At 61.9% G+C, this 57,503-nt stretch carries 54 protein-coding genes, 1 tRNA gene and 1 other RNA gene (1 of these 56 running past the window's edge); 23 read left to right on the top strand and 33 right to left on the bottom strand.

Going from position 1 to position 57,503, the window contains the following annotated elements:
* The 16 genes from radA to gyrA all read right to left on the bottom strand — a co-directional run.
* Positions 1-926 carry the 5' portion of a DNA repair protein RadA gene (gene radA, locus B059_RS0102065; protein ID WP_018076579.1) on the bottom strand. The gene continues 430 nt to the left of window position 1, outside the view, so 926 of the gene's 1,356 nt are visible here — the first part of the coding sequence; its start codon is at positions 924-926; its stop codon lies beyond the left edge, outside the window.
* A gap of 7 nt (positions 927-933) precedes the next feature.
* On the bottom strand, positions 934-1,821 hold the full coding sequence (gene cysM / locus B059_RS0102060; RefSeq protein ID WP_018076578.1) for a cysteine synthase CysM: 888 nt from the start codon (positions 1,819-1,821) through the stop codon (positions 934-936).
* Between the two features lie 3 nt (positions 1,822-1,824).
* The gene (locus B059_RS0102055; RefSeq protein ID WP_018076577.1) at positions 1,825-3,147 is read right to left on the bottom strand and encodes a UDP-glucose dehydrogenase family protein; all 1,323 of its coding nucleotides are present in this window, start codon (positions 3,145-3,147) and stop codon (positions 1,825-1,827) included.
* A gap of 12 nt (positions 3,148-3,159) precedes the next feature.
* A complete protein-coding gene (pyrF, locus tag B059_RS0102050) occupies positions 3,160-3,858 on the bottom strand; it encodes an orotidine-5'-phosphate decarboxylase (protein ID WP_018076576.1) in 699 nt (232 codons plus the stop codon).
* Between the two features lie 36 nt (positions 3,859-3,894).
* A complete protein-coding gene (gene lapB, locus B059_RS0102045; RefSeq protein WP_018076575.1) occupies positions 3,895-5,061 on the bottom strand; it encodes a lipopolysaccharide assembly protein LapB in 1,167 nt (388 codons plus the stop codon).
* Between the two features lie 6 nt (positions 5,062-5,067).
* Positions 5,068-5,355 carry a lipopolysaccharide assembly protein LapA domain-containing protein gene (locus B059_RS0102040; protein WP_018076574.1) on the bottom strand — a complete coding sequence of 96 codons (288 nt, stop codon included), beginning with the start codon at positions 5,353-5,355 and terminating at the stop codon, positions 5,068-5,070.
* A 119-nt stretch (positions 5,356-5,474) separates the two neighbouring features.
* Complete coding sequence (locus tag B059_RS0102035) at positions 5,475-5,759, bottom strand: integration host factor subunit beta (protein WP_018076573.1); 285 nt, start codon at positions 5,757-5,759, stop codon at positions 5,475-5,477.
* A gap of 3 nt (positions 5,760-5,762) precedes the next feature.
* Positions 5,763-7,487 (bottom strand): 30S ribosomal protein S1, encoded by a 1,725-nt coding sequence (gene rpsA, locus B059_RS0102030; protein ID WP_018076572.1) that lies wholly within the window; start codon positions 7,485-7,487, stop codon positions 5,763-5,765.
* A gap of 96 nt (positions 7,488-7,583) precedes the next feature.
* Positions 7,584-8,240: a (d)CMP kinase gene (cmk, locus tag B059_RS0102025; protein ID WP_038058013.1), complete on the bottom strand. Its 657-nt coding sequence runs from the start codon at positions 8,238-8,240 to the stop codon at positions 7,584-7,586.
* A gap of 8 nt (positions 8,241-8,248) precedes the next feature.
* On the bottom strand, positions 8,249-9,538 hold the full coding sequence (gene aroA / locus B059_RS0102020; RefSeq protein ID WP_018076570.1) for a 3-phosphoshikimate 1-carboxyvinyltransferase: 1,290 nt from the start codon (positions 9,536-9,538) through the stop codon (positions 8,249-8,251).
* On the bottom strand, positions 9,538-10,404 hold the full coding sequence (locus B059_RS0102015; RefSeq protein WP_018076569.1) for a prephenate dehydrogenase: 867 nt from the start codon (positions 10,402-10,404) through the stop codon (positions 9,538-9,540). Before B059_RS0102015 ends, aroA begins: the two co-directional genes overlap by 1 nt.
* The gene (hisC, locus tag B059_RS0102010; protein ID WP_018076568.1) at positions 10,401-11,495 is read right to left on the bottom strand and encodes a histidinol-phosphate transaminase; all 1,095 of its coding nucleotides are present in this window, start codon (positions 11,493-11,495) and stop codon (positions 10,401-10,403) included. Before hisC ends, B059_RS0102015 begins: the two co-directional genes overlap by 4 nt.
* Positions 11,492-12,559 carry a prephenate dehydratase gene (gene pheA / locus B059_RS0102005; protein WP_026177243.1) on the bottom strand — a complete coding sequence of 356 codons (1,068 nt, stop codon included), beginning with the start codon at positions 12,557-12,559 and terminating at the stop codon, positions 11,492-11,494. The genes hisC and pheA overlap by 4 nt, the downstream gene beginning before the upstream one ends.
* Before the next feature lie 4 nt (positions 12,560-12,563).
* A complete protein-coding gene (locus B059_RS0102000; protein WP_018076566.1) occupies positions 12,564-13,742 on the bottom strand; it encodes a phosphoglycerate dehydrogenase in 1,179 nt (392 codons plus the stop codon).
* On the bottom strand, positions 13,735-14,814 hold the full coding sequence (serC, locus tag B059_RS0101995) for a 3-phosphoserine/phosphohydroxythreonine transaminase (protein ID WP_018076565.1): 1,080 nt from the start codon (positions 14,812-14,814) through the stop codon (positions 13,735-13,737). Before serC ends, B059_RS0102000 begins: the two co-directional genes overlap by 8 nt.
* Positions 14,815-14,817: 3 nt before the next feature.
* The gene (gene gyrA / locus B059_RS0101990; RefSeq protein ID WP_018076564.1) at positions 14,818-17,376 is read right to left on the bottom strand and encodes a DNA gyrase subunit A; all 2,559 of its coding nucleotides are present in this window, start codon (positions 17,374-17,376) and stop codon (positions 14,818-14,820) included.
* Positions 17,377-17,502: 126 nt separating this feature from the next.
* Between gyrA and B059_RS0101985 the strand changes: the two genes are divergently transcribed.
* The 5 genes from B059_RS0101985 to ssrA all read left to right on the top strand — a co-directional run bounded on the left by B059_RS0101985 (position 17,503) and on the right by ssrA (position 21,025).
* Positions 17,503-18,822 (top strand): TRZ/ATZ family hydrolase, encoded by a 1,320-nt coding sequence (locus tag B059_RS0101985; RefSeq protein WP_018076563.1) that lies wholly within the window; start codon positions 17,503-17,505, stop codon positions 18,820-18,822.
* Positions 18,823-18,824: 2 nt separating this feature from the next.
* On the top strand, positions 18,825-19,523 hold the full coding sequence (gene ubiG / locus B059_RS0101980; protein ID WP_018076562.1) for a bifunctional 2-polyprenyl-6-hydroxyphenol methylase/3-demethylubiquinol 3-O-methyltransferase UbiG: 699 nt from the start codon (positions 18,825-18,827) through the stop codon (positions 19,521-19,523).
* A gap of 4 nt (positions 19,524-19,527) precedes the next feature.
* Entirely contained in the window at positions 19,528-20,190 is a 663-nt protein-coding gene (locus B059_RS0101975; protein WP_018076561.1) for an HAD-IA family hydrolase, read from the top strand.
* A gap of 2 nt (positions 20,191-20,192) precedes the next feature.
* The gene (locus B059_RS0101970) at positions 20,193-20,576 is read left to right on the top strand and encodes a SirB2 family protein (protein WP_157273579.1); all 384 of its coding nucleotides are present in this window, start codon (positions 20,193-20,195) and stop codon (positions 20,574-20,576) included.
* A gap of 82 nt (positions 20,577-20,658) precedes the next feature.
* Positions 20,659-21,025: a transfer-messenger RNA gene (ssrA, locus tag B059_RS20190) on the top strand.
* Between the two features lie 363 nt (positions 21,026-21,388).
* Here ssrA and B059_RS0101965 read toward each other — a convergent pair.
* A complete protein-coding gene (locus B059_RS0101965) occupies positions 21,389-22,249 on the bottom strand; it encodes a DMT family transporter (RefSeq protein ID WP_018076559.1) in 861 nt (286 codons plus the stop codon).
* Between the two features lie 269 nt (positions 22,250-22,518).
* Positions 22,519-23,775, bottom strand: a complete 1,257-nt coding sequence (chrA, locus tag B059_RS0101960; RefSeq protein ID WP_462724064.1) for a chromate efflux transporter — start codon at positions 23,773-23,775, stop codon at positions 22,519-22,521.
* A gap of 272 nt (positions 23,776-24,047) precedes the next feature.
* Here chrA and B059_RS0101950 point away from each other — a divergent pair, with 272 nt between their 5' ends.
* Positions 24,048-24,422, top strand: coding sequence for a GlsB/YeaQ/YmgE family stress response membrane protein (locus B059_RS0101950; RefSeq protein ID WP_211206868.1), 375 nt, complete (start codon positions 24,048-24,050; stop codon positions 24,420-24,422).
* 249 nt (positions 24,423-24,671) lie between these two features.
* On the opposite strand, the gene B059_RS0101945 is transcribed toward B059_RS0101950, so the two are convergent.
* The 10 genes from B059_RS0101945 to B059_RS21590 all read right to left on the bottom strand — a co-directional run bounded on the left by B059_RS0101945 (position 24,672) and on the right by B059_RS21590 (position 34,646).
* Positions 24,672-26,135, bottom strand: a complete 1,464-nt coding sequence (locus B059_RS0101945; RefSeq protein ID WP_018076555.1) for a catalase — start codon at positions 26,133-26,135, stop codon at positions 24,672-24,674.
* 203 nt (positions 26,136-26,338) lie between these two features.
* A complete protein-coding gene (locus B059_RS0101940; RefSeq protein ID WP_018076554.1) occupies positions 26,339-26,653 on the bottom strand; it encodes a BON domain-containing protein in 315 nt (104 codons plus the stop codon).
* 93 nt (positions 26,654-26,746) lie between these two features.
* Positions 26,747-27,319, bottom strand: coding sequence for an RHS repeat domain-containing protein (locus tag B059_RS0101935; RefSeq protein ID WP_018076553.1), 573 nt, complete (start codon positions 27,317-27,319; stop codon positions 26,747-26,749).
* Positions 27,320-27,446: 127 nt separating this feature from the next.
* Positions 27,447-27,734, bottom strand: coding sequence for a hypothetical protein (locus tag B059_RS20700; protein ID WP_157273578.1), 288 nt, complete (start codon positions 27,732-27,734; stop codon positions 27,447-27,449).
* The gene (locus B059_RS20185; protein ID WP_081601568.1) at positions 27,734-28,228 is read right to left on the bottom strand and encodes an RHS repeat domain-containing protein; all 495 of its coding nucleotides are present in this window, start codon (positions 28,226-28,228) and stop codon (positions 27,734-27,736) included. The genes B059_RS20700 and B059_RS20185 overlap by 1 nt, the downstream gene beginning before the upstream one ends.
* Before the next feature lie 26 nt (positions 28,229-28,254).
* Positions 28,255-28,623: a hypothetical protein gene (locus B059_RS20695; protein WP_157273577.1), complete on the bottom strand. Its 369-nt coding sequence runs from the start codon at positions 28,621-28,623 to the stop codon at positions 28,255-28,257.
* Positions 28,624-28,925: 302 nt separating this feature from the next.
* Positions 28,926-29,210, bottom strand: a complete 285-nt coding sequence (locus B059_RS21595; RefSeq protein ID WP_026177240.1) for an RHS repeat-associated core domain-containing protein — start codon at positions 29,208-29,210, stop codon at positions 28,926-28,928.
* Positions 29,211-29,314: 104 nt separating this feature from the next.
* Positions 29,315-29,482 carry a hypothetical protein gene (locus B059_RS21350; RefSeq protein WP_018076551.1) on the bottom strand — a complete coding sequence of 56 codons (168 nt, stop codon included), beginning with the start codon at positions 29,480-29,482 and terminating at the stop codon, positions 29,315-29,317.
* A 380-nt stretch (positions 29,483-29,862) separates the two neighbouring features.
* Positions 29,863-30,567: an RHS repeat domain-containing protein gene (locus tag B059_RS21345; protein WP_081601566.1), complete on the bottom strand. Its 705-nt coding sequence runs from the start codon at positions 30,565-30,567 to the stop codon at positions 29,863-29,865.
* A gap of 290 nt (positions 30,568-30,857) precedes the next feature.
* Positions 30,858-34,646 carry an RHS repeat-associated core domain-containing protein gene (locus B059_RS21590; RefSeq protein ID WP_272867454.1) on the bottom strand — a complete coding sequence of 1,263 codons (3,789 nt, stop codon included), beginning with the start codon at positions 34,644-34,646 and terminating at the stop codon, positions 30,858-30,860.
* Between the two features lie 1,169 nt (positions 34,647-35,815).
* Between B059_RS21590 and gspG the strand changes: the two genes are divergently transcribed.
* Genes gspG through B059_RS0101850 form a run of 14 tightly spaced genes read left to right on the top strand, consistent with a single transcriptional unit; the run spans position 35,816 to position 47,874 of the window.
* Positions 35,816-36,250, top strand: coding sequence for a type II secretion system major pseudopilin GspG (gene gspG / locus B059_RS0101915; RefSeq protein ID WP_018076549.1), 435 nt, complete (start codon positions 35,816-35,818; stop codon positions 36,248-36,250).
* Positions 36,251-37,435: a type II secretion system F family protein gene (locus tag B059_RS0101910; protein WP_018076548.1), complete on the top strand. Its 1,185-nt coding sequence runs from the start codon at positions 36,251-36,253 to the stop codon at positions 37,433-37,435.
* Positions 37,432-39,108: a GspE/PulE family protein gene (locus B059_RS0101905; RefSeq protein WP_018076547.1), complete on the top strand. Its 1,677-nt coding sequence runs from the start codon at positions 37,432-37,434 to the stop codon at positions 39,106-39,108. Before B059_RS0101910 ends, B059_RS0101905 begins: the two co-directional genes overlap by 4 nt.
* On the top strand, positions 39,089-39,847 hold the full coding sequence (locus B059_RS0101900) for a hypothetical protein (RefSeq protein ID WP_026177238.1): 759 nt from the start codon (positions 39,089-39,091) through the stop codon (positions 39,845-39,847). Before B059_RS0101905 ends, B059_RS0101900 begins: the two co-directional genes overlap by 20 nt.
* Positions 39,844-40,362, top strand: a complete 519-nt coding sequence (locus B059_RS0101895; protein ID WP_245538706.1) for a hypothetical protein — start codon at positions 39,844-39,846, stop codon at positions 40,360-40,362. Before B059_RS0101900 ends, B059_RS0101895 begins: the two co-directional genes overlap by 4 nt.
* Complete coding sequence (locus B059_RS0101890) at positions 40,359-40,886, top strand: GspMb/PilO family protein (protein ID WP_018076544.1); 528 nt, start codon at positions 40,359-40,361, stop codon at positions 40,884-40,886. The genes B059_RS0101895 and B059_RS0101890 overlap by 4 nt, the downstream gene beginning before the upstream one ends.
* Positions 40,883-41,392: a hypothetical protein gene (locus B059_RS0101885; protein ID WP_018076543.1), complete on the top strand. Its 510-nt coding sequence runs from the start codon at positions 40,883-40,885 to the stop codon at positions 41,390-41,392. The genes B059_RS0101890 and B059_RS0101885 overlap by 4 nt, the downstream gene beginning before the upstream one ends.
* A gap of 1 nt (position 41,393) precedes the next feature.
* Positions 41,394-43,343: a secretin N-terminal domain-containing protein gene (locus tag B059_RS0101880; RefSeq protein ID WP_018076542.1), complete on the top strand. Its 1,950-nt coding sequence runs from the start codon at positions 41,394-41,396 to the stop codon at positions 43,341-43,343.
* A 3-nt stretch (positions 43,344-43,346) separates the two neighbouring features.
* The gene (locus tag B059_RS0101875) at positions 43,347-43,826 is read left to right on the top strand and encodes a type II secretion system protein (RefSeq protein ID WP_018076541.1); all 480 of its coding nucleotides are present in this window, start codon (positions 43,347-43,349) and stop codon (positions 43,824-43,826) included.
* 7 nt (positions 43,827-43,833) lie between these two features.
* Positions 43,834-44,214: a type II secretion system protein gene (locus B059_RS21330; RefSeq protein ID WP_018076540.1), complete on the top strand. Its 381-nt coding sequence runs from the start codon at positions 43,834-43,836 to the stop codon at positions 44,212-44,214.
* Positions 44,201-44,698 carry a type II secretion system protein gene (locus B059_RS21325; RefSeq protein ID WP_018076539.1) on the top strand — a complete coding sequence of 166 codons (498 nt, stop codon included), beginning with the start codon at positions 44,201-44,203 and terminating at the stop codon, positions 44,696-44,698. The genes B059_RS21330 and B059_RS21325 overlap by 14 nt, the downstream gene beginning before the upstream one ends.
* A 52-nt stretch (positions 44,699-44,750) precedes the next feature.
* A complete protein-coding gene (locus B059_RS0101860; protein ID WP_018076538.1) occupies positions 44,751-44,975 on the top strand; it encodes a PP0621 family protein in 225 nt (74 codons plus the stop codon).
* A complete protein-coding gene (locus tag B059_RS0101855) occupies positions 44,972-46,555 on the top strand; it encodes a two-component system sensor histidine kinase NtrB (protein ID WP_245538705.1) in 1,584 nt (527 codons plus the stop codon). The genes B059_RS0101860 and B059_RS0101855 overlap by 4 nt, the downstream gene beginning before the upstream one ends.
* Before the next feature lie 2 nt (positions 46,556-46,557).
* A complete protein-coding gene (locus tag B059_RS0101850; protein ID WP_018076536.1) occupies positions 46,558-47,874 on the top strand; it encodes a sigma-54-dependent transcriptional regulator in 1,317 nt (438 codons plus the stop codon).
* 85 nt (positions 47,875-47,959) lie between these two features.
* Here the strand turns inward: B059_RS0101850 and B059_RS0101845 are convergent, their stop codons facing one another.
* Positions 47,960-48,163, bottom strand: a complete 204-nt coding sequence (locus tag B059_RS0101845) for a hypothetical protein (protein ID WP_018076535.1) — start codon at positions 48,161-48,163, stop codon at positions 47,960-47,962.
* Between the two features lie 307 nt (positions 48,164-48,470).
* On the opposite strand from B059_RS0101845, the gene B059_RS0101840 reads away from it, so the two are divergent.
* The 3 genes from B059_RS0101840 (at position 48,471) to B059_RS19840 (ending at position 51,421) form a co-directional block, all read left to right on the top strand.
* Positions 48,471-49,067 carry a hypothetical protein gene (locus B059_RS0101840; RefSeq protein ID WP_018076534.1) on the top strand — a complete coding sequence of 199 codons (597 nt, stop codon included), beginning with the start codon at positions 48,471-48,473 and terminating at the stop codon, positions 49,065-49,067.
* A gap of 140 nt (positions 49,068-49,207) precedes the next feature.
* Positions 49,208-49,462: a helix-turn-helix transcriptional regulator gene (locus tag B059_RS20170; protein ID WP_081601564.1), complete on the top strand. Its 255-nt coding sequence runs from the start codon at positions 49,208-49,210 to the stop codon at positions 49,460-49,462.
* A 72-nt stretch (positions 49,463-49,534) separates the two neighbouring features.
* Complete coding sequence (locus B059_RS19840) at positions 49,535-51,421, top strand: replication endonuclease (RefSeq protein WP_157273575.1); 1,887 nt, start codon at positions 49,535-49,537, stop codon at positions 51,419-51,421.
* Between the two features lie 59 nt (positions 51,422-51,480).
* On the opposite strand, the gene B059_RS0101830 is transcribed toward B059_RS19840, so the two are convergent.
* The 4 genes from B059_RS0101830 to B059_RS0101815 form a co-directional block, all read right to left on the bottom strand.
* Entirely contained in the window at positions 51,481-53,406 is a 1,926-nt protein-coding gene (locus B059_RS0101830) for a UvrD-helicase domain-containing protein (RefSeq protein ID WP_018076532.1), read from the bottom strand.
* Positions 53,403-55,724: an AAA family ATPase gene (locus tag B059_RS0101825; RefSeq protein WP_018076531.1), complete on the bottom strand. Its 2,322-nt coding sequence runs from the start codon at positions 55,722-55,724 to the stop codon at positions 53,403-53,405. The genes B059_RS0101830 and B059_RS0101825 overlap by 4 nt, the downstream gene beginning before the upstream one ends.
* Positions 55,725-55,989: 265 nt before the next feature.
* Entirely contained in the window at positions 55,990-57,225 is a 1,236-nt protein-coding gene (locus B059_RS0101820) for a tyrosine-type recombinase/integrase (RefSeq protein ID WP_018076530.1), read from the bottom strand.
* Positions 57,226-57,401: 176 nt separating this feature from the next.
* Positions 57,402-57,477: transfer RNA gene (locus tag B059_RS0101815), tRNA-Thr, on the bottom strand.
* Positions 57,478-57,503: the final 26 nt, after the last annotated feature.

Genomic DNA, 57,503 nt, shown 5'->3' with positions numbered 1-57,503 from the left:
ACCAGCGCCTGGATTTCCACCAGCAGCGGCCGCGTGCCTTCCTGCGTCACCAGCACGCACGAACCGGGCACCGGTTCGCCGTGGCGCGACAGGAAGATCGCCGAGGGGTTGGACACGCCCTTGAGTCCCTTCTCGGTCATCGCGAACACGCCGATCTCGTTGACCGCGCCGAAGCGGTTCTTGAACGCGCGCACCAGGCGGAAACTCGAGCCGGTGTCGCCCTCGAAGTACAGCACGGTGTCGACGATGTGCTCGAGCACGCGCGGGCCGGCGATCGCGCCTTCCTTGGTGACGTGGCCGACGAGGATGACCGCGGTGCCGCTTTGCTTGGCGTGGCGCGTGAGTTGCGCCGCGCACTCGCGCACCTGCGCGACCGAGCCGGGGGCGGAGGTCAGCGCCTCGGAGTACACGGTCTGGATCGAGTCGATCACCGCGACCTCGGGCTTCATCTCGGCGAGCTGCGCGAGGATCGCTTCGAGGCGGATTTCCGGCAGCACCGGCAGGTTGGTCTCGGGAAGGGAGAGCCGGCGCGCGCGCAGCGCGACCTGGCGCGCCGACTCCTCGCCGCTGACGTAGAGGGTCTTCATGCGGCCGGACAGGCCGGCCAGCGCCTGCAGCAGCAGCGTCGACTTGCCGATGCCGGGGTCGCCGCCAATCAGTACCACCCCACCCGGCACCAGGCCGCCGCCGAGCACGCGGTCGAGCTCGCCGATGTCGGTGGCGATGCGCGACTCCTCGCTTCCCTCCACCTCGTGCAGCATCTGCACCTGGCTGGTCGCCGCCAGCGCTGCGAAGCGCGGCTTGGCCGACTCCGCAATCGTTTCGACCAGCGTGTTCCAGGCATTGCACGCCGGGCACTGTCCTTGCCACTTGGGCAGCGTGCCGCCGCATTCGGTGCAGGTGTAGATGGTTTTTGTTTTGGCCACTAGCGCATCAGGCCGGAAACACGCCCGTCGATAGATAACGGTCGCCGCGGTCGCAGACGATGGAGACGATCACCGCATTTTCGACTTCCTTTGACAGCTGCAGCGCCGCCCACAGCGCGCCGCCGGACGAGATGCCGGCGAAGATACCTTCTTCGCGCGCCATCCGCCGCGTGGTGTCCTCGGCATCCTGCTGGCTGACGTAGATCATGCGGTCGACCCGGCCGGGATCGCAGATTTTCGGTACATATTCTTCCGGCCATTTGCGGATACCGGGGATCTGCGCGCCTTCGGTCGGCTGCACGCCGACGATCTGGATGGCGGGATTCTGTTCCTTGAGATAACGCGAGCAACCCATGATGGTGCCGGTGGTCCCCATGCTGGAGACGAAATGGGTGATTCCGCCTGCGGTGTCGCGCCAGAGTTCCGGGCCGGTGGTGCGGTAGTGCGCATCCGGGTTGTCGGGGTTGGCGAACTGGTCGAGGACCTTGCCGATGCCCTGCTTTTCCATCGCCACGGCGAGGTCGCGCGCGCCTTCCATGCCGGCTTCCCTGCTCACCAGCTGGAGTTCGGCGCCGAAGGCGCGCATGGTCTGGCGGCGCTCGATCGACAGGTGCTCGGGCATGATCAGGACCATCTTGTAGCCGCGCATCGCCGCCGCCATTGCCAGCGCGATGCCGGTGTTGCCGCTGGTGGCCTCGATCAGGGTGTCGCCGGGCTTGATCTCGCCGCGCGCCTCGGCCTGCTCGATCATCGACAGCGCCGGGCGGTCCTTCACCGAACCGGCGGGGTTGTTGCCTTCGAGCTTGACCAGCACGGTATTCGACGTCACGCCAGGCATGTGCTTGAGGCGTACCAGCGGCGTGTTGCCGACGCAGTCTTCGATGGTCTTGTACATGTCTTACTGGCGTCCGATCGGCAGATAATCGAAGCCCATTTCGCGCATCGCCTGCGGCTCGTACAGGTTGCGGCCGTCGAACACCTGTGGTGTCTTCAGCAGCGCTTTCATGGTGTCGAAGTTGGGGCTGCGGAACACCTTCCATTCGGTGACGATCAGCAGTGCGTCGGCGCCTTTGAGCGCATCCATCGGGCTGTCGACCAGCAAGAGGTCGGCGCGCTCGCCGTAGATGCGACGGGTTTCCTCCATCGCCGCCGGGTCGTAAGCGGACACGCTCGCCCCCATCGCCCACAGCGCTTCCAGCATGCTGCGGCTGGGCGCTTCGCGCATGTCGTCGGTATTGGGCTTGAACGCCAACCCCCACATGGCGAAGCGCTTGCCCTTGAGATCGCTGCCCAGGCGCGCGGTCAATTTGTTGATCAGGATCTGTTTCTGCGCGTCGTTGGCATCTTCCACCGCATCGAGGACGCGCAGCGGGATGCCGTTTTCCTGTGCGGTGCGGCGCAGCGCCTGCACGTCCTTGGGAAAACACGAGCCACCGTAGCCGCAGCCGGCATATAGGAAGTGATAGCCGATGCGCGGGTCGGAGCCGATGCCGTGACGCACCTGCTCGATGTCGGCGCCGAGTTTCTCCGCCAGCACCGCGAGTTCGTTCATGAAGGAGATGCGCGTCGCCAGCATGGCGTTGGCGGCGTACTTGGTGAGCTCGGCGCTCTTCACATCCATCACCGCCAGGCGGTCGTGGTTGCGCTGGAACGGCGCGTAGAGCTGGCGCAACAGCGCCGTGGCGCGCTCGCTGTCGGTGCCGATGACGATGCGGTCGGGCTTCATGAAATCATCCACCGCCGCGCCCTCTTTGAGAAACTCGGGGTTCGAGGCGACGTTGAATTCGATCGCGACGCCGCGCTTCGCCAGTTCTTCCTGCAAGGCGGCCTTGACTTTGTCTGCAGTGCCGACCGGCACGGTCGATTTGTCGACCACCAGCTTGTAGTCCGTCATGTTACGGCCAATGTTGCGCGCGGCGGCCACCACGTATTGCAGGTCGGCCGACCCGTCCTCGTCCGGCGGCGTGCCCACGGCGATGAACTGGATCTGGCCAAAAGCCACCGATTCCTCGATGTTGGTGGTGAAGAACAGCCGGCCGGCGGCGACGTTGCGCTTCACCATGTCTTCCAGCCCCGGCTCGTAGATCGGGATGCCGCCGGCCCTCAACGTCTCGATTTTGGCCGGATCGACGTCCAGGCACAGCACTTCGTTACCGACTTCCGCCAGACAGGTTCCGGTCACCAGGCCTACATAGCCGGTGCCGATCACGGTAATTTTCACTGCGTCTTCCCCCTAAGAGTTCTGCATGTCGGATTGAATCTGCTTGAGCGCAGCCAGCGGATCGGCCGCGCCCGTGATCGGACGACCAATGACCAGGTCAGTCGCCCCGGCGCGCAAAGCCTCCACCGGCGTCAGCACGCGGCGCTGATCCCCCGCCGCAGCCCCTGCCGGCCGGATACCGGGCGTCACCAGGCGAAAATCCGCACCCAGACCGGCGCGCAGCAACGCGGCCTCCTGTGCCGAACAGACTACCCCATCGAGCCTGCAGGCCTGTGTCAGGCGCGCCAGCCGCAGCACCTGGTCGGCCGGCGAACCGGCCACTCCGACCTCGCCGAGATCCTCGGCGCCCATGCTGGTCAGCACCGTCACCGCAATCAGCAACGGCCGCTGCGGCAGGTCCGCCAAAGCCTCCTGCGCCGCCGTCATCATGCGGCGGCCGCCCGAGGCATGGACGTTCATCATCCACACCCCCAGTCCCGCCGCTGCGCGGCACGCGGCCGCCACGGTGTTGGGAATGTCGTGGAATTTCAGATCGAGGAACACCTCGAAACCACGCGCCACCAGCGCGCGCACCAGTTCCGGCCCCGCCACGGTGAACAGTTCCTTGCCCACCTTCAACCGGCACAGCGCCGGGTCGAGCCGTCCCACCAGCGCCAGCGCTGACGCCGCATCGGCGTAGTCCAGCGCCACAATGATCTTGGTCGAATTCACGCTCTTCCTTGCATCTTGAATCTTGGTACTTGCATCTCAGTTCTCCCCCTCGCGCCGCTCGGGATCGAAACTGTCCCAGCGGCCGCACGCGGGGCAGCGCCAGAAGAACTGCTTGGCCTTGAAGCCGCAGCTGCCGCACTGATAGCGCATCATGCGCTGACTGTGCGACGCCACCAGGCTCTTTTCCACTTGCAGCAATTCGCGCTGCTCGGGCTCGGCCTTGATCAGCTCGGCCTCGAGCAGGCGATCGAGCGTGCGCAGGCTGGGATTGCGGCGCAGCTCCTCGCGTGCCAGCTGGCTCGCGGCCTCCGCTCCCTCGGTCTCCGAGACCGCCAAATAAAGGGCGCTGAACACGTCCGGCGACGGCTGCCGGGCGAACAGCGCGCGCAGCCACTGCACCCCCTCGCCCAGCCGGCCCAACTGGCGGTAGCTGCCGAGCACGCGGTCGACCAGCAGCGCCATGTACGCCGCGCTCTGCGTTTCGACCAGGCGCCAGTCGGCGATCGCCGCCTCGTGCCGCCCCGCGGCCGCGTCGAGGTCGCCCGCCATCAGGTTGGCGCGAACAGACTGGCGATTGGACGCCAGCGCCTGCTGCAAGTGCGCAGCGGCGGCGTCCGGGTTGCCCTTCGCCGCCTCTAGCAATGCCAGCTCGCAATGGAAGTGGGCGATGTCGGCGTTGAGCGGCTTGCTGGTGTCCCGCTCGAGCAGGCGTGCGGCGTCGATGGCTTTCTGCCAGTCCTTTTCCTGCACGTAGATTTCCAGCAGATAGGTGCGCGCCAGCCCGTGCTGCGGCGTCTCCAGCAGCTTGCCGAACACCTGCTCGGCGCGGTCGAGCAGCCCGGCCTTGAGGTAATCCTGCCCCAGTTCGCTCATCGCGCGCAGGCGCTGGTCCTCCGCCAGTCCCTCGCGCTCGAGCAGGTTTTCGTGCATGCGGATCGCGCGATCGATCTCGCCGCGGCGGCGGAACAGCCCGCCCAGTGCGAAGTGCAGGTCGATGGTTTCAGGCTCGAGCTTGACGACTTCGAGAAAGGCCTCGATGGCCTTGTCGGGCTGTTCGTTGAGCAGAAAATTCAGCCCGCGGAAATACGAATTGGGCAACGCGCGCGATTCGGTCACCACCTGGCGAATGTCGACCCGCGCCGCCAGCCAGCCCAGCACAAAAAATAGGGGAAACGCCAGCAACCACCAGAATTCGAATTCCATGACGCGTTACACGACGGGCATGTCGGTTTGCGTGCCCGTGTCCGGTTCGGCCACCTGCGGTTTGCGGGCAACCGCGCGGCGCAGACGGAACAGGGCCGGCAGCAAGGCCAGCACCCCCAGCAGTGCGCCCAGCACGAACGCCAGCCCCAGCATGACGATCAGCGGCGCTTGCCACACATAATCCAGATAGGAATAGAAAATGACGGTGTGGCTGTTTTTCAGGGCGAAACCCAGCACCAGCAGAAACACCAGCAGTTTCGCCGCCAGCGCCAGATAACGTGTGAGATTTTTCATGGTTATTCGCGTGAGATTGGGCCCATTCTACCTTTGCCGGCCGGCTTCAAAAAGCGTGGCGGCGGGCGAAAAAAGAAAACGGCGCAAAATGCGCCGTTTTCACCTGCCTTGCATCACGCTCACAGCGGAAAATCCACCCGGTCGCGCAGTTCCTTGCCCGCCTTGAAGTGCGGCACATACTTGGCCGGCACCTGCACCCGCTCGCCCGACTTGGGATTGCGTCCGAGGCGGGCGGGGCGGAAGCTCAGGCTGAAACTGCCAAAGCCGCGGATTTCGATGCGCTCGCCGCGCGACAGGTTTCTCGCCAGCGCGTCGAGGATCGTCTTCACCGCCATTTCGATATCCGCAACCGAAAACTGCGAATGCCGCGCCGCCAGTTGAGCAATCAGCTCGGACTTGGTCATGGATTACTGCTCGGCGTTCTTGTTGTCGAGCTTGGCCTTGAGCAGCGCGCCGAGGTTGGTCGAACCGCTGGCGGCCGCTGCGGATTCGGCGGCGAATTTCTTCATCGCGGAATCCTGCTCGGTCATGTCCTTGGCCTTGATCGACAGGTTGATCACGCGGTTCTTGCGATCGACGTTGATGATCATGGCTTCGATCTCGTCGCCTTCCTTGTAGTGGCTACGCATGTCCTCGACACGGTCGCGCGAGACTTCGGATGCGCGCAGGTAGCCTTCCATGTCGCTGTCCAGCTGCACGGTGGCGCCCTTGGGCTCGACGGTCTTGATGGTGCCCTTGACGATGCTGCCCTTGTCGTGGCCGGTCGCGTAGCTGGTCAGCGGATCGCCTTCGAGCTGCTTGATGCCGAGCGAGATGCGCTCGCGCTCAAGGTCGATGCCGAGCACCACGGCTTCGACGTCCTGGCCCTTGCGGAAATTGCGCACGGCCTCTTCGCCGGGTGTGCTCCACGACAGGTCGGACAGGTGGACCAGGCCGTCGATGCCGCCGGGCAGGCCGATGAACACGCCGAAGTCGGTGATCGACTTGATCGCGCCGCTGACCTTGTCGCCCTTCTTGTGGTTCATCGAGAAGTCTTCCCACGGGTTGGACTTGCACTGCTTCATGCCGAGCGAGATGCGGCGCTTGTCTTCGTCGATGTCGAGCACCATGACTTCGACTTCGTCGCCCAGTTGGACGATCTTGGAGGGGCTGACGTTCTTGTTGGTCCAGTCCATTTCGGAGACGTGCACCAAGCCTTCGATGCCTTCCTCGATCTCGACGAACGCGCCGTAGTCGGTCAGGTTGGCAACCTTGCCGAACATGCGGGTGCCCTGCGGGTAGCGGCGAGCGATGCCGACCCACGGATCGTCACCGAGCTGCTTGATGCCGAGCGACACGCGGTTCTTCTCGGTGTCATAGCGCAGGATCTTGGCTTCGAGTTCCTGGCCGACGTGCACCACTTCGGACGGGTGCTTGACACGGCGCCAGGCCATGTCGGTGATATGCAGCAGGCCATCGATGCCGCCCAGGTCGACGAACGCGCCGTAGTCGGTGATGTTCTTGACCACACCCTTGACGATGGAGCCTTCCTTCAGGTTCTCCATCATTGCTTCGCGGTCGGCACCCATGGTCTCTTCCAGCACGGCACGGCGCGACACCACCACGTTGTTGCGCTTGCGGTCGAGCTTGATGACCTTGAATTCCATTTCCTTGTATTCGAAGGGCGTGGTGTCCTTGACCGGACGCATGTCCACCAGCGAACCCGGCAGGAAGGCGCGCAGGCCGCCCACCAGCACCGTCAGGCCGCCCTTGACCTTGCCCTGCACCATGCCGGTGACGATACGGCCTTCGTTCATCGCGGCTTCCAGATCCAGCCACGCGGCCAGCTTCTTGGCGCGCTCGCGCGACAGCTTGGTCGCACCAAAACCGTCTTCGATCGACTCGATGGCGACCGACACGAAATCGCCGATCTTGGCTTCGATCTCGCCCTGGTCGTTCTTGAACTCTTCGAGGGGAATCAGGCTCTCGGATTTGAGGCCGGCATTCACCGTCACGAAATTGTGGTCGATATCGATGATTTCAGCGGTGATGACTTCGCCCTGGCGCATTTCCTGATGCGAGAGGGACTCCTCGAACAGGGCGGCAAAGCTTTCCATGGAAGCGGGGGCGGAAGAAGCGGTAGCAGTAGACATTAAAAAACCTTCATTTCCGTCGGCAAGGACGGGGTTGGTTGCACATCGTCGGCCAGCGGGCGCGGACCGACACGAATCGAAATCAAGCTTGATGCATTACCTGCCGCGGTAGTGGCTCAGCACCGCCTGCACCGCCGACTCGACATCCATCCGGGTCGTGTCGAGCAATAGCGCATCCGGCGCGGGTTTCAGCGGTGCAACGGCGCGACCGGTATCGCGCGCGTCGCGGGCCTGCATATCCGCAACAAGGGCCGGTAGACTAGCAGAGTTCCCCTTTTCGATCAACTGCTTATGTCGCCGCTCGGCACGCGCCTCGGCGCTGGCGGTGAGGAAGATCTTGGCCGTCGCATCGGCGAATACCACCGTCCCCATGTCGCGGCCGTCAGCCACCAGGCCAGGCGTCTGGCGGTAGGCACGCTGGCGGTCGAGCAGCGCCGCGCGCACCGCTGGCAGCGCCGCCACTTTCGATGCGCCGTCGCCCACCGCCTCGGCACGGATCGCGTCGGTCACGTCCTCTCCCGCCAGCCACACCGAGCCGTCGCGGAATGCCGCCGGCAGCGTGGCCGCCAGTTCCGCCACGCGGGCCGCATCGTCCAGCGCCACGCCGTGACGCATCGCCGACAGCGCGGTCAGCCGGTACAGCGCGCCGCTGTCGAGGAAATGAAAACCGAGTGCAGCGGCGACCCGCTCCGCCACGGTGCCTTTGCCCGACGCCGACGGGCCGTCGATGGTGATGACGGGGATGGGGGGCATGGGCGGCGTCACTGGGCAATCCCGGCAAAAACCCTGAAATACTCCGGGAAGGTCTTGTTCACGCACGCCGGGTCGTTGATGCGCACCGGCACGCCGCCGAGCGTCACCAGCGACAGGCACATCGCCATGCGGTGGTCGTCGTAGGTATCGATGACGGCGTTGGGAGTCAGGTGTTCCGGCGGCACGATGCGGATGTAATCCGCGCCTTCCTCCACCGTCGCGCCGACTTTGCGCAGTTCGGCCGCCATCGCCGCGATGCGGTCGGTTTCCTTGACCCGCCAGCTGGCGATGTTGGTCAGCGTGGTCGTGCCGTCGGCGAACAGCGCCGCCACCGCCAGCGTCATCGCGGCGTCAGGGATGTGGTTGCAGTCGAGGTCGACCGCCTTGAGCCGGCCCGATCTGGGTGCGCGCGCCTCGATCCAGTTCGGCCCCATTTCGATCCCCGCACCCATCAACGCCAGCGCGTCGGCAAAGCGCACATCGCCCTGCACGCTGTCGCGGCCGACGCCCTCCACCCGCACCGGGCCGCCGCCAATGGCGCCCGCGGCGAGGAAATAAGACGCCGACGAGGCATCGCCTTCGACCCAGATTTCGCCGGGACTCCGGTAGCGTGCCGCTGCCGGCACGCCGAAGCGCTGCCAGCCGTCGCGCGCGATCTCCACTCCGAAGCGGCGCAGTATCGCCAGCGTGATGCCGATGTAGGGTTTGGAAATCAGCTCGCCCACGACCTCGATCGTGGTGTCGCGCTGGCGCAGCGGCAACGCCATCATCAGACCGGTGAGGAACTGGCTCGACACGTTGCCGCGCACCTCGGTGACATCGCCGGCAATCTCTGCGGGATGGATTTTCAGCGGGGGGAAGCCTTCCACGCCGAGATAGTCGATGTGCGCCCCCAGCCGCCGCAAGGCGTCGACCAGGTCGCCGATCGGCCGCTCGTGCATCCGCGCCACACCCTTCAATACATACTCGCCGCCCGACAAGGCGCACGCGGCGGTCAGCGAGCGGAACGCGGTTCCGGCATTGCCCAGAAACAGTTCGGCCCGCTTGAGCGGGAACGCGCCGCCGACGCCGGTAATCTCGTAATCGTCGGAATCACTCACCCGTGCCACACCGACACCCAGCGCGCGCAGGGCGTCGAGCATGACCCGGGTATCGTCGGAATCGAGCAGCGCACGCACGATCGTCGTGCCTTGCGCCAGCGCCGCCAGCAGCAGCACGCGGTTGGAAATGCTTTTGGAGCCCGGCAGGCGCACTGTGCCGCGCGCCTCGCCGCTTGCGGGTAAATCGAGAAAATCCATCAAGAATCCTGAGTCTTAATCCAGTTTTCGCGGGCATTGCGGGCGCGCGAAAACATCTTCAACAATGCATCAGCATCTCCCGCATCGACTGCCTGGCGCAGTGCTTGCAGCGATGCGAGGTAGGCATCCAGTTCGGCCAGCAGCGCCTCCCGGTTCGCCAGCGCGATATCGCGCCACATCTCCGGGCTGCTGCCGGCGATGCGGGTGAAGTCGCGGAAGCCGCTGGCGGCAAAGCGGAAGCAGGTGTCGCCGTCGGCGCGCTGCGCCAGCTCGTCCACCAGCGCGAACGCTGCCAGGTGCGGCAGGTGGCTCACCGCTGCGAACACGCGGTCATGCTGCGCGGCCTCCAGCGTTTCGACCTGCGCCCCGGCGGCCTCCCACAGCAGGCGCACGGTAGCAACCGCATCGGCACGCGTGTCGGCCTGCGGCGTCAGCACCACGCGCTTGCCCCGATAGAGATCGGCGCGCGCGGCGCCGGGACCGCACTGTTCGGAGCCCGCAATGGGATGGCCCGGCACGAAATCGGCAAAGCGTGGACCCAGGGCGACACGCGCCGCCGCGACGACGTTGAGCTTGGTGCTGCCGGCATCGGTGACGACGGCACCCTCCTTCAGGTGCGGCGCGAGTTGCCTGAGCATCGCCTCCGTCTCTCCCACCGGCAACGCCAACAGGATGCAGTCGGCCTGCCCGGCTTCCGTCCAGCCGGCGGCGCGGTCGATCAGACCGCCTGCAAGCGCGGCTTCCAGGGTCGCCGGATTGCGCCCCACCCCCAGCACCTCGCGCACTGCACCGGCCTGTTTCAATGCCGCTGCAAACGATCCACCGATCAGGCCGACGCCGACGACGGCAAGCTTTTCGACGATCACAGGCACGCTCTCAGGGCATCGAGGAAACGGGCATTCTGCGCGGCAAGCCCGACCGACACGCGCAGGAATTCGGGCAGGCCGTAATTGTCGACCGGCCGCACGATCACGCCGCGTTTCAGTAGCTCGGCGTTGATCCGCGCGGCAGCGCCGACCTTGGCCAGCAGGAAATTGCCTTTCGACGGCACGGTTTCGACACCCATTTCGGCCAGCCCTGCCACCAGTTGCGCCATACCGGCGGTGTTCAACGCATAGCTGCGCTCCAGAAACGCCGCATCGCCGAGCGCCGCTTCAGCTGCGGCGAGTGCAGGCGCGTTGACGTTGAAGGGATGGCGCACCCGGTTCAGCAGATCGATCACGCCGGCGCTGCCCAGGCCGTAGCCGACGCGCAGTCCGGCCAGGCCGTACGCCTTGGAAAAGGTGCGGCTGATCAACAGATTGGGAAAGCGCGCCAGCCAGGCCGCGGTGTCGCAGCGCTCGGCCGGCGGCAGGTATTCGCCGTAGGCCTCATCCAGCACCACCAGCACCTGCGGCGGCACGGTTTCGAGGAATGCCTCGATCTGCGCCCACGGCAGGAAGGTGCCGGTCGGATTGTTGGGGTTGGCGATCCACAGCACCCGCGTGTCGTCGCGGATCGCCGCGCGCATGGCATCGAGATCGTGGCCGTAATCCCTGGCCGCCACCTCGATGCCTGCCGCCCCCGCGGTCAGCGTGGCGATGGGATAAACGGCGAACGCATGCTGCGCATACACCGCCGATGCAGCCGGGCCGAGAAACGCACGCGCGGCCATGTCCAGCACATCGTTCGAGCCGTTGCCCAGCACGATCTGATTCGCCGCGACCCTCAGCTTCGCCGATAGCCCCGCCTTCAGCGCAAAGCCGGCACCGTCGGGGTACAAGGCCATGTCGTGCAGCGCATCCTGCGCCGCAACCAGTGCGGCAGGGCTGGGGCCGAGCGGATTTTCGTTCGACGCCAGCTTGACGATGTCGGCCTCGTCCAGCCCCAGTTCACGCGCAAGTTCGGAGATGGGTTTGCCGGGGCGATAAGGGGCGATGGCGCGAATGTGGGCGGGAGCGAGATCGCAACAATTCATGACTGTGCAGCGGGGTAGGAACCGAGAATCTTGAGGAAGGCGGCACGCGACTCGATTTCGGCGAGCGTGGCGGCGAGCCTGGCATCCTGCCGATGGCCTTCGCAGACGATAAAGAAGAGATATTCCCAGTTGGCCAAACGCGCCGGGCGCGATTCGAGCTTGCTCATGGAAACCCCGGCGTCCGCCAGCGGCTGCAGCAATTTGACGATGGCGCCGGGCTGGTTGTGCACGCCGACGACGAGCGAGGTCTTGTCGCGACCGGACGGCGCGGCATCGGCTGGCGCAAGAACGAGAAAACGGGTGGTATTGCCGGCCTCGTCCTCGATCCGCGCCTCGACGATGGCGAGGCCATACAGCTCCGCGGCCGCATCGCTGCCAAGCGTGGCGGCTGCGGGTTCTGCAGCGGCACGGCGCGCGCCTTCGCTGTTGCTGACGACGCTCACCCGCTCGGCCCGGGGCAGGTGCCGGTTGAGCCAGTTCTGGCACTGTGCAAGCGACTGGGCATGGCCATAGACGCGCTCGATGCCTTCCAGGCCTGCGCTTTTGCGCATCAGGTTCTGGTGAATCGGCAGCATGATCTCGCCGCAGATCCTGAGCGGGCTGGCGACGATCAGATCGAGCGTGCGCGAAATCGCACCCTCGGTGGAATTTTCCACTGGCACCACGGCAAAATCGGCACGTCCGGTTTCGACGGCGCGGAAACAGGCGTCGATATCGGCTTCGGCAACCGCCTCGACGGCATGCCCGAAGTGCTTGTAGGCGGCCGCCTGGCTGAAGGTGCCGGCCGGGCCCAGGTAGGCCACGCGGATATTCTGTTCCAGCGCCCGGCAGGCCGACATGACTTCACGGATCAGGCGCTCGACGGTGTCGCCGTCGAGCGGCCCCGGGTTGGTTTCGCGCAGGCGGCGCACGATCTGGGCTTCACGCTCGGGACGATAGATCTTTTCGCCGTTCTTGGCACGGCCGACAGCTTGCGCAAGGCGTGCACGTTCGGAAACCAGCTGCAGCAAGCTGTCGTCAATGCCGTCGATGCGCGCGCGCAGCGCCTTCAGTTCCTCATCCATCGGGTCAGGCTGCGGGCAGATAATGCACCGCAAGCACGCCGGCAATCCCGGCCAGCTGGCGCATCACGGCATCGCTCACCGCGCTGTCGACATCGGTCAGGGTATAGGCCATGTCGCCCCTGGATTTGTTGACCATGTTGTGGATATTGAGTCCGGCGGCGGCCAGCACCGACGAAATCTGTCCCACCATGTTGGGTACGTTGGCATTGGCGATCGCGATGCGATACGCCGATTCGCGCGTCAGTTTGACATTGGGAAAGTTGACCGCATTGCGGATATTGCCGTTTTCCAGGTAGTCGGTAAGCTGCTCCGCCACCATCACGGCACAGTTTTCTTCGGCCTCGGAGGTACTGGCGCCCAGATGCGGCAGCGCGACGACCCGGGCATGGCCCTTCAGCGCATTCGCCGGGAAGTCGCAGATGTAGGCATGCAGCTTGCCGGCATCGAGTGACTCGATCACGGCGGCGTTGTCGACCACGCCCTCGCGCGCAAAGTTGAGCAGCACCGCGCCGCTGCGCATGACGCCGATACGCTGGGCATCGATGAGGTTGCGCGTGGTATCCAGCAGCGGCACGTGCAGGGTGACGAAGTCGGCTTGGCGCAGCACTTCTTCCACGCTCTCGGCGCGCCTGACCTGCGACGGCAGGCGCCAGGCAGCGTCCACCGTGATCGCAGGATCGAAGCCGACCACGTTCATGCCGAGCTTGATCGCGGCTTCGGCGATATAGGAGCCGATCGCACCAAGACCGATGATGCCGAGCGTGCGGCCCGGCAGTTCCATGCCGCCGAACTGCTTCTTGCCGGCCTCGGTCGCCTTGTGCATTTCCTCGTCGCTGCCGGCCAGGCCTTCGACGAACTTCAGCGCCGGCACCAGATTGCGCGCGCCCATCAACATACCGGCGATCACCAGTTCCTTCACCGCATTGGCGTTAGCGCCCGGCGCATTGAACACCGGCACTCCGCGTTCCGACAGCTTTTTCACCGGGATGTTGTTAGTGCCGGCACCGGCGCGGCCGATCGCCTGCACCGAGGCGGGAATCTCCATCTCGTGCATGTTGGCCGAACGCACCAGGATGCCGTCCGGGTCGGCAATGTCGCCGCCGACGATGTAATGCTCGGGCAACCGCGCCAATCCGCGCGCGGAAATGGCGTTGAGGGTGAGCACCTTGCGCGCATCAGCCATGGCTTTTCTCGAATTCGCGCATGCAGTCGACCAGCGCGCGCACCCCCTCGAGCGGCATCGCGTTGTAGATCGAGGCGCGCATGCCGCCCACCGAGCGGTGTCCCTTCAATTGCAAGAGACCACGCTCCTTGGCGAGCTTGAGGAAGGCCTCGTCGAGCGCGGCGTCCTTCAAGGTGAAGGGGATATTCATCAGCGAGCGGTTTTCCTTCGCCACCGGCGAGGCATAGAAGTCGGTCGCGTCGAGGGTGTCGTACAGCAGGCCGGCCTTCTCGCGATTGGTCTTTTCCATCGCGGCGAGACCGCCGCGCGCCTTCAGCCACTTGAACACCAGCCCTGCGGTGTACATGGCGAAGGTGGCCGGCGTGTTGTACATCGAGTCGTTGTCGGCGTGGATCTTGTAGTCGAACATGGTCGGCGTGCCTTTCACCGTCTCGCCGATCAGGTCGTCGCGTACGATGACGATGGTCAGCCCGGCCGGGCCGATGTTCTTCTGCGCGCCGGCGTAGATCACGCCGAACTTCGATACGTCGATCGGGCGCGACAGGATGGTCGACGACATGTCCGCCACCAGCGGTACGCTGCCGGTCTCCGGCGTCCAGAAGATTTCCACCCCGCCGATGGTTTCGTTCGGTGTGTAGTGCACGTAGGCCGCATTAGGGTCGAGCTTCCACTGATCCTGCGCCGGCGCATAGCTGAAGTTCCTGTCTTCGCTCGTCGCCACCACGTTTACCGCACCGTATTTCTTCGCTTCCTTGATCGCTTTCTTCGACCACTCGCCAGTGTTGAGATAATCGGCGGAGACTTTGCCGCGCAGGAGATTCATCGGCACCATGGCGAACTGCGAGGAGGCGCCGCCCTGCAGGAACAGCACCTTGTAGTTGGCGGGGATTCCCATCAACTCGCGCAGGTCGGCTTCCGCCTCGGCAGCGATGCCCATGAATTCCTTGCCGCGATGGCTCATTTCCATCACCGACATGCCGGAGCCGTGCCAGTCGACCAGTTCGGCCTGCACCTGCTGCAATACGTCCCTGGGCAGCACGGCCGGGCCGGCGCTGAAGTTGTAGATCGTCATACCTTAGTCCCCCAATTCCTCTTCGTTGTCGGTTTCAGCCACTTTTTCCAGGCTGATCAAAGTCTCGCCCTTGTCCAGGTTGATCAGCGTGACGCCCTGCGTCGCGCGGCTCATGGCGCGGATTTCCCTGACCCGGGTACGGATCAGCACGCCGCCGGTGGTGATCAGCATGATTTCGTCGTCTTCCTTCACCAGCGTGGCGGCCACCACGCGGCCGTTGCGCTCGCTGGTCTGGATCGCGATCATGCCTTGCGTCGCGCGTGCATGGCGGGTGTATTCGGCGATCGACGTGCGCTTGCCGTAGCCGTTCTCGGTCGCGGTCAGCACGAAATCGTTTTCATCTTCCGCCACCAGCAACGAAATCAGCTTCTTGCCCTTGGCGAGTTTCATGCCGATCACGCCGCGCGCGGTGCGGCCCATCGGGCGCACGTCATTTTCGTCGAAGCGCACCGCCTTGCCGCCGTCGGAGAACAGCATCACGTCGTGGCGGCCGTCGGTGATCGAGGCGCCGATGAGGAAGTCGCCGTCGTCCAGCCCCACCGCGATGATGCCTGCGGTGCGCGGACGCGAGAAGTCGGACAAAGGGGTTTTCTTGACGATACCGTTGCTGGTGGCCATGAACACGTAGTGCTCGTCGTCGAAGGTCTTGACCGGCAAGAGAGCGTTGATCTTTTCGCCGTCTTCCAGCGGCAGCAGGTTGACGATGGGCTTGCCGCGCGCGTTGCGCCCGCCCTGCGGCACATTGTAGACCTTGAGCCAGTAAAGCCGGCCGCGGTTGGAGAAGCAGAGGATATAGTCGTGGGTGTTGGCGATGAACATCTTCTCGATGAAGTCTTCGTCCTTGGTGCCCGCCGCCTGCTTGCCGCGCCCGCCGCGCTTCTGCGCGCGGTAGTCGTCGATCGGCTGCGACTTCATGTAGCCGCCGTGCGACAGCGTCACCACCATCTCCTCCGGCTTGATCAGGTCTTCCATCGACATGTCTTGCGCGTTCTCGACGATGGCCGAGCGGCGCGCATCGCCGAACTGGTCGCGGACCTGGGTCAGTTCATCGCGGATGATCTGGGTGATGCGCGACGGGTTGGCGAGGATGTCGAGCAGGTCGGCGATCTTCGCCATGATCTCCTTGTACTCGCCGATGATCTTGTCGGATTCCAGATTGGTCAGGCGCTGCAGCTGCATTTCCAGGATGCGCTGCGCCTGAACCTCGGACAGGTGGTAGCCGTCGGCATGCAGGCCGAACTCGGGGCCGACATTCGCCGGGCGCGAGAACTCGGGATCGATGCGCGCCAGCATCTCCTCGACCATCGCCGACTTCCAGGCGCGGCGGAGCAGGCGCTCTTTCGCGATAACCGGCGTTTCCGATGACTTGATCAATTCGACGATCTCGTCGACGTTGGCCAGCGCCACCGCCAGGCCTTCGAGGATGTGGCCGCGTTCGCGCGCCTTCCTTAGATCGAACACGGTGCGGCGGGTGACGACTTCGCGGCGGTGGCGCAGGAAGGCGTCGAGCATTTCCCTCAGGTTCAAGAGGCGCGGCTGGCCGTCGATCAGCGCCACCATGTTCATGCCGAAGGTGTCCTGCATCTGCGTCTGCTTGTACAGATTGTTCAGGATGACGTCGGCGTTCTCGCCGCGCTTCAGCTCGATGTAGACGCGCATGCCGGACTTGTCTGACTCGTCCCTGAGGTCGGCGATGCCGTCGATCTGTTTTTCGCGCACCAACTCGCCGATCTTGATCAGCAGGTTGGCCTTGTTCACCTGGTACGGCAGCTCGTCGATGATGATCGCCTGCTTGCCGCCGCTCTTGTCGAGATCCTCGACGTGGCAGGTGGCGCGCATCACCACGCGGCCGCGGCCGGTGCGGTAGCCGTCGCGCACGCCGGAGAGACCATAGATGATGCCGGCGGTCGGGAAGTCCGGCGCCTTGACGATGGCGATCAGCGACTCGATGTCGATCTCGGGATCGTCCAGCAGCGCAAACAGCGCCGTACAGATATCGGTGAGGTTGTGCGGCGGGATGTTGGTCGCCATGCCCACCGCGATGCCGGACGAGCCGTTGATCAGCAGGTTGGGGATCTTGGTCGGCAGCACCAGCGGCTCGTGCTCGGAGCCGTCATAGTTGGGGCCGAAGTCGACGGTTTCCTTGTCAAGATCGGCCAGCAGTTCGTGCGCGATCTTCGCCATGCGCACTTCGGTGTAACGCATCGCCGCCGCGTTGTCGCCGTCGACCGAGCCGAAGTTGCCCTGGCCGTCGATCAGCGGATAGCGCAGCGAGAAATCCTGCGCCATCCGCACCATGGTGTCATACACCGCGGTGTCGCCGTGCGGGTGGTACTTACCGATGACGTCGCCGACCACGCGAGCCGACTTCTTGTAGGCCTTGTTCCAGTCGTTGCCGAGCTCGTTCATTGCGTACAGCACGCGGCGATGCACCGGTTTCAGGCCGTCGCGCACGTCCGGCAGCGCGCGTCCGACGATCACGCTCATGGCGTAATCGAGGTAGGAGCGCCGCATCTCCTCTTCGAGGCTGACCGGGAGGGTTTCCTTGGCAAACTGTTCCATAACCGGCTTTTATTTATTCAGGCTTTAAAGCCCGCGATTTTAGCATGGCCGCCCGCCCCGCCCGCCTTTGCCAAACGGTCTCCGCCTTTGCCAATCCAATCCTAAACGGTGAGAATGCGGGCCACCATGCAAGCCTCTGCCGACTTCCTTCTCCTGCCGCAATGGGTGGTGCCCGTCGAAACTGCGGGCGCCTTCACCGACCACGCCGTCGTGGTGCAGGACGGCCGCATTCTCGACGTACTGCCCGCCGATGCCGCGCAAGTCCGCTACGACGCCCGCCAGACGATCGCCCTGCCCGGCCGCGCGCTGATTCCGGGCTTCGTCAATCTGCATGGCCACGCCGCGATGTCGCTCATGCGCGGCTTTGCCGACGACCTGCCGCTGATGGCCTGGCTTAACGGACACATCTGGCCAGCCGAAAAAAAGCACGTATCCGAGGCCTTCGTGCGCGACGGCACCCTGCTCGCCGCCGCCGAAATGCTGGCCGGCGGCGTCACCTGCTGCAACGACATGTATTTCTTCCCGCAAGCCGCGGGCGAAGCCTTTCTGCAGGCGGGGATGCGCGCCACCCTGGGAATGTTCGTACTGGAACGCCCCAGCGCCTATGCCGCCGATGCCGACGATTACCTGGCCAAGGGTCTCGCCCTGCGCGACGAACTGAAGGAAGAGCCACTGGTCTCCTTCGCCTTTGCGCCGCACGCGCCCTACACCATCGCGGACGCCACCTTCGACCGCATCAACACCCTGGCCGCACAGCTCGGCCTGCCCATCCACACCCATATCCACGAAACCGCTGACGAAATCCGCGACAGCGTGAATCAGTATGGCGTGCGCCCGCTGGAGCGGCTGGCGCGGCTCGGCCTGCTGGGGCCGAATTTCATCGGCGTCCATGCCGTGCATGTCAGCGACGCCGAGATCGACCTGCTGGCGCAACACGGCTGCCACGTGGCGCATTGCCCCACCTCGAACCTGAAACTGGCCTCCGGCATCGCGCCGCTGGCCAGGCTCGCCGCGGCAGGCATCAATCTCGGCCTCGGCACCGATAGCGCCGCCAGCAACAACCGTCTCGATCTGTTCGCCGAGATGCGCCTGGCTGCCCTGCTGGCCAAGGGCACCAGCGATAATGCTGCCGCCCTGCCCGCCGCCGCCGCACTGAAAATGGCGACGCTCGACGCCGCCCGCGCGCTCAACCTGGACGACCGCATCGGCAGCATCGCCCCCGGCAAACGCGCCGACCTGGTCGCGGTCGACCTGCATGCCGTGTCCAGCCAGCCGGTATTTGACCCGGTCTCGCACCTGGTTTACGTTGCCGGGCGCGAACACGTCACCCACGTCTGGGTCGACGGCAAGCTGAAACTGAATGATCGTCGCCTGGTCGATCTCGACACCGAGGACCTGGCCGCCCGCGCCGGCTACTGGCGCAGCAAACTCACCGCCCGAGGTTAACCATGAGCAACGTCGACGCTGCCGAAATCGCCAAATTCTCCGAACTTGCCCACCGCTGGTGGGATCCGAATTCCGAGTTCAGGCCGCTGCACGAAATCAATCCGCTGCGCCTGAAATGGATCGACGGGCTGGCGCCGCTGAATGGAAAGAAAATACTCGACGTCGGCTGCGGCGGCGGCATCCTGTCCGAGGCGATGGCCGGCGCCGGCGCCGTCGTCAGCGGAATCGACCTGTCGGAAAAAGCGCTCAAGGTCGCCAGGCTGCACCTCCACGAATCCGGTAAAAGCGTCGATTACCAGCTGGTATCGGCCGAGGATTTCGCCGCGCAGCACGCCGGCGAATTCGACGTCGTCACCTGCATGGAAATGCTCGAGCACGTGCCTGATCCGGCTTCGGTGGTCACCGCCTGCGCCAGGCTGGTCAAGCCCGGCGGCTGGGTATTTTTCTCGACTCTCAACCGCAACGCCAAGAGCTACCTGTTCGCCGTCGTCGGCGCCGAATACATCCTCAAGCTGCTGCCACGCGGCACCCACGACTACGCTAAATTCATCCAGCCCGCCGAGCTCGCCCGTATGGCGCGCGAATCCGGCCTCGACACCGAGGAACTGATCGGCATGACCTACAACCCGCTGACCAAGGTCTACAAGCTGGAGGCCGACACCGGCGTCAACTACCTGCTGGCCACCCGCCGTGGAGTGTGAAGCCGTGAAGCTTGAGAACATCCGCGCCGTGCTGTTCGACCTCGACGGCACCCTGATCGACACCGCGCCCGACCTCGGCTACGCCCTCAACCTGCAGCGCGAACGCCACGGTCTGCCGCCGCTGGCCGACGCGGTCATCCGCCCACAGGCCTCGCACGGCGCGCGTGGCCTCCTGGGCGCCGGCTTCGACCTGCATCCCGACGACCCGCGTTTTGCGCGCATGCGCGAGGAGTTCCTGCAGCTGTACGCCGACAACATCTGCCGCCATTCGCGGCCCTTCCCCGGTATCCTCGATCTGCTGGCCGAACTCGAAGCGCGCCAGCTGAAATGGGGTGTCGTCACCAACAAACCAGCGCGCTTCACCGAGCCCCTGATGTCGGTGCTCGACCTCGCCGAGCGCGCCACCTGCATCGTATCCGGCGACACCTGCCCGCAGTCCAAGCCGCATCCGGCGCCGATGCTCGCCGCCGCCGAACTGTGCGGCGCCTCCCCCGCACAGTGCCTGTACCTGGGCGATGCCGAACGTGACATCCAGGCCGCGCGCGCCGCCGCCATGCCCGCGCTGGTCGCCGCCTGGGGCTACCTCGACGCGACCGACCAGCCGCACACCTGGGGGGCGCAGGCGCAAATCCACCACCCGGCCGACACCCTCGACTTTCTTGGATGAACATGACTTACCTCATCCTCAAGAACCTGCACCTCACCACCATCGTCATCACCCTGACCTTGTTCGTGTTACGCGGCGCCTGGATGATGGCAGAATCACCCCGGATTCATGCCCGCTGGGTACGCATCGTTCCGCATGTCAACGACAGCCTGTTGCTCGCCAGCGGCATCGGACTCGCCGTGCTGATCCAGCAATATCCGCTGGTGCACGGCTGGCTCACCGCCAAGTTTTTTGCGCTGATCCTCTACATCGTGCTCGGCACCATTGCCATCAAGCGCGGCAGAACCCGGAGCCAGCGCATTGGCGCCTGGATTGCGGCCCTGCTCGTGTTCGGTTATATCGTGGCGGTTGCGCTCACGCATGACCCCTTCCCCTTCCTGCACTAGTCCGGCGCAGTTTTATTTCCGTTGCCGGAACTTTCCTGTAGATCCGCCCTCCATGCAGTACACTTGTATGTAGCTGCATACAGGGACCGACCTGGCTTCGACGTGGGTTGCAAAGCAGAGTAGGGCATACCGAGGGTCAGAGCACCTCGTAAATCCAACTGAAAAACTTTAGTCGCAAACGACGAAAACTACGCCCTGGCCGCTTAAGGTCCAGGACTCACACTAGCCTGTTCATGGGCTGGGCCGGGTCAAACCGGCAGTGAGTTAATTCACATGAAATCGTGCTCATCCGGGTCGCTTGGGTGGGTGCTAAATCCAAGGCGACTCGGCAAAATCCAGCCTGTTCGGCGGGCGTGATCAAGCCTAAAGCTTAAAAACACCGGACTAAGTATGTAGAACTGCCTGTAGAGAGCTTGCGGACGCGGGTTCGATTCCCGCCGGTTCCACCAATAATGAAAACCCAACCGTTCTCGGTTGGGTTTTTTCTTGCCTGAACGCGCGGGTTTCCGCGTGTTCGTGCGGATTCCTGCGAAAGTCTGCGGACTTCGTCGGTGGCCTTCCGCCCCTTTCCTGATTACCTTTCGCCCTCCTCGCCATTCTTCTCTCCCGCTCGCTCTACGCGAATGGCCCGAAATCCGCAAAGGGCTGGACTGGCCCACATGAAAACCAACAGGTTACAGCGCCGGATGTCACGGCTCCGCCACCGGCGTCATGAGGACCTTGTCATGAAGCCCCACGATATTTCCGCTTCGCCAGTCGATACAGCGTAGGAAGATCCGACTAAGTCGATTCCGTCGGGTCGGGCCGATGGCTTACAGGGGTTTTTTCTCGCTCGCGATGGGCGCTGCACGCCAGGCGACGTAGATGCCGACGAGGACCGCGCTCATGCCGACGAGCTGGATAGAGGTCAGCGATTCGTCGAGGAACAGCCACGCGAACACGGCGGCGGCGACCGGCGCGGTGAGCAGCGCGACCGAAGAAAAACTCGTCGGCAGGTGGGCCAGACCCCAGACGATCAAGCCCTGGCCAAGACCCTGAGAGATGACGCCGAGCGCGATCATCAGCCCCCAGCCGCGCGGCGTCTGAGGGATCAGTGAGTCGCCGCTGGCCAGCGTGACCAGCACCAGTATCGGTACTGCGATCAGACAGGTCCACAGGTTGATCTCGGTACTCGAGAACCGCCCGCGCAACCGGCTCGCACCGATAATATAGCCGGCGTAGAGGATGCCCGCGAACACACCCAGGCCATCGCCAATCAGGTGCTCGGTACCGATATCGAGGCTTTGCCAGGCCACCAGCACCCCGCCGACGAGGGCAATCGCCACGCCAAACCCGAAATTCCGGGTGACACGGGTGCCGAACAGCAGCCAGCCGCCGAGCACGACATAAATGGGTTGTGCGTTGACAAACAGCATTGAGTTGGCCGCCGCCGTACGCTCGATAGAGGCGTGCAACGAAACCAGATCAGTGGCGAACAGCAAGCCACAGAGCAACAGCAGCGGGACATGTTTCCCGGAGGGTGGCCGTACCCCGGTCTTGGGCCTCGACAACCAGAACCAGAACGCGAATACCGGCAACGCCCAGATCATACGGTGGGCTGCCGATGCGACCGAAGTCAGCTCGCTCAGCCGGACGAAAACCGGATTGGTTGCCACCGCCACGGCGCCCAGCACGACGGCTAGCGGTGCGAATCGAGTAAGGTCTATGAGAGTGCTCCCCAGCCGGGTAGAAACAGGCCATCACCTGGCCCGCGTGCTTGGGGTGATCATATCATCCGGCAAGATGCCGCACGTCAGCGCGGTGTGTCCTTTGCGAAGATCGTCGAATTACGCATCGACGATGTCCTGCCCCCCTCGATGATCATTGGGCGGTGGGGCGACCGGATACCGGTCAATGGCCCTTGATCAAGCCGTCGCCAGATCTTTGCCAGCCATATCCGACCTCACGGAAGCCCATTCAACAACCCGCCCGCGACACCGCTGCCCACCACGACCAGCCACGGCGGCAGCTTCCAGAACATCAGGGCGACCAGCGCGACCAGCGCCAGTCCGAAGTCTTGCGGCGCATGTATTGCGCTCGTCCATACAGGTTGATACAGGGCTGCCAGCAGCAGGCCCACCACGGCCGCATTGATACCCGACAACGCAGCTTGCGCACGGACATTGCGGCGCAAGCGCTCCCAAAACGGCAGGGCACCCGCGACCAGCAGGAAAGAGGGTGCGAAGATCGCCAACAGGCAGATCATGCCCCCCAGCCAGCCGGAAGGCATTTCGTTCATCGAAGCGCCAAGAAACGCCGCAAAGGTGAACAAGGGGCCAGGAACGGCCTGCGCCGCACCGTAGCCCGCCAGGAAAAACTCGTTATCGACCCAGCCGGGGGGTACGACCTCGGCTTGCAGCAGTGGCAACACGACATGCCCTCCGCCAAATACCAGCGATCCGGCTCGGTAGAAAGCATCGACCATGGCCAGTGTCTGGCCCGGAAACAGTGCGGTCAGAAGCGGCAGCCCCATCAGCAGGGCAAAAAACAGCGCCAGCCAAAGCAGGCCGACACGACGCCTCATCACAATGGGCAATGGGTCATGGGCTGCTGCCCCCTGCTGAGGTTTGAACAGCAAGAGGCCGATGACCGCAGCAATCACGATGACGCCCACCTGCCCCCATGCGGACGGCATCAGAAGAACGAAGCAGGCCGCCGCCGCCATGATGGTGACGCGCGGGACATCCGGGCAAAGAGTGCGGGCCATCCCCCATACCGCCTGCGCGACCACCGCCACGGCCACTACTTTCAAACCGTGCAGCACGCCAGCCGGGATGACATCCCCGTAACTGACCATACCCTGTGCAAACAGAATCAGGGCTATCGCGGACGGCAGAGTAAAGCCCGCCCATGCGGCCAGTGCGCCGGCGTAGCCGGATCGGGACAGCCCGAGCGCGATTCCAACCTGGCTGCTGGCCGGTCCCGGCAAGAACTGGCAAAGGGCGACCAGGTCTGCATAGCTGCGCTCGGTCAACCACTGCCGCCGCGTCACGAACTCATCGCGGAAATAGCCCAGGTGGGCAACCGGGCCACCGAAGGAGGTTAGGCCCAATCGGAGAAAAACCAGAAAGACAGCCCACGGGCTGCGGTCAGCTTTTGCGGTATTGGTCATGTGTTCAGGTTTGAGTCTGTCCGATGCTTTGGGGTGAACGTGCTTCATTCACAACGAAAGGTTTCGCTTCTCTAACTGGATGGTAAATCGGGAGGGTGCGGCTTTCCAGCCCCGACTCGCCCAGCCCACCGTCTATTTGTCTACTATCCTGCATTCATCGCCAGAAACGATGCGCTCCGGTCACAGACATTCTCGCCCCGGCGATCCTTGGCGGATTCAAGAAGCAATCGCAGGCCGCTGGTATCGAGGGATTCGGTGGGCTGCTCGGCGGCGGCTGTGATGTTCAGCCTGCGGACAACGGGGTCCGGGGACCCGCCGCGATGCCCGGCCTGAACAGCGATGGCCATCCGTTCGACAACCAGGCGGATGGCCGGCAAGACCATGCGCTGACCCAGCGGCATGCGCGCACTCGAAGTTTCAATCATCAAGGGAGGAACAACATGGGCTTGATCATTACATTGATTATTGGCGGCGTCGTTGGCTGGCTGGCGAGCATCGCCATGAAGACCAACGCCCAGATGGGCTGGATCGCCAATGTGGCGGTCGGCGTGGTGGGCTCGATGCTCGGCTACGGGATCGCCGGACTGCTGGGTTTCACCGCCGTGGGCGGCATCGCACGCTTCATCGTCGCGTTCGGCGGCGCCGTGCTGCTGATCTTCATCCTGAGCAGGCTCGGTATTTTCCGGAAATCGTAGCAGCGGGCCTGACGCCCGGATCTGGGTGCCAGGCGCCGTTAAGGAGAAAGAGGCCCCATCAACCTCGACCCGCTCCCTCGATTCCCGAACACCTGGGTCAGGGCGACCCGGATCGCCACGGCAGCGGAATCAACGAATAAACAGGGCCCCCATTTATTACCCGGAATCGATGCGGGTGCGGTGGCAGCGGGCCTCCGCACCCGCACATGCCGAGGCCAGGACTAAGCCTTCGCCCATGCCCTCTGCGGGTTAGCCGCCACTCCCCGCCCTGACCTTCTGCTCGATCCTGGCGCCGACATCCGGGTCGATGGACTTCCAGTAGTCGAAGGCACGTTCGAGGACCGGTGAACGGACCCCACCGAGCAGGCTGCCGGCCACCTGGTCGATCAGCGCCGTGCGCTGGGCGTCGTTGAATACCTTGCGGACCAGGGTCCCGGGCTGGGTGAAGTCGTCGTCTTCGGCACGCAGGGTGTAGGCGCTGCGGACCATTTCGCCGTCCGTTTCCCAGCCGTCCGCGACGGGGCCGGTTTCATCCGCCCACGGCCGGCCACCGCTGTTGGGCGCGTAGGTGGGCGCGTTGCCGCTGTGAGTGTAGGTCATCTGGCCGTCGAACTGGTAGGTATTCACCGGCACCTTGGGCTGGTTGACCGGAAGCTGGTTGAAGTTGGTCCCGATGCGGTTGCGCTGGGCGTCGTTGTAGGCGAAGGCCCGGCCCAGCAGCATCTTGTCCGGCGACAATCCGATACCCGGTACCGTGTTCCCCGGCGAGAAGGCGGCCTGCTCGATCTGGGCGAAGAAATTCTCCGGGTTGCGATTCAGGGTCATTGTGCCGACGCGGATCAGCGGATAGTCCCGGTGCGACCAGGTCTTGGTCAGGTCGAAGGGATTGATCCGGTAGGTCTTCGCGTCGGCATACGGCATGATCTGGACCGAAAGTATCCACTGTGGATGTTCGCCCCGGGCGATCGCCTCGAACAGGTCGCGACGGTGGAAGTCGGCGTCGGTACCCGCCATGGTGGCGGCCTCGGCGTTGGTGAAGAACGCCATGCTCTGCTGGGTGTGGAAATGGTATTTCACCCAGAACCGCTCGCCCTTGGCGTTCACCCACATGTAGGTATGCGAGCCGTAGCCGTTCATGTGCCGCCAGGTGCGCGGCAGCCCGCGCTCGCCCATCAGGTAGGTCACCTGGTGCGCGGTCTCCGGGTTGCTGGTCCAGAAGTCCCACTGCATGTGGTTGTCACGCAGGCCGGAGTCGGCAAGCCGTTTCTGGCTGCGGATGAAGTGCGGAAACTTCATCGGATCGCGCACGAAGAACACCGGCGTGTTGTTGCCCACGAGGTCGTAATTGCCTTCGCTCGTGTAGAACTTCAGCGAAAAACCACGCACGTCGCGCCAGGTGTCCGGGCTGCCCGCCTCGCCGGCCACGGTGGAGAAACGCGCCAGCATCTCGGTCGAGGTGCCCTGCTGGAACAGCGCCGCCCGGGTATAGGCCGAGACGTCATCGGTTGTCTCGAACACGCCGAACGCGCCCGAGCCCTTGGCATGGGGTTGACGCTCGGGGACTTTCTCCCGGTTGAAGTGCGCCATCTGCTCGAGGAAATGCACGTCGTGCAGGAGAATGGGGCCGTCAGGGCCGACCGTCAGGGAATTACGGTCGCTCGGCGCCGGTGCGCCAGTGCTCATCGTCGAGCCGGTGGTCTTGGAATTTGCCATAGTCGGTGTTCCTCGCTGTAAACAAACTTCAGGCCCCAGCCAGCGATTATCGTGCTTCGAAGGCCGGGGGCCACCTTGGGATACTCCCCCCTTATTCCCGGCTCGTCTACCGTCATGGTGTAGCGGCGACATCAGTCTGGCCGGACTGACCGGGTTCAGAATCGGAATATGGCGGTCAACTCCAGGAACCGGACCGGCTGACATCACTTGATCTGCATGTCGTCCTTGACGGAGGTGACGCCCTTGACGCCGCGTGCCAGCTCGACTGCCCTGTTCGCCGCGGCCCGCGAACTGACGAAGCCGCTTAGTTGAACCTCGCCCTTGAAGGTTTTGACTTTGATCTCCAGTACCTTCGTCATGGGGTCTTCGAGTATGGCTGCCTTCACTTTGGTGGTGATGACGGCATCGTCGATATACTCGCCGGTTCCCTGCTGTGTGCGCGTCGATGCACATCCAGCAACGGATCCCAGCGTCACGGCCAGAAAAACTACGGCAAGATACTTGTTGAGTTGTTTCATGATGGCACCCCAAGGGTAGGATGGAAGAGTCGCTGCGTTTGGGAGGTAAAGCCAACGGCACGGACGCGGTAAAGGCTTGTCGAATACCGCACCTCATTCATTAGTAGTACAAAAATCGAGCAAGCCAATGCGCGCGATTGCCGAAATCCTGTTGCTCACCGACGCACTGCGCGAGCTGATCGTCATGGTGCCGGCGCTGCGGGTCTCGCTCTGGCGGTTACCGCTCTGGTCGTAGGTCCAGGCAAGGCTGCCGAAGCTGTTGCCGGCGCTGTCGCTGGCGCTGGTTAGGCGGCCGGTGCTGTCGTAAGTGTAGCTGAGCAGGGTGTTGGGTTTGTATTGCTCGACGCCGCCGTCGGCGTTCAGCGTCTGGATGAGACGGTCGAGGGCGTCGTAGCCGTGGCTGGTGACGTCGGCGACGTCGGTGCGGGCGCCGTCCACCTGCTTCATATTGCCCTGGGCGTCGTACTGGTAGGTGACGGTCTGGTTGGCGGCGCCGATGTCCTGCCACAGGCGGCCCAAGGCATCGAAGGTGCGGCTGTGGGCGTAGTAGACGTAGGTGTTGTCGGGGCGGGTGATGGCTTCATGGTTGCGGTTGCCCATGGCGTCGAGGGTGTAGGTGAGGCGGCTGCCAGCCTGGTCGACAATGGCGGTGAGCGGCGTAAACATGCTCAGAGACGAGGGGGATTGTGTTCATTTTTTTATTGTGAGCCCGGCCCGTTTGATTCCTTTATCACTAACTATTTCGTTTGAGTAAGGCCAAGAGAACAATTGCGGTTAATGTCGGGAGCACCGCTTACACTACGTCAACGAGCTCAAAATAAGACAGTGGCGATAAACCATTATTCGCCCCTACGGCAAACAGCAGCGCAAGCGGCAGCCCCACAGTCAAAACAGCAACAAGCAAGCCCACAGCCATAATTGATAGCGATTCAACAAAACGCCTCGCCGCCACTATGGCAATAGCCGCTGCCACTGCATTCAACCACGGTGAAGCCGCTATCTGCGATAACACAACTAGAGCAGCAATAAACACGACAACCACAATCGAATATCCTGATAATGTACGCATCTTTTTGTTCATTAGCGTCCCCTAAACGCGCAGGCTGCCCGCTTCGCATTGCATTCAGCCAGCTTTCCTGGATTGTCGATCGCGTTGGCAAAACAGTCGCGGAAATCAACGTCACAGCAGAGTTGGCGTGTGCCCGCCGAGACATTACATGCAAGGTCAACACAAGTTTTGCACGGCTTTTTCAACAGATCAAAATCCTGACAAATATCGTAGCGTGCAGGCTGGCCCGATTCACGGGGCGGCTTTCCATCAGGGCGCGGCTGCGGGCTTGGTCTTAGACCGCTGGGTGTCGGATCGTATGGCGGATTTACACAATCCTGGCCATTGCAAATAGTGGGTGGCGCAAGTCCAAAAGGATCGGTATAGGTCAGCGGATCGGCGTTCGCGTATAAGTACCCGTTGAGCCCGCCGCGCAACCCAATCAAGTCGAATTCCAGGTACCTGCCCGTCCCCGGATCGTAATCCCTGAAGTAGTTGTATTGTGATTCCCTTTGATTGCCTTTGATTCAGCCACCAAGCGGATTGCGCTTCGTTAATCCGCCCGTTTTATTATTTTTGTGAGGAATCGACCGCCAAGTCCAGAAAGAACCAGGGGAATCGCCAAGACGAATTGTATAGCCATGCCAATTGGCCAAAGATTTGCTTCATAAGGAGAGAACCAAACGTCCAACACGCTTTGTGTCGCCAGCATCATCGGCCCTACTAGCCAAGCGGCAGATGGGAAGAAAAAGCCAAGCAATCCCGCGCAAAGAATCATAACGGGATACCATACCGGAAAAAAAGATGTGTCTCCCTGACTACCACCAAGTGGCGCCGCACCCCCCAAAATGTGCCATATGCCTAAAGCAATAAAAAAAAAAGCAATTGCTAGTGCGAATAGCGTCCCAATAGGTTTATTCATGAGATGAGCCCTCACTTCTTACACTTATCGCTATCACAGTCATGTTTTTCAAGATTTTCGATGACGCATTTTTCTGCCTCAGCATTGCATTGCTGACATGCAAAGCCGTAACCCAGTAAATTGCTAATCCATGATGATGCATTGCAGTGGTATTTGGTGTAGCAATTATCGTGGTTTTCACAGCATTTGCGCGTACAAGAGTTGCCATTTAGAACACCTGCGGGAGCGCTGCAAACACCATCTTGCTTTGTAAAATCGGTTGAATAGTTGCCATTAGCTGCAGGCGGAACCAGCGGTGGCACTTAGTCCAGTCCCTTCGGATCAATCCTGTTTAACGGATTGCCATTCACATAGCTGTAAACATTTAGGCCCCCTTCAAGCCCAATCGGATCGGCCTCGATATACCGGCCCGCTGTCGGATCGTAATCCCTTGCGTAGTTGTAATGCAGGTTCGTCTCCCGATCGAAGTACTGCCCTGGCAGCCTCAGGTTATTCTCGACAGTGCTGGTCGTCACCGTCGCCTTACCGAACGGCTCATAGTTCGTCTTCCAGACGATCGTCCCTGCTTGTGGTCCGTCATCGCCCACGGCGTGCTGGGGCGATCGACGTGGTAGTAGTAGACCTGCTGGTTGTTGTCGATCCGCGCCAGCGATCGTCCGTCGAGCCAGACGTAGACCTTGTTGTTGCCCACCTAGTCCTGCTCGTACAGTAGTTCGCCGTCGGGGCCGTAGTGGAAGCTGGTGGCGAGCCCGTTCTGGTTGATCTTCTTGATGCGCTGACCCTGGGCATTGTAGGTGTAGGTCGTCGTCTCGCTCGCGGTGGTACTTGTTGCATAATCGTGACCCCATTTGTCTTTCATTTGTCTTTTCTGACTGATGCGCCCTTCGACGTCGTAGCCGTTGGTGGCGATGTGGCCGCTATGGTATTTGCCTCGCTTTTTTCCAAGCTACGACCAAGAGTCCTATCCCGCCACCAATGAGTCCCGCCACAAAGCAAATACCAATAACCATCGGAGCCCATGTTGAATATTGGTCATCCGTTGCTCCTCGCCAAACCGGCAACCAGTAAAGTACATAAGAAACACTAAATGAGATCAGCGCAACTATCGCAATCCGTAAAGCTAGACTTTTTAATCTCCAACATAAAAATGCTGTCAGTATTGAGGCGAAAGCTGTGATGCCTATAGACAAAAGCATGTTTTAAATCCCTTTCGATGCACTAGTGGAAATATTTCTGTGGTTATTCTCCGCAGGAACAATTTGTACTGTTTGGCCCTGGGTCCCTAATGCCATTTCTTTGCATTGTTCGCACAATTACGGATGACATAATGCTCTCTCCCCAAGACGCATCTATTGTTAATTGCCCATCGCAAGACCTAAAGCAGGTAGATCTTTTAGGAGGATCACAGGGATGAGCCTTACGGCATTGGTAATAGCAAATGTCATGTGATTGACAGGCCGTATCTAAGCCATCAACAGGGGGGGAATATAACTTGGCACTCACTGGTGTGTACTGCTCAGCGTGGCCACCAGTCCAGTCAGGGCCACACCAATTGCCATGGACTTTTGTGAGGCCATTGGGATCCACGTAACTCAGCAGATTTCCTTCAACATAGGCATAGAGATTCATGCCCCCTTGCAACCCAATCGGATCGGCCTCGATATACCGGCCCGTTGTCGGGTCATAACCCCTAAAGTAGTTGTACTGCATCCCGGTCTCCCGGTCGAAGTACTGCCCAAGAAGTCTGGGGTTATTCTCGACCGTATTGATCGTCACCGTCGCCTTGCCGAAGGGTTCGTAGTTCGCCTTCCAGACGACCGTTCCTGCTTGGTTCGTCATCGCCCACGGCGTCCCCAGGTGATCGACGTGATAGTAATAAATCTGCGCGTCGTTATCGATCCAGGCGAGCGGGCGGCCGTCGAGCCAGACGTCAGCTCGGCCCATTTGATTTGTAGGGGCGTCGGCGCCAGCGCCGACTTAGATAAAATGGGAGGCCTATGGCGAGGGAAAGCAACAATGCAAGCAAACTCATTGTCACCAATGAAATCATTAAGAATGGATCCCAGTACCCATAATGGATTCTGAAAGCTAATTGACCGATGATTGTCGTTAGGCCAGCAGCAAACATGCTGGCTAAGAAATAGGAACGAATAAAATAATGGCAACCTATACTGTTCAGCAATGTTAGCGCTGTGAAGACTAGAACTCCTACTGTTTTCTCTTCCATATTTCTCTCACTGTTTACAGCTGCAACTACGTTGCGCGTTGTCGAAAGCACCTTGTCCCCACCGGCCTACGGCTTCCCAGTACCAAGTGGCAGTCATCATGCATTGATTTCGGACAAGGGAGTTGAGAGGGGATTTTTCACATTCTGCGAGCGCATCCGACAGTAGATTCTGGTCACATGAGTTTTTTTGCGTACCGCACTTACTGTAACAAATATCGTGCTTATGACATGCAGAGGAAAAATCGACGCCGCCCGGAAATAAATCGGGAACAAATACCTCGTTCCAACCCGACCCACAAAATAATCCTAACCGGTCTGTCTTCGTGACGGGATTCCCCTCCGCATAGGTGTAGAGATTAATGCCGCCACTGAGCCCGATCGGATCGGCCTCGATATACCGGCCCGTCCCCGGATCGTAATCCCTTGCGTAGTTGTAATGCAGGTTCGTCTCCCGATCGAAGTACTGCCCTGGCAGTCTCAGGTTATTCTCGACAGTGCTGGTCGTCACTGTCGCCTTGCCGAACGGCTCGTAGTTCGCCTTCCACACAGTGGTTCCCATACTGTTCGTCATTGCTTGCGGCGTCCCCAGATGATCGACGTGGTAGTAATAAATCTGTGCGTTGTTGTCGATTCTTGCCAATGGTCTTCCGTCGAGCCAGACGTAGGCCTTGGTGTTGCCGGCCTGGTCCTGCTCGTACAGCAGTTCGCCGTTCGGGCCGTAGTGGAAAGCGGTGGCAAGTCCGTTCTGGTTGATCTTCCTGATGCGCTGGCCGAGGGCGTTGTAGCTGTAGGTGGTGGTTTCGCTTGCGGTCTGGCTGGTGGCAAGCCGGTTGTAGCCATCGTAAGTGAAGCTGGCAGTGCTGGTGGATGCGGTGTTGCCGTAGGCGGTTCTGGTTCGCGTATCGCTGCCGGCCTGATACAGCCAGTTGGGCGGGCTGTAGACGTAGGGCATGGTGCCGGCGTTGCGGGTCTCGCTCTGGCGGTTGCCATTCTTGTCGTAAGCCCAGGCAAGGCTGCCGAAGCTGTTGGCGGCGCTGTCAATGGCGGAGACGAGACGGCCGGTGCTGTCATAGGCGTAAGTCAGCAGGGTATTGTTGATGTCCACGATGCTGGCAACGTTGCCGGCGAGGTCGTGGCCATAGAGTTTGTAGCTCGGGCCGTCGAAATGGTACGAAGGGCGATAGTCCTGGTCGCGTCTTAGATAGAACCCGCTGCCGTTGCCGTAGCTAAAGCTCTGCGGGCCGGTGAAAGGGTAGATATAGCTGAAGTTGCTTGCCAGCACGGTCTCGGAGTCGGCCGCGTTCTTGCGGGTCTTCACCTGGCTGACACGCCCCTGGGCGTCGTAGCCGTAGGTGACGCTGCGGCCGCTGGGATAAGTCACAGTCTCGATCTGTCCGCCGGGGCGGTAGCTGTACACACCGAAGTACCAGTTGTCGATGGCGGATAGCTGGTAGGTCTGCCGGCCGTGTAGGTCGTAGCTGAAGTAAAGGTGGAAGCTGCCGTTGCGCTGTACCCAGCACAGGAAGCCTTTGCCGCAGTCGTCGTAGAAATACTGGTAGACCGGAGCACCGCTCTGGCTGCTCTGTTTCTGGACAAGCCGGTTCAAGGCGTCGTAGCTATAGGTGGCGGTCACGTTCCGCGCGTCGGTCTCGGTCTTGGTGTTGCCGGCTCCGTCGAAGGTGCGGGTGGTGGTGCCGGTGCCCGCGCTCTGGGTCTGGACGATGTCGCCGAAGGCGTTGCGGGTGTAGACGGTGGCCTGGTTGGCCGGATCGACAACGTTTGTGACCTGGCCGAGGGTGTTGGGTTTGTATTGCTCGACGCCGCCGTCGGCGTTCAGCGTCTGGATGAGGCGGTCGAGGGCGCCGTAGCCGTGGCTGGTGACGTCGGCGACGTCGGTGCGGGCGCCGTCGATCTGTTTCAGGTTTCCCTGGGCATCGTACTGGTAGGTGACGGTCTGGTTGGCGGCGCCGATGTCCTGCCACAGGCGGTCCAAGGCGTCGAAGGTGCGGCTGTGAGCGTAGTAGACGGTGCTGCCGCCGAGGCCGGTGATCGCTTCATGAGTGCGGTTGCCCATGGCGTCGAAGGTGTAAGTGAGGCGGCCGCCGTCCTGGTCGACAATGGTGGTGAGGTGGTGGGCGGGGTCGTATTCGAAGCTGACGTAGCTGCCGTCAGGACGGGCGAGTTTGATCAATTGGCCGACGTAGTCGTAGTCGAAGCGGGTCAGCTCACCGCCGACACTGCGGGTTTCGAGCCAGCCGCGCGGACTATAGGTATAAGTGCTGACGAGGCCGTTGGGGTCGGTGATCCGGAGGGCACGGCCGTTGGCGTCGTATTCGTCATAGGTTGTGATGTGGCCGAGAGCATTGGTGATCTGCTTGAGCTGGCCACGGCAGCCCAGGGGATCGCCGGTGCAGTTCTCGTCGGGGGCGTAGTAGTCTGTGGTGGTGAGATCGCTGACGTCGGTGCGCGGGCCGTCTTCAATTTTCTGGACTAGGACGCCGGGAACGCTGGCATGGTAGGTGTAGCTGGTGCTCCAGGTGCGAGTCTGGCCGCTGGCGAGGTCCTTGATGCTGCGGATGGTAGGGTTGCCACGGCTGTCGTAGACGGTGCTGGTTTCGCGACCGGCCTCTGTGATCTTGACGGGCAGGCGGAAGCGGCTGTCCCACTGGGTGAGTATCTTGCGCTCGACGCTATTGGCGGTGGGGGTGTAGGTAGCGAGGTTACTCGGGCAGTTGGTGCTGGATGCCAGGCCTTCGACGCGGGCGATTTCGAGGTTGCGCGTCAGGTCGTAGGCGTGGCAGGTAGTGTGGCCGTTGAAGTCAGTGCGACTGGCGACGTTGCCATTGGCGTCGTAGGCTATGGCGGAGGACGCAGCGCTGCAGCCGGAGCCGCCGGGCTGGGAGACGCCGGTGCTCTTGACGGCACCCAATATGGTAGTGAAGTTGTAGGTGCGCTGGGTACCCATGGGGTCGGTGACGGTGGTCGAGACGGGGTTGCCATTGGCGTCCGTGGTGTAGGCGAGATTGTAGTGATCGACCGAGCCGCCGTGGTCTTCGTCGTAGGCGCGTCCCTGGCTGTCGTAGCGGTAGGTGGCGTAGCGGTCGCCATTCTCGTCAACGATGCCGGTTAGGGCATGCGGGAAAGTAGGGTTCTCGTATAGGTAGGTCTTGCTCTTGCCGTCGGGATACTGGACGGAGACGAGATTGCCGTTTGTGTCGTAAACGTAAGCGTAGATTCCGCCGGAAGGATCGGTCAGCTTGATAATGCGGGACAAGGCGTCGTAACCGAAATTGAGGACGTTGCCGGTAGCGTCGGTGACGCGAATCAATTGGCCGACGGAAAGAACGGCCAGGGTCGGGCTGCCAAAGGCGTCGAGGACGTAGCCGCCATTAGTACCCGCGGTGCCGTCGCTGTAAGTTAGAGTTTCGGTGCGGCCGGCGCGGTCGGTGAGTGATTGCAGCTTACCACTCGCATCGTAGAGTTCGACGGAGTCGTCGGCGGCCATGGTGTAGCGCCAGCCAGCGGAGCTGGAAAGTTGGACTAGGGTATCGGCAATGTCGGCGTCACCAATCCAAGTGCTGCCGCTCAGTTGAAAGTTAAGTGACTTTCCGTCAGGACGTCTCACTGTCACCGCCGTTGACGTACTCAAGAAAATTTGACGTTTATATGAGTGCCGCCAACTCACTCCAAAGCTAGTAGTCACAGGCGATACGCTGTTGTAATAGCGTCGCAGAGTCAGCGTTTGTGTGCTGGTATTACTATCGGTCTCAGCTAGAAACTTATTGCCTATGCCGATCGTAATTGGATTGGGCGTTGTCGGGCACGAATTACCTGCGTTCTACCAGAGACAGTGTCGAAGTATGGATAAACCGTAAGTCTGCTTTTGGATGGATCGTTGTATAACGGATCAGTCAGGTTGACAATCGCAAATTGACAGTCCTTGTACTGGGGATAGGCCGGGTTGGCCAACACTCCAGTAAACTCAAAATAACAACAGTTTGTATTAGGGGAGTACGTGTAATTGTAGGGAGGGTAGGCCTTACAGGCTTCTTCTGCACTGTCGAAAAGTGCTTGATTTATATACCAAGACCACCCTTTGAATCCTTGATTGTTTGCAGCGGCGTTTGCTCCGTAAAAAATTACGGTAAACAAAGAAAATACCGTCGCGACTACAAACAGCTCTCGCACGCCTTGCGCGAACGAACTCACCCCATTCGACATGATTCTTCCCTCCCCTTCGGAAATTGCTTTGAATTGTTTTGTTTGTTCTTCCGCAGGGTCGGCTCGCGTGCGTTGCGCGGGCCGTGATGTGGTCCGGACTCTATCCGTAGGTTTATGGATTTGTCAATCGCATGCGAATTACAGCGCATTCGGTTCCGACCGTTCGCCAGGCACAAGCGCCGTTTATTTCCCTGGTTCTACGCAAATGACGATAGACGGCCAGAGCAAGCCAATACCCATTAAAAATCAGAACATATTGACCGCTTGAAAATCCGCGTGATAAGTTCACAGCCATAAATCAAATAAGCCAGCGGCCCGGCACGCCGGCAATTTGCGGATAACAAATCGTGATCGTTGCATCGGCAGGGGGAGACTGCATGGGTGATCATTTTGTCCGTCAATATTCGACTGGCGCCTGGCATCCCGTTTTCGGGCGGGCCGCCGCTTTCAGCGACAGCGCGATTCTTCCATGCTCCGGTGCGGCATCGGACGGCGATGCGTCCCGGTACCCCGTTGCCCGGCACCCCGATATCCCACGCAATTCAAGACAACGACCGCTTTGCTTCCGGCGAGGCAAGACGGCCTGGCGAGCCTGATTCCCACTTTTAACACGCCGGTAACATGCGGCTGTTTCAATTCAACTCCACGACAGTTGCCCCTCCCCTGCCCGTCGTCCGGGGACGCCGGCACGCATCTCAGGCAATCCATCCATTCCACGGCGGACAACCACACAGAGGTCAGATTGTGTTTCCATTCATCGCGACATCCGGCCCCGGCCGCAGCGGCGGCTTCACCCTGCTCGAACTGCTGGTGGTGCTGGTGATTCTGGGGCTGCTGGCAGGTTATGTGGCACCCAAGTATTTCTCCCAGGTCGGCAAGTCCGAAGTCAAGACAGCGCAGGCCCAGATCGGCGCGCTGGAAAAGGCGCTCGACCAATACCGCATCGACACCGGTCATTACCCCGGCATCGAGCAGGGCCTGGCCGCGCTGAACACCAAGCCTGCCGACGAAGCGCGCTGGGACGGCCCCTATCTGAAGAAAGCGGTGCCGAACGATCCCTGGGGCAAGCCGTATCAATACCGCATGCCCGGCGAGCGCGGCGAGGTGGACATCTTCTCGTTTGGCCGCGATGGCGCACCCGGCGGCAGCGGCGACGGCGCCGACATCGGCAACTGGTAAATGCGCTACCGGGTAAAAGCCTTGCGCCCGGGTGCGGGAGTCACGGCGCTGACGCTGGAAGCGCTCGACGAGGCCGAGGTCACTGCGCGGCTGCAGCGCGAAGGTGCGCAGGTGCTGTCCATCGTCGCCGAGCGCGCGGGCTGGCTGGCGGCACGGCGCATACGCTTTCCGCTGCTGCTGTTCACGCAGGAACTGATCGCGCTGCTGGATGCCGGACTGACCCTGACCGAGGCGCTGGAAACCCTGGCCGAGAAGGAAAGCCGCCCCGAATCGCGCCAGCTGATCGAGCGCCTGCTTGCCACCATGCGCGAAGGCCGCCCGTTTTCGGCCGCACTCGCCACGCAGGGCGATGCATTCCCGCCCCTGTATACCGCTACAGTGCGCGCGGCCGAGAGCACCGGCGACCTCTCGCCCGCGCTGGCCCGTTACCTCGGCTATCAGAACCAGATCGACACGGTAAAGAAGAAAGTGCTGTCGGCGTCGATTTACCCGATGCTGCTGATCGGCGTCGGTACGCTGGTGATCGGTTTTCTGCTCGGCTACGTGGTGCCGCGCTTCGCCACCGTGTATGCCGACGCCGGACGCGACCTGCCGTGGATGTCGCGCATGCTGCTGGCCTGGGGCGAGGCGGTCGGAGCGCACGGCGGCTGGGTTGCGCTGGGCGCGCTGGGTCTGGTCGCCAGCCTGGTCGCCGTGCTGTCGCAGCCCGCCACCCGCGCCGCGCTCACCCGCCTGGCCTGGCGACTCCCGGCGATCGGCGAGCATCTGCGCACCTTCGAACTGGCCCGCTTCTACCGCAGCCTCGGCATGCTGCTCGCCGGCGGCATTCCCGTCGTCCAGGCGCTCGGCATGGTATCGGGGCTGCTTTCGGCGCACCTGCGCGGCGGCGCGGCGACGGCGATGGAGACGATGCGTCGCGGCGAAACCATCTCGGCGGCGTTCGCCCGCGGCAAGCTGACCACGCCGGTGGCCGCGCGACTGCTGCGCGTCGGCGAGAAAAGTGGCCGCATGGGCGAGATGATGGAGCGCATCGCCATTTTTCACGACGAGGAAATGGCGCGCTGGGTGGACTGGTTCACCCGCCTGTTCGAGCCGCTGCTGATGGTGTTCATCGGCCTCACCATCGGCCTGATCGTGGTGCTGCTCTATATGCCGATCTTCGACCTGGCGGGATCGATCCAGTGAACGCACCGCAACCCGCCCTCACCGCCGCCGCCCTGGCCAGCCTGCGCCAGGAAGCGCACGCTGCCGGCCAGTCCGTGATACTGAGGCTGCAGGAGCAGTTCGGCCTCGACGCCGACGCCACGCTGCATCTGCTGGCCGCCCATTGCCGCCAGCCCGCCTTCGACATGGCCGGGCTGAACGCACTGACCGCTGACTTCGGCAAACTCGGCTTCAACGAGGCCGCGCGCCGGCATTGCCTGGCCGCACGCGATGGTGACGGACAACCCTGGCTGCTGCTGACCGATCCTTGGGACAGTGCCAGCCGGGCCTATGCCGGGCATGTGCTGGGAACGCCGTTCAAGACCGGGCTCGCCCACCCCGCCGATCTGGCGGCACTGCTGGCGCGCCACGAGGAGGGCCTGCGCGCGATGGAGGGCGTGGGCGGCGGCAGCACGCAGGCGGCGCCGGACTCCGGCGCCGAAACCCTGTCGTTCGCCAGCATCGCCGAGGACGCCAGCCCGGTAGTGCGGCTGGTGCGCTCGACGCTGTACGACGCGCTGAAAGCCGGCGCCTCCGACATCCACATGGAAACCGATCCGCGCGGCCTGACGGTGAAATACCGCATCGACGGCGTGCTGTCGCATATCGCCCACGCCGCGGGAGTCGAAGTTGCCGAACAGGCGGTGTCGCGCATCAAGGTGATGGCCGAACTCGACATCGCCGAGCGCCGGGTGCCGCAGGACGGCCGCTTCAAGGTGTCGATGCAGGGGCGCGAGGTCGACGTGCGGGTGTCGATCATGCCGAGCGTATTCGGCGAAGATGCGGTGCTGCGGATCCTGGACCGGCAGGCGCTGTCGGAAGAACTCTCGGGCCTCACGCTGGAAGGCCTCGGCTACGCCGGGGCGACGCTGGCGCGCATCCGCAAGCTGGCAGCCGAGCCCTACGGCATGCTGCTGGTGACCGGGCCGACCGGCTCGGGCAAGACCACCACGCTGTACGCGGCGATTTCCGAGATCAACCACGGCCGCGACAAGATCGTCACCATCGAGGACCCGGTCGAATACCAGCTGCCAGGCGTGCTGCAGATTCCGGTCAACGAGAAGAAGGGACTGACGTTCGCGCGCGGCCTGCGCTCGATTCTGCGCCACGACCCCGACAAGATCATGGTCGGCGAGATCCGCGACGCCGACACCGCGCAGATCGCGGTGCAGTCGGCGCTCACCGGCCACTTGGTGTTCACCACCGTGCACGCCAACAACGTGTTCGACGTCATCGGCCGCTTCATTCACATGGGCGTCGACCCCTACAGCTTCGTATCGGCGCTCAATGGCATCGTGGCGCAGCGTCTGCTGCGGGTGAACTGCCCGCATTGCGCCGCGCCGGTCGTGCCCGCCGACGACCTGCTCGAACTGTCGGGCCTGACGCTCGAGAAGACCCGCGACTACGAATTTCGCCAGGGCAGCGGCTGCGGCCACTGCCGCGGCAGTGGCTACAAGGGCCGCCGCGCCGTCGCCGAAATACTGCTGCTGACTGACGAACTACGCGAACTGATCGTGGCGCGCGCGCCGATTGGCCAGATCAAGGAAGCCGCCGCGCGCGGCGGCACCCGCAGCCTGCGCGAGGCGGCGCTCGCGCTGGTGAAGTCGGGCGACACCACCCTGGAGGAGATCAACCGTGTCACGCTGGTCGGCTGATTCCTTGCGCATCGCGCTCATTCCCGGCGAAGCCGCGCTGCTGCGCGCACGCGACAGCCGCGTGCTCGCCAGCCATGAACGCGGCGCGGCGAGCCTGCTGCCGCTGCTCGACGATGCCCTCGCCGATGCCGCCTGGCGCAGCCGCCGCGCCGAGGTGGTGGTGTCGCAGCACTTCGTTCGCCATGTGCTGACGCCGCCGCCCGGCAAGGCGCTCGCGCCTGCCGAGGAGCGCGCTCTGGTGACGGCCAGCCTGCGCGACATCTATGGCGACGAGGCCGAGCACTGGAACGTGCAGGTGCTCAGCCAGCCACCGCAACATGGCCTGCTCGGCGCCGCGATGGATGCGGCGTGGGTCCGGCAACTGGATGCGCTGCTGGCTCGCCATGGTTTTCGCGATGTGACGATCCGCCCGCTCGCCAGCGTCGCTGCGCGTCGCCTGCCGCAGCGGCTGGCTGGCTGGTGGGCGCTGGTCGAGCCGGGCTGGCTGAGCCTGTTCGGTTCGGCAAACGGCATCTGGCGACACGTCGCCGGCCAGCCGGTCGACGACGGCTGGGCCGCGACACTGCCCGAGCTGATCGAACGCGAGGCCGCGCTGATGGCGCAGCCCCTCCCCGCTGCGACCTGGATTCAGGCGCTGGGCACCGGCACGGTGGCAGCGCCGGATTCCGCCGGTACCCGCTGGCAGGTGCTGCCGCACGACACGCAACTCCGCGGCGCACTGGCGTTGGCGGGAATATGACAATGCGGCTCGATTTCGATTTCCATGCGCGCTCCTCGCGTCCCGCCAGGCTGAGCATTGCGCTGGCGCTGGCCGGCATGGCGGCACTGGGCTGGGCCTGGAGCAATCTGCAGGCGGCGCGCGCTGCCGAGACCGGGCTGGCGCTGCGGATCGCCGCGCTCGAACGGGCCCAGCCGCGCGCGACGGCACAACCCGCCACGCGCGCCGACAGTGCGGCACACGCAGCCCAGGCACGCATCGCGGCACAGCTCGGCCATTCCTGGCAGCCGGCGTTCGACGCACTGGCCACGGCGCGCAGCGCCAGGATCGCGCTGCTCTCGCTCGACGCCGTGCAGGCCAAGTCGCAGCTCAAGCTGGTGGCCGAAGCGCGGCAGCTTGCCGATGCCGTCGCCTTCATCGACGCGCTGCAACAGCAGCCGGGGGTGAAGCGTGCCACGCTGACCCAGCACGAGGCGCAGGCCGACGCCGGACAGCATCCGGTGCGCATCACTATCCTGGTGGAGCTGGGCGCATGACAAATCTGATCTGGCAACTGCGACAATGGGCGCGCCGCCTCGGCGCCGGCGGCCTGGCCGGGCTGGGACTGCTGGCGGGCGCGCTGCTGCTGCAGGGCGTCCAGGTTTCCTCGGTGCAGCGGGCGGTCGCCGCTCAGCACGAACGCCTGGCCGCGCTGCACGTGACCACCGCGCGGCCGGCCGCGCCAGCACCGGTGCCATTCAATCCGCTGGCCGAGCTGCCGCCGGCAGGAGCGGCGGCACAGCAGATCGGCGAACTGGAACGGCTGGCGCGCGCGCACGGATTCGACCTGCCGCGCGGGCAATACAGCGTGTCGCCGCTGGCGGCCACCCCGCTGCAACGCTGGCAGCTGGTGCTACCGGTTGTGACTTCCTACCCGGCACTGCATGCTTTCATCGCGGCGGCGCTGGAACGCCAACCCAACCTGACGCTGGACGAGCTGAAGCTGAAGCGTGATCGCATCGAATCCGGCGAGCTGCAGGCCGAGTTGCACCTGAGCCTGTTCATGGAGGCGACGCCATGAGCGAAACACAACGGCGCCGGGTTCTGTTCGCCGTGTTGGCCGGCGCAGTAGCGTGGTCGATCTGGCTGGCGCTCGACGAACCGGCCACCGAAGCAGGCGATGCCGGACTCGAGCTGGCCGAACCCGTGGCGCGTGCGCGCCCGCGCGCCACCGGCCGGCCCGTCATCGTGCCGGCCAGCCCTCAGGCAGCGGCGCCGCGGCTGGCGCTTTCCCGTGCCAACCTGTTTCCCGAACAGACCTGGTTCGTGCCGCCGCCCCCGCCACCGCCGCCCCCTTATGTGCCACTGCCGCCCCCGCAGGCGCCGGCTCTGCCATTCAGCTACATGGGACGCTGGCAGGAGGCCGGCCACACCACCTGGTACCTGGCCCGCGGCACGGTGCCGGTGAGCGTACACGCCGGCCAGGTGCTCGACGGTGTATGGCGGCTGGAACCGGTGGTCGACGGCATCCTGAATTTCACTTATCTACCGCTGAACCAGACGCGCAGCCTGCGCACAGGAGATTGAGTTGCAGTCCTTTCGCCATTCCCTATCGATTGCCGCGCTGCTTGCCCTGAGTCTGGCCGGCTGTGCCAGCAGCGGTCTCAAGGAGGGGCGCGCGCTGCTCGCCGCCGGCCAGGCCGAGGCCGGCATCGAACGTCTGCGCGCGGGGCTTGCCGAGGAGCCCGGCAACATCGAACTCAAGGCCTACTACCATACCCAGCGCGAACGCCTGACTGGCGACCTCCTGCTCCAGGCGCAACAGGAACTGGACGCGACACGCTTCGATGTCGCCGAAGCCCTGCTGCAGAAAGTGCTGGTGCTGCATCCCGAAAATCCGCGCGCGCATACCCAGCTCGCCAATCTCGCGACCATGCGCCAGCATCAACAGACGCTCCAGGCAGCAAACCAGGCGCTGTCGGCAGGCCGCCTCGACGAGGCGGCACAGGTGGCGCACCTGATTTTGGCGCAGGCGCCCGGCCATGCCGGCGCGCAGACGCTGCTGCGGCAGATCCAGGCGTTACGCACGCCCGACGAACTCAGTACGCGCGAACTCGGGGCGGCCACCCGCAAGCCGATCACGCTGGAATTCCGCGATGCGTCGCTGCGCAATGTGTTCGACATGATCGCGCGGCAATCGGGCATCAATTTCGTGTTCGACAAGGACGTCCGGCTGGATCTCAAGGCCACGCTGTTCGCGCGCAATACGCCGATCGCCGACGCGATCGACATGCTACTGATGACCGGCCAGCTGGCCAAGAAAGTGGTCAACGCCAACACGCTGCTGATCTATCCCGACCAGCCGCAAAAAAACAAGACGTACCAGGAGCTGCTGGTGAAGAGTTTCTATCTGGGCAACGCCGATCCCAAGACCACCATGGCGATGCTGCGCACCCTGATCAAGGCCAAGGATCTGTACGTGGACGAGCGGCTGAATCTGCTGGTGATGCGCGACACGCCCGACGCCATCCGCCTGGCGGAGAAGATTGTCGCGGTGCAGGATCTGGCCGAGCCGGAAGTCATGCTCGAAGTCGAAGTGCTCGAAATCAAGCGCGGTCGGCTGCTCGACCTGGGCGTGCAATACCCCAACCAGTTTTCGCTGCTCAACACCGTCACCAACCAAACCGCGACTTCGTCCACGGTGGGCGCGCCGGTGGTCACCACCAACACCACGCTGTCGCCGCTGCCGCTGACCGTGGACAAGCTACGCCACATCACCGGCGCCGACATCACGATGAACACGCCGCAGCTCAACCTGAAGAAAGAGGACAGCGACGTCAACCTGCTGGCCAATCCGCGCATCCGCGTGAAGAACCGCGAGAAGGCCAAGATCCATATCGGCGACAAGGTGCCGGTGATCACCTCCAACACCACCTCGACCGGCGTGATATCGGAATCGGTGTCGTATCTGGACGTGGGACTCAAGCTCGACGTCGAGCCCAGCGTGCTGATGCACCATGATGTGCAGATCAAGATGGGGCTGGAAGTCTCCAACATCGTGCGCGAGATCCGCAGCAGCAGCGGCACCCTCACCTACCAGATCGGCACCCGCAATGCCGGCACCACGCTGCGCCTGAAGGACGGCGAAACCCAGGTGCTGGCCGGCCTGATCTCGGACGAGGACCGCAGCACCGCCAGCCGCGTGCCGGGGCTGGGCGACCTGCCGCTGGTGGGGCGACTGTTCTCCAGCCAGCGCGACGAACGCAGCAAGACCGAGATCGTGCTGCTGATCACCCCGCGCGTGCTGCGCAACGACGCCACCCGCCAGCCGGCCCTGACCGAATTCCGCGGCGGCACCGAAAACGCTATCGGTGGCGGACTGGCGGCGCCCTTCGTACCTGCGACGGCCGCAGCGCCGCAGACGGCTTTGCCGGCGGCGCCCCAGTCCGATCCGCCGGCCGGCGACGGGAGCGTGCCCGATGACGCATCCATCCCGCCGGCCCCGCAGATTCCTCCCCTTCCGGCGGCAGGTAGCTGAAACATGCCGACCCGGCGCTACGGCGGCTTCAGCCTGATCGAATTGATGATCACGCTGGCCATACTCGCGCTGCTCGCCAGCATGGCGGTGCCGTTCGGACAACTGGTGCAACAGCGTCACAAGGAAACCGAATTGCGTGCAGCGCTGCAGCAGATCCGCAGCGCGCTGGATGCCTACAGGCAGGGCGTCGCGGAAGGCCGCATCGCATCCCCGGCCGACGACAGCGGCTACCCGCCCGAACTGGACATGCTGTGGCGCGGCGTGGTCGACAAGACCAAACCGGATGCGAGCAAGCTCTACTTCATCCGCCGCCTGCCGCGCGACCCGTTTTTTCCGGACGCGGCCGCCCCGGCCGCCGCCACCTGGGGGGTGCGCAGCTACGCCAGCCCGCCCGACGCCCCGATGGCCGGACGCGACGTATACGACGTATATTCGCTATCGGCCGCCACCGGGCTGAATGGCATTCCGTACAGGGAATGGTAGAGCCCTCATGCTGAAACGGATGCCGCGCGGATTCACCCTGGTCGAACTCATGGTCGTGATGGCCATCATCGCCCTGCTGCTGGCGCTGGCACTGCCGCGTTATTTCAGACACCTGGACATGTCCCGCGAAACCATCCTCAAGCAGGATCTCGCCGTCATGCGCGACGCCATCGACAAATACCATGGCGACATCGGCCGTTATCCAGACAGTCTCGACGCGCTCGTCGGCGCGCGTTATCTGCGTTCGATCCCCGTCGACCCGATCAGCGAACGCGCGGACACCTGGCAGATCGTGGCGCCTTCGGGCAACGATGCGGGGGCGATGTATGACATCAAGAGCGGCGCGCCGGGAACGGCGCACGACGGCAGCGCCTATGCCGACTGGTAAGCCCGCGCAATCCGGCTTCAGTTATCTGTTCGTGCTGATGCTGATCGCGCTGATCGGCCTCGGTCTGGCCGCCGCGGGCACCCTGTGGCGCACCGAATCGCAACGCGGCCGCGAGACCGCCCTGCTGTTCATCGGCGACCAGTACCGCCAGGCGATCCGCAGCTATTACGAACTCGACCCCGCGCTGCCCCGTCTGCCGCAAAGCCTCGACGACCTGCTGGAAGACAAGCGCCGCCCCAACGTCGTGCGGCACCTGCGCCGCGCCTGGCGCGACCCGTTGACCGGCCGCCCGTTTGTGCTGATCCGCGAACCCGACACGCAAGGCATCGCCGGCGTGTATAGCCCGGCGCCGGGCCGGCCTTTCAAGCGTGCCGGATTTTCGGTCCGCGACGAGGCGTTTGCCGAAGCCGCCAGCTATGCCGGCTGGCGCTTCGTGTACCTGCCGCCCGCCCTCCCTGCGTCCGTCGCCAGCCCGCCCCGGTAAAGCCGGCAGGGGCAGCGCCGTGCTATGCTGGGTGGCATTTTAAGGAGAAGGCGTGCTCAAGGTTCTGCTGCTGATTGCAATCGTATTTCTGGTACTGGCGCTGTTTCGCGCCTACCAGCGCTCGCTTCACAAACCGCCCGCGCCGGCGCGCAAGCAGACCGTCGAAGACATGGTGAAATGCGTGCATTGCGGGGTGAACCTGCCACGCAGCGAGGCCATCTATTCCGGCGGCGAATTTTTCTGCACCCCCGAGCACCAGCAACGCAGTAAAAAATGAACGCAGCGGCACCCCCCATGCCGCGCCCGGCCACTCAGGGCTATTATGCGTCGCACTGGCGCAGTCTCGATTACTTCAATCTGTATCGCCTGACCCTGGCGGTGGCGCTGGTGTTCACCGGGCTGCTGTTCGGCACCTCGGAACTGTTCCACGAAGGCGCTTCCGAGCATTTTCAGGCCTTCGCCTATGCCTATCTGCTGATCGCGGCGCTGTTTGTGCTGGGTATCCGCGCGCGCTGGCCGGGGTTCCAGATCCAGCTCACCGCCCACATCACCGCCGATATCGTGCTGGTGATGCTGATGATGTCGACCAGCGAACAGCTGGCAGGCGGCATGGGCCTGCTGCTGGCGATTTCCATCGCCTCGGGCGGCCTGGTGGGCAGCGGGCGGCTGACCCTGCTGTATGCGGCGATGGCGTCGATTGCCGTGCTGCTGCAGCATGCTTCCGGCATTCTTGGCGGCAGCCAGGGGATGGACGGCTTTTTCCGGGTCGGGCTGCTGTGCGCCGGCTATTTCGCTATCGGCTGGCTGGCACACGCGCTGACCCGACGCGCGCTGCAGTCGGAAACGCTGGCGCAGCATCAGGCCGGCGAGCTGGCGCTGCTGAATCGCATCAACGCGCTGGCGATCGAGAACTCACCCGACGGCCTGCTGGCGGTGCGCGGCGACGGCGTGGTGCGCCACGCCAGTCCGCGTGCGCTGGCGCTGCTCGGCATCGCGGCGCCGGTGGTGCCTGGCGTCACCCGGCTGGCCGACTGCGCACCCGAACTAGCGCACGTCCTGTCGCAGCAATGCAGCCCGCAGAGCGCGCATACCCTGAGCACCCAGGCTGCGCAGTTGCGCATACGCTGCATCCCGCTTGCCACGACTGACGACAGCCGGGTGCTGGTGCTGGAAGACCAAAGCCAGGCCGAACAGGACGCGCAGCGGCTGAAGCTGGCGGCACTGGGGCGGCTCACCGCCAATATCGCGCATGAAATCCGCAATCCGCTGTCGGCCATCAGCCAGGCGGCGCAGCTGCTGCGCGAGGACACGCACGATCCGGCGCAGGCGAAACTGACCAGCATCATCGAAAACAATACCCGCCGTCTCGACCGCCTGGTGGAAGAGGTGCTGACGCTCAACCGGCGCGACCGCCTCAACCCGGTTGGTTTCGAGGTCACGATGCTGGTCGCACTGATCGACGAACTGCGCCAGACTGAAGAAATCCCGGTGGACGCCGTCATAGTGAGCATGCCCGATACCGCACGTTTCCAGTTCGACCCCGACCACCTGCGCCAGATCGTGTGGAATCTGCTGCGCAATGCATGGCGCTTTTGCCGCAAGCAGACGGCTAGTATTCATATCCGTCTGCTGACGCAGGGCGATGCCGCGCACCTGGATATCCGCGACGACGGCCCGGGGCTGACGCCGGAACACCAGAGCCGGCTTTTCGAACCATTTTTCACCACCGATGCGCAAGGTACCGGGCTCGGCCTGTTCCTCGCGCGCGAGCTGGCCGAAGCCAATCACGCGGTGCTGGCCTACGTGCCCGGCACGGATGGCGCATGCTTCCGTCTCAGCGTACACGGCAGGGAGTAGCCATGGCAGCCTCTCCGCGCATACTGTTGGTGGACGACGAGCCCGACCTGCTCGACCTGATGGAGCTGGCTCTGGTCAAAATGGGGCTGGAAACCGAGCGAGCGAACAGCGTGGCCGAAGCGCAGGCCCGCCTGGCGCAGACGCATTACGACCTCTGCCTCACCGACATGCGGCTGGGAGACGGCGAAGGGCTGGACGTGGTCGCTTGCGCCAGTGCGCTGACGGCGCCGGTTCCGGTGGCCGTCATCACGGCCTATGGCAACGCCGGCAATGCGGTCGCCGCCCTCAAAGCCGGGGCCTTCGACTACCTGGCCAAACCGGTGGCGCTCGACCAGTTGCGCACCTTAGTCAAATCCGCGCTGAACATTCCTGAAGCCACCCAGGCGGACGTGACTGCACGCGACCTGATCGGCCAGTCCACAGCCATGCAGGAAATCCGCACCCGCATCGCCAAACTCGCCCGCACCCAGGCGCCGGTGCATATCGCCGGCGAATCGGGCAGCGGCAAGGAGCTCGCCGCACGGCTGATCCACCGGCTGGGCAACCGCTCGGACAAGCCCTTCGTCGCCGTCAATTGCGGCGCGATCCCCGAAACGCTGATGGAAAGCGAATTTTTCGGCTATCGCAAAGGTGCGTTCACCGGCGCCGACGCCGATCGCAGTGGATTCTTCCAGGCAGCGGACGGCGGCACCCTGTTCCTCGACGAAATCGCCGACCTGCCCTTGTCGATGCAGGTGAAACTGCTGCGCGTGCTGCAGGAAAAAAAAGTACGCAAGGTCGGCGCCACCACCGAAGAAGCGGTTGACGTGCGCATCGTCAGCGCGACCCACCAGAATCTGGGCGCACTGGTAGAGGTTGGGCGTTTCCGCCAGGATCTGTATTACCGCCTGAACGTCATCGATCTGGTGATGCCCAGCCTGCGCGAGCGCGCCGAAGACATTCCCGAGATGGCGCGTTTCCTGCTCGACAAGCTCGGCGGCGCCGAGGTCAAACTCGACCGCGACGCCGAAAAAGCGCTGCGCGCCTACGCCTTCCCGGGCAACGTACGCGAACTCGAAAACACCCTGGAGCGCGCGCTGGCGTTGTGCGAAGACCGCTGCATCCGCAGCGCCGACCTCAACCTTGCGCCGGCCCCGCTCCCGGCCAGCGCCGCCGCCGGCTGCAAATATCCGCTGCAGGACTACCTCGACCAGGCGGAGCGCGCCGCCATCCTCGAAGCACTGGAACAAACGCGCTACAACAAGACCGCTGCCGCGCGCGTGCTTGGCGTCACCTTCCGCAGCCTGCGCTACCGTCTGGAGCGGCTGGGGATCGAATAACACGGCACCCATCCGGCTTGATGGCGAACAGGCTCTGGCCCGATCCGCTATAGCAGTACTTGTTACTGCATCCTGCAAGCTGAAATCAAATCGACGCACTCGCCATCTTGGCCGCCATTGTGACAGGATAGTGCTGTCTTATTTGGCGGCGGAACTGCTTGCAGAGCATCCGGAAATGCGGTTTATCTGCATACGCGACGGGATTGCGAATGATATAGGCATGCCACAGGGCGCACTCTGCATCGTCCTGACGCGCCTCGAACACGCGTCTGCCGATGGCGGAGAACATACCCCTTTAAGTACCCCTACATGAGGGGGTATTTCTTGGAATCGTCCTAAACCTTACCGGACGAACAGGCAAACAAAAAGCCCGGTTTTACGCGGGCTTCAGGGTGTTGCTGGACATTGTTGGATGTTTAATTGGTGCGCTTGTCTGACCCATAATTGCCAACACAAGCCATATTTAGTGGGCTATCACGCTAAACGAAGAGACGTGATACCCCCAAATATACCCCCACCTGTCGCCCGCAACCGAAAACGCCTCGCCCTTGTCGCGCAGGTATCATGGCTTTGCCGCCCACCGCCTGAATGCAACCATGAACACCCCTAGCAACCCGGCCGACGATTCCTATTGGACGATTCCCCGCCCCGATTGGGCGCAGTGGGAAAGAAGGCGCAAAGCCAAGTTATGGCAGGCCGTCGCCCTGCTTTGCGAGCTTGAGCCCACCAGACTTGAAATTGGGCCCGGCATACTGAACACAGTGTTTATCCACACGCCGCCAAAATTCCATACGGTGCTCGGGCTAGCAAAAACGGGCATAGGCGCGGGCCTCCTCACGCCCGACAAACTCGACCCGGAACACCTTGAAGAAAGCGAAATAGACCTGACCATTTTTGCCTCCTGGGCAAATGCCAAAGTGCTGCCCTTTCCCGAGGGATTCCCTTGGCAGCCTGAAATGAATCTTCAAGTCACTGGCTGGCCATGGGGGCGCCACGAAACCGACTTGCTTAGAAAACTGGCCCGCGCCGCCGACATTTTCTGGAAAAATTACCAACCCGGCCAACCTTCGACAGCCCCCACCAATGAGCAAGTCACCGAGTGGCTGGTCAAACAAGATGTGGCTAGGCGAACTGCCGAAATCATGGCAACAATCTTGCGCGCCGACGGCCTCCCAACCGGCCCACGCAAATAGTTACCCGCGCCCTCCCCCACCAGTAGCAGCGCGGGATTCAGCTTATTTTCCGCACAATCCCCGCGACCTACTGCGCCTATTCTTGCCCTGACAGAATCTTAAAACTGCGAACCATCCTAATCCACCACTGAGGTGCAACGATGGTTCAACGACTCCTGCGGCTTCCTAGTGTCAAGGCCGAAACTGGCGCGTCTCGCTCAACGATCTACCTTCGCATTCAGCAAGGCCTCTGGCCCAAGCCCGTAAAGCTCGGCCCACGCTCTGTGGCCTGGCCTGCTTCTGAGGTTGCCGCACTCAATGCCGCACGCATAGCGGGCATGGTCGATGCTGAGATTCGCGCTTTGGTGACCAGACTCGAAGCAGCCCGCAAATCAGCCACCAGTCTGAGCGTTTAGGCCATGCGCCCGGCAAAGCGTGTGTGTCCGCCGTCGGAGTGGGCTTCTGAGGCTGAGCGCATCGTTTGGCATTTGGATAACAGCGATGGCGATGATCGGCGCTTTCGCCATGAGATTTTCCGGCAATGGCCAAACAAGATTGCATATGCGGTAGCCAAGACATACCGGGAGCGTCACGACACCCAAGGGCTACGCGAAGCCAATCTTTTCCTGCTGGAGATGCAGGACAAGTTCAAGCCCTCCAGCATGGCGCTTGCCTGGAATGATGACGAGCTGGTATCGGAAGCCGAACGAGCAAGTAAGCGATGCCGGGAAGCATTGGACCTCTACCCGGGACGCCTTGATGAAACCCTCAGGCTCCTCCTCCGTATCTGTAACCGTTACAGGCTGGACGCTGCCCCTGTTACAGATACCGATACCGATACCGATACCGATACCGATACCGATACCGTTACCGTTACCGTTACCGTTACCGTTACCGTTACAGAGAAAGAACCACGCATCCGAGTGGGGCAAACTACCCATCCCGTTACGGGATTTATCCGCCGTGTTACCAGTAGGGACAGCAGATGGTGGCGCAGGCAACTACGCAGCCGCCACGGGCGAGACATTGAAGCTGCCGCTATTCAAGTCGGATTAGTCAAAGCCCAAGCGGGCATTTATGCCAGCGATGAAACGCTGGAACGCAAGCGCCAGCAACACAGGCGAAACCGTCGCATCCTGGAATCCATGCAAGCGGTAAACGATTCTGGATACTGCCAGAGCCTGGCTGAGCTTTCGGATGTAACCATATCGAATCCACGCATCCGGCGCGCCGAACTGATGACCCGTGCCCGTGGGTTCGAGGACATAGCCAAATCACTTGGGCACGCTGCCGAGTTTTACACCGTCACCTGCCCTTCCCGTATGCACGCGAGCCACAGGAAATCTGGCAAGCCTAATCCGAAGTATGACGGGACAACCCCTAAAGAAGCCCAAGCCTATCTAGCAACGGTTTGGGCTCGTATCCGTGCGGCTGCCGCACGCCAAGGCGTGGGCGTTTACGGCTTCAGGATTGCAGAGCCCCAGCACGATGGCACACCACATTGGCATTTGCTGCTGTTCGTGCAGCCAAACCAGATCGATACGGTAAGAGCATTGTTCAAAAAATACGCCCTGCAAACTGACGGCGACGAGGACGGCGCTAAAAAACATCGCTTCAAGGCCGTGGCCATTGACTGCAGCAAGGGTAGTGCCGTCGGATACATCGCCAAGTACATCTCCAAAAACATCGATGGCTTTGCGCTTGATTCCGGCGTCTATGGCGAAAACCCCGTTGAGGGTGCAGAGCGCGTTAAGGCTTGGGCCAGCGCCTGGGGCATTCGCCAGTTCCAGCAAATCGGCGGGCCGCCCGTCAGTGTATGGCGTGAGCTTCGTCGCCTTAAGGGTGGCGGCCCTGAGGGCGCGGTCGCTGAGTTATCCGCCGCAGCCGATCTAGGGGACTGGCAGGCCTACGTAAAACTTATGGGCGGTCCTATGGCACCTCGTAGAGACCATCCCTTTAGACTGGCCCGCCTATGGAGCGATCAGCCAGGCCAGTATGGGGAGCCCTTAGGGTGGCAGATCAAGGGCGTGGAATACGCAAACCTGATTATCGCCACACGCTTTCAGCAGTGGCGCATAGAGCGCCGGCCCTTAGGGACCCTGCCCTCAGAGCGTATCCCCGACGCGGATTTTGAAAATTCCGGAATGCCTGAGCCTTGCTCCCCTTGGACTTGTGTCAATAACTGTACGGCGCTATTACCAAGACATGATGGGGGCCCCACACTCAGAGTAGTGGCCATGAGTATGGGCAAAGGGTGGCGCTGGGATAAGCATGCTCATGACGGAAAATGTGGTTTATGGGTCAGGTATCCGCCAAACGTGAAAGTTCGCGCCAACTTATCCGTCTGGAATTCGCAGGGCAAAGCAGACAGATAGCCTAGGGTTAAAAGGTGCCGACTGAATCTGGGGGAATTCAAAAAACGAACGAAAAGTCTCTAGTTCTTTAGAACTTCAACTTCGTCTGCAGTGAACCACCCCTCACCTACGACCATCTCTCGAATTGCGTCCGGTTGCTCGGAATAAGCCACAATCGCAAGACTTTCCATAGCGCGGCTGCATGTCACATAAAAGAGGCGGCGCGTGCGATCAATCGTGGTCTCGTCCCCTGCCTCTTCGTTCTTAAGGTCTGCGGCACTCTTGGCTTTTGCGCCGAACAATTTTTCATAGCTGAACATGAAACCACGCGCTTCCTCGTCGCTCACCACGACCTTAACCCTGGGGAATTCGAGACCCTTCACGCCTTGGTGGGTACCAAAGGGGGACGTTCCTGCCACATAGTCGGCGTATGCCTTGATCTGATCAAAAGGGGTGGCGAGAAATTTCCGCCATCCCTCCAACTCGATGTCAACCTCACTTAGCTCGTCCTCTTCCTGATCATCGATGGCCTTGTCCTCTGCCAGTTTATCTTTGGTTGCATCCGCATCCTCTTGCGAAACAAAGATCGTGAGTGCGTCAGGAATCACAAATAACTTCGTCGCGGCAAGTGTATCTAGCACCTGCTGAAAGGAGGGATGAGCATCGTTATCCCACAGCTTAGCAACTTCAGCCACGGCCGCCTTTGTCTTTTGAAGCTGGATTAGTTGGTTTGAGCCGGCCGCAAAGAGGGCTTCCGGACGAAGGAGCGGAGAATATTTTCGGGCAATCTCTGCGACACGAAAGGAGTTGTCACTTCTATAGGCCTCAACTACGGGTAAAACTTCTTCAGAGAAAAGGCGAAGGCTGGATAGTGATCCGTCCAGCAGCGATGTCTTGAGCCGTTCAACCGCGTAGAGTGGCGCAAACATCGCATCGAATCCCAAACGGCGTGCAGCCATGTGGTGTTCGAGAATGAGCGTCTTAAATTCACCCTTTGACCATCCGGCGTCTCCAGTCACCTCCGCCATCTTGGTGGCGAACGGCTCTTCTACCTCAGCCACGACCGCCATGTTGCTGGGGAGAATGAAAAGCCGAACAAAACCCTGTGCACTGTCTTTGTGTCCCTGCTGCATTTGTCCATCAGCAGCTGAGCGGACGCGATTAATGAGCTGAATGACGCGCTGAGGGCAGCGATAATTCAACTTCTTAACTGGCGTTGCCCAGTCAGCTGGAATCGCTTTCTCGAGTCCTACCTTTCCATCCGCATAGATGCGCTGCATGGTGTCTCCGAAGAGGCCCAAACAGAAGCGATCCTTTTGAGCTTGCTGGACTGCCAGGAACGCATCCATCAGGTTCTTGTTAGTGTCCTGGCTTTCGTCAATGAAAAGGATTGGATACTTACTCACCAGAGTATTCTGGAGTAGTGGCTTTTCTTTGAGGAAGTCAGCGGCTATACCGATGACTTCACTGTGATTGAGAGAGTCCCGCGTTCGATTATTACCTGTAGGGCTGTAAACAAAGCGTTTGATTGATTCGAGGCGGGCGAGTCGTCTTTGACCGCTTGCGATTGAGCGTTGACGGTCCTCTGCTGTCTTGGTACCCGGCCTGCCCTTTGACGCTGCCGCTTCCAGCTCAACTAGTTTTTGTTTGATGTTCTCTCGAAGCCACTCACGGATATCTCCGTGATAGCCACCGATCAGCGACCACGCCAAGGAATGGATTGTGGAGACTTTAACGAGTGGATCAAAGTCGAGACGCTGCTTAATCTCATCGCAAGCGTTGTTGGTGTAGGTGATGACGGCAACGCCGCGCCCAGCAAGAAGAAGTTGTTTTCGCGAGTCGGTTTGAACTTTTTTTAGAGCATTGACTAGCGATCTAGTCTTTCCAGACCCCGCTCCCGCGTAGAGGAAGAAGCTTCGGGGCTGTGCAAGATCGAGGCATGCGTGTATCTCTTCCTCGACACCCGCGTCTATCGTGTTGTCATCTATTGCGCCTGGATCGCTCATTCAGCCACGACTCCGTCTTCGATACTGGGAAGCACGTCAACCTGCTTTTCCTTAAGACGCTCCTGAAGCCACATTAAACCTTCAGAAATATAACCTGGACACTTAAGTTTGCAGAATTCTTCGCTAAGCAACACGTCCAGAGCAAACTCTGCTTTATTGCCACCCCGCAGAGCTTGAAACAGTGAATCTGCTGTAATGGTGGCATCGTTGTTCGCATTCAGGGCGTTTCTAAATTTCTTGACCAGCCCATTGCCTTCTAGCTTTGAGAATATCTCTGTATTCTCAAAGACAAGTGCATCCTCAAACGTACTAGGGAGCGCTTCATCCTTTCCTTCGCCGTCATTCTTGAGTACAGAGATGGGAAGCTGATAAGCCACGCGGACGGCAAACAACTGATCGCCCTCGAGAGTTTTCTGCTCGGGTATTGCAGCCAGGAGGTCGTCTACCCCCACAAGCATAGGAGCCCAACTCTTCAGGACGTTGTTGTTGGTTCGTTGATCCGCTCCGCGCCTTACAGGCGCCGCTTTGACCTTTTCACCTTCACCTTCAACTTCACCCGCATCCAGATCAGTGACCACCAGAGTGAGGAGGCCTAGCTCGTCGATGAGAGGCTTAAGCCGATGCGCGTGGCTGCCATTGATTTCAAGGAGTGTGATGTAGCACTGAGTTAAAAAATCATAGTGCTCCCGAATGAAGTTGGGGACGAGTATCTTTTCCGCGGGGCCTTCAACGAGGATGGCAGCATCCGCAAAAAAAAGGTCGCTATGATGAGCACGTAGATATCTGGTTACGAACCGCTCAGTCTCAGTCCCTTCCCCAAACACGCCAGACAGATTGATGACCGTGGAAATGGGAACCGTTGATCCCATTCCGGCGGGCAAGCGGCGAAAGTACCGTAGGCACGCGAATTTTGCTTCGTGCGCCACATGGCTTGAGTGCGTGCTAACAATGAGCTGCGTCTGTAGGGCGGGATTCTCACCAAGGTGGTCATGGTCCCGGAGAACCTTATATGCTTTGTTGATGAAGACCTGCTGCACTTGGGCGTGAAGATGGGCCTCCGGCTCTTCAACTAGAACCAGGTGAATAGGTTCAAACTTCGACTCGATTCCAATTTTGCTAGCTTTTCCGACACGCATCCACGCGTCGCGGAAACTCATCAGCCGGAAGATCATGGAGATCAAATTCTGATAGCCAAGGCCGTTGTAGCTTTCCGGCAGCCTAAGAATCGGCACTACTGCTCCAACTTTACTGACCATCTGAATCTCGAACGAGACTGCGGCATCGTGATCAAGCCCGTCAACCGTCTTGAGCTTGGAGGTGATTTTTAGCTTGGGGTCCGACACACCCGGATAACCCATGCCCTCCACTTCGGTGAAGGCGTCGGCGAAACTTGCGTGCAGTCGCTTATCAAAGGCTTCTTGGGCCGCCTCGATGGCTTGAAGTGCAGCAAGGTCGGCAACGTCTGGTGTCTGAAACGGGTCAAGGTGTTTCGTGTAGTAAGTGCGCAGCTGATCCGAGAGCTTTTGACTGTCGTGGTTTTTTGTGGATTCTGGGTCAATGTCAGCACCGTCGGTCTCGCCCAAGCCACGCTGAGCATTGATCTCATTCACGCGAATGAGCCCGTGGAGAGGGTCGGTATCGAGCGAGAGTGCATCTTCCGCAAGCACCTGCGGCTTCGCCTGACCATTAACGGGGTCAACCAACTTTTCCGGGTCCAACAAAAATGTCTGCATCTCCAAGTGCTGAGACAACTTGCGGCTAAGAAAATCTGTGAGACTGACTGGCCAGAGCGTGAGCTTCATTTCAGTTTTTTCAGCGCCCTCCTCTCCCTTTGCTTCGGCGTCTTTTGCGGCTTGGTGAAGCTTGTGGACATCCTGAATGGCAGTCCGGAACTCGCGATAGAGCCCTTCAAGGTCTTTGGGTCTCAGACACAACCTCACGCCCAACAATCCACCAGCCCAGTCGAGGCTTGGCAACAACTCGCTGACGTGGTGGATTTCATTGTTCTCAACCTTCAGCCAGATATCTAGCATTGGGAGGAAAGGTGTCCAGAGGTTGGGATCAAGTTCGACGGGGTTGTCTTCTGTTGCTGCTTCCCACGTTTTTCCGATTTCGTCGATGGCGCTCCAGTGCGCAAGGGTGAAATCTTGTGTTCTGAACCCCTTTCCCTTTTTAACAAGAAAACGGCGCAGAGCTTGGATAGCAGATGTCTTTCCACTGTTATTTGCGCCTACAAACAGGGTGGTCTTATCCGTGAGATCGATTCTGACTGAGTAAAGCTTGCGAAAGTTGGCGATTTCGACATGAGCGATGTGCATTAAATTATTTCCTCCGCTGTCGACGTTATCCATCCAAGAAGGTTTGTGCAAGGCTTTGCTTGGTCGATCGCATTTACCTTACTGGTTTGAGGAAAGTGATCGCTCAGGCCGAACAAGAGATAGTCAACAGCCTCAATCCGAGTTTCTGTTTCTGGCCGGATACCGGCTTACAGATTTCGATCTAATCTTGCGTTGCATATCTGCCCCCTAAGGCTGTGGGATTCGAACCCATACAACAAGAAAACGACGGTAACTGGGTGAGGGATCAGGGCTTCTGGCGGCTATGGATTGGCACCACATCCGCACCTGTTTCCAGCGCGTCACAGGTGTCCGCCCAGGCTTGCATCATGCGCCGCCGCTCGGGTAGGTGTTGGCTCCGGGCATAGGCAGCCACAGTGCCGTCGGCTTCCTTGTGGTCTAGCTGGCGCTCCATTGCTTCTACACTCCAGCCCTGCTCACTGAGGATTGAGCGCGCTGAAGCTCTGAACCCATGTACGCACTGCCGGCCCTGATAGCCCAGATTGTTGAGCAGCTTGCCGACTGTGTTCTCGGATATGACTTCGTTCTCGCCATAGCCCTTCGCCTTGGGGAAAAGATAAGGCGTGTGCCCAGTCAAACCATGTAGTTCATCCAACAGTTCCAACGCCTGACGTGACAGCGGGACTGTGTGGGCAGGCAATTGCTTACCCACCTTCATGCGAGTGGCTGGGACTTTCCACTCTTGTGCATCCCGGTCGATTTCCTCCCACCGGGCGAAGCGGAATTCCTGAGCCCTCACCATCGTCAACATGGCGAAATAGGCTGCATGGCGGGTAATGGGGTCGAATCGGGTGGCGGCTCGTAAATCACGCAGGAAAACCCCGAATTCGCGCCGCTCTGTGATAGCGGGGCGGTGCGTGGTGCCGGGCTTGGCAAGTGCCCCAACAAGATGCGCCGCCGGATTGTCTTCGGCCCTTCCCGTTGCGACACCATAGCGGAATATCTGCCCGCACATTTCGCGGATGCGGGTGGCAGTGTAGGCGACGCCCTTGGCTTCCACCTTGCGCAGCATGTCCAGCAATACCGACGCCTTGATGCTGGCGATGGGCAGGTGGCCAATTTCAGGAAAGACATAGGTGCGCAGGTGGACCAGCGCCTTATCCGCTGTCACCTTTGCCCACTTCTTCGATTTCATGGCGTGCCATTCCAGCCCAACAGCCTCAAAGCTGTTGGCCGCCATGCGCGCCTTGTCGGCTTCCACGGCCTTGCGATGCGCTCCGGGGTCGGTACCGTCTGCCAACAGCTTGCGGGCCGCCTCCCGGCGCTCTCGGGCAAGGGCAAGGCCCACATCTGGGTATGCCCCCAGCGCCAGCAGCTTTTCCTTACCCTCGAAACGATATTTGAGCCGCCACAATTTGCCCCCGCTGGGGTTGATCAGCAGATACAGGCCGCCACCGTCTGCCAGCTTATAGGGCTTGTCCGACGGCTTTATGCTGCGGATTTTCGTGTCGCTCAGGGCCATTTTTCCTCCGGTTTGGGGGTATGTGGTTTTTATCCTGGGGGCATACCCCCTTATGTACCCCCAACTGAGGGGGTATCTCTTAGGATCATGCTAAACCTTACCGGACGAACAAGCAAACAAAAAGCCCGGTTTTACGCGGGCTTAAGGGTGTTTCTGGACATTATTGGATGTTGAATTGGTGCCGCTTGTCGGATTCGAACTGACGACCTACCGCTTACAAGGCGGTTGCTCTACCAACTGAGCTAAAGCGGCGACGGGCGACATTATAGCGATGTCGC

Origin of the sequence: Thiobacillus denitrificans DSM 12475 (genome assembly GCF_000376425.1) — a bacterium.
GTDB lineage: Bacteria > Pseudomonadota > Gammaproteobacteria > Burkholderiales > Thiobacillaceae > Thiobacillus > Thiobacillus denitrificans.
This window is presented reverse-complemented; position numbering and strand designations above follow the sequence as displayed.

What these genes read in the sequence shown, in the direction of transcription:
- cysM (WP_018076578.1), bottom strand. Translation starts at nt 1,821, where the DNA reads ATGTACAAGACCATCGAAGACTGCGTCGGCAACACGCCGCTGGTACGC.
- lapB (WP_018076575.1), bottom strand. Translation starts at nt 5,061, where the DNA reads ATGGAATTCGAATTCTGGTGGTTGCTGGCGTTTCCCCTATTTTTTGTG.
- B059_RS0102040 (WP_018076574.1), bottom strand. Translation starts at nt 5,355, where the DNA reads ATGAAAAATCTCACACGTTATCTGGCGCTGGCGGCGAAACTGCTGGTG.
- B059_RS0102035 (WP_018076573.1), bottom strand. Translation starts at nt 5,759, where the DNA reads ATGACCAAGTCCGAGCTGATTGCTCAACTGGCGGCGCGGCATTCGCAG.
- rpsA (WP_018076572.1), bottom strand. Translation starts at nt 7,487, where the DNA reads ATGTCTACTGCTACCGCTTCTTCCGCCCCCGCTTCCATGGAAAGCTTT.
- cmk (WP_038058013.1), bottom strand. Translation starts at nt 8,240, where the DNA reads ATGCCCCCCATCCCCGTCATCACCATCGACGGCCCGTCGGCGTCGGGC.
- aroA (WP_018076570.1), bottom strand. Translation starts at nt 9,538, where the DNA reads ATGGATTTTCTCGATTTACCCGCAAGCGGCGAGGCGCGCGGCACAGTG.
- hisC (WP_018076568.1), bottom strand. Translation starts at nt 11,495, where the DNA reads ATGAATTGTTGCGATCTCGCTCCCGCCCACATTCGCGCCATCGCCCCT.
- pheA (WP_026177243.1), bottom strand. Translation starts at nt 12,559, where the DNA reads ATGGATGAGGAACTGAAGGCGCTGCGCGCGCGCATCGACGGCATTGAC.
- B059_RS0102000 (WP_018076566.1), bottom strand. Translation starts at nt 13,742, where the DNA reads ATGGCTGATGCGCGCAAGGTGCTCACCCTCAACGCCATTTCCGCGCGC.
- serC (WP_018076565.1), bottom strand. Translation starts at nt 14,814, where the DNA reads ATGACGATCTACAACTTCAGCGCCGGCCCGGCCGTGCTGCCCAGGGAC.
- gyrA (WP_018076564.1), bottom strand. Translation starts at nt 17,376, where the DNA reads ATGGAACAGTTTGCCAAGGAAACCCTCCCGGTCAGCCTCGAAGAGGAG.
- B059_RS0101985 (WP_018076563.1), top strand. Translation starts at nt 17,503, where the DNA reads ATGCAAGCCTCTGCCGACTTCCTTCTCCTGCCGCAATGGGTGGTGCCC.
- ubiG (WP_018076562.1), top strand. Translation starts at nt 18,825, where the DNA reads ATGAGCAACGTCGACGCTGCCGAAATCGCCAAATTCTCCGAACTTGCC.
- B059_RS0101970 (WP_157273579.1), top strand. Translation starts at nt 20,193, where the DNA reads ATGACTTACCTCATCCTCAAGAACCTGCACCTCACCACCATCGTCATC.
- chrA (WP_462724064.1), bottom strand. Translation starts at nt 23,775, where the DNA reads ATGAAGCACGTTCACCCCAAAGCATCGGACAGACTCAAACCTGAACAC.
- B059_RS0101950 (WP_211206868.1), top strand. Translation starts at nt 24,048, where the DNA reads ATGCCCGGCCTGAACAGCGATGGCCATCCGTTCGACAACCAGGCGGAT.
- B059_RS0101945 (WP_018076555.1), bottom strand. Translation starts at nt 26,135, where the DNA reads ATGGCAAATTCCAAGACCACCGGCTCGACGATGAGCACTGGCGCACCG.
- B059_RS0101940 (WP_018076554.1), bottom strand. Translation starts at nt 26,653, where the DNA reads ATGAAACAACTCAACAAGTATCTTGCCGTAGTTTTTCTGGCCGTGACG.
- B059_RS0101935 (WP_018076553.1), bottom strand. Translation starts at nt 27,319, where the DNA reads ATGTTTACGCCGCTCACCGCCATTGTCGACCAGGCTGGCAGCCGCCTC.
- B059_RS20700 (WP_157273578.1), bottom strand. Translation starts at nt 27,734, where the DNA reads ATGAACAAAAAGATGCGTACATTATCAGGATATTCGATTGTGGTTGTC.
- B059_RS20695 (WP_157273577.1), bottom strand. Translation starts at nt 28,623, where the DNA reads ATGAATAAACCTATTGGGACGCTATTCGCACTAGCAATTGCTTTTTTT.
- B059_RS21350 (WP_018076551.1), bottom strand. Translation starts at nt 29,482, where the DNA reads ATGAAAGACAAATGGGGTCACGATTATGCAACAAGTACCACCGCGAGC.
- B059_RS21345 (WP_081601566.1), bottom strand. Translation starts at nt 30,567, where the DNA reads ATGGGCCGAGCTGACGTCTGGCTCGACGGCCGCCCGCTCGCCTGGATC.
- B059_RS0101910 (WP_018076548.1), top strand. Translation starts at nt 36,251, where the DNA reads ATGCGCTACCGGGTAAAAGCCTTGCGCCCGGGTGCGGGAGTCACGGCG.
- B059_RS0101895 (WP_245538706.1), top strand. Translation starts at nt 39,844, where the DNA reads ATGACAATGCGGCTCGATTTCGATTTCCATGCGCGCTCCTCGCGTCCC.
- B059_RS0101890 (WP_018076544.1), top strand. Translation starts at nt 40,359, where the DNA reads ATGACAAATCTGATCTGGCAACTGCGACAATGGGCGCGCCGCCTCGGC.
- B059_RS0101885 (WP_018076543.1), top strand. Translation starts at nt 40,883, where the DNA reads ATGAGCGAAACACAACGGCGCCGGGTTCTGTTCGCCGTGTTGGCCGGC.
- B059_RS0101875 (WP_018076541.1), top strand. Translation starts at nt 43,347, where the DNA reads ATGCCGACCCGGCGCTACGGCGGCTTCAGCCTGATCGAATTGATGATC.
- B059_RS21330 (WP_018076540.1), top strand. Translation starts at nt 43,834, where the DNA reads ATGCTGAAACGGATGCCGCGCGGATTCACCCTGGTCGAACTCATGGTC.
- B059_RS21325 (WP_018076539.1), top strand. Translation starts at nt 44,201, where the DNA reads ATGCCGACTGGTAAGCCCGCGCAATCCGGCTTCAGTTATCTGTTCGTG.
- B059_RS0101855 (WP_245538705.1), top strand. Translation starts at nt 44,972, where the DNA reads ATGAACGCAGCGGCACCCCCCATGCCGCGCCCGGCCACTCAGGGCTAT.
- B059_RS0101850 (WP_018076536.1), top strand. Translation starts at nt 46,558, where the DNA reads ATGGCAGCCTCTCCGCGCATACTGTTGGTGGACGACGAGCCCGACCTG.
- B059_RS0101845 (WP_018076535.1), bottom strand. Translation starts at nt 48,163, where the DNA reads ATGTTCTCCGCCATCGGCAGACGCGTGTTCGAGGCGCGTCAGGACGAT.
- B059_RS0101840 (WP_018076534.1), top strand. Translation starts at nt 48,471, where the DNA reads ATGAACACCCCTAGCAACCCGGCCGACGATTCCTATTGGACGATTCCC.
- B059_RS20170 (WP_081601564.1), top strand. Translation starts at nt 49,208, where the DNA reads ATGGTTCAACGACTCCTGCGGCTTCCTAGTGTCAAGGCCGAAACTGGC.
- B059_RS0101830 (WP_018076532.1), bottom strand. Translation starts at nt 53,406, where the DNA reads ATGAGCGATCCAGGCGCAATAGATGACAACACGATAGACGCGGGTGTC.
- B059_RS0101825 (WP_018076531.1), bottom strand. Translation starts at nt 55,724, where the DNA reads ATGCACATCGCTCATGTCGAAATCGCCAACTTTCGCAAGCTTTACTCA.
- B059_RS0101820 (WP_018076530.1), bottom strand. Translation starts at nt 57,225, where the DNA reads ATGGCCCTGAGCGACACGAAAATCCGCAGCATAAAGCCGTCGGACAAG.